General features: G+C 68.2%; 47 protein-coding genes and 2 pseudogenes (2 of these 49 cut by a window edge). 23 read left to right on the forward strand and 26 right to left on the reverse strand.

All coding sequences use genetic code 11. The features are described 5' to 3' along the window. Positions 1-122: the 3' portion of a lysophospholipid acyltransferase family protein gene (locus tag LF41_RS10520; protein WP_036169345.1), read on the forward strand. The gene continues 601 nt to the left of window position 1, outside the view; only the last 122 of its 723 coding nucleotides appear in the window; the start codon falls outside the window, past its left edge; the stop codon is at positions 120-122. A 4-nt stretch (positions 123-126) separates the two neighbouring features. Further along, positions 127-1,245, forward strand: a complete 1,119-nt coding sequence (locus tag LF41_RS10525) for a saccharopine dehydrogenase family protein (RefSeq protein WP_036169348.1) — start codon at positions 127-129, stop codon at positions 1,243-1,245. Here LF41_RS10525 and LF41_RS10530 read toward each other — a convergent pair. From LF41_RS10530 to rluD, 4 genes are read right to left on the reverse strand one after another with little or no spacing between them, the layout of a single operon-like run. Next, positions 1,242-1,652 carry a thiol-disulfide oxidoreductase DCC family protein gene (locus LF41_RS10530; RefSeq protein ID WP_036169350.1) on the reverse strand — a complete coding sequence of 137 codons (411 nt, stop codon included), beginning with the start codon at positions 1,650-1,652 and terminating at the stop codon, positions 1,242-1,244. The two genes, LF41_RS10525 and LF41_RS10530, sit on opposite strands and share 4 nt — an antisense overlap. Beyond that, positions 1,639-2,166, reverse strand: a complete 528-nt coding sequence (locus LF41_RS10535; RefSeq protein ID WP_036169352.1) for a DUF4166 domain-containing protein — start codon at positions 2,164-2,166, stop codon at positions 1,639-1,641. Before LF41_RS10535 ends, LF41_RS10530 begins: the two co-directional genes overlap by 14 nt. After that, positions 2,163-2,879, reverse strand: coding sequence for a peptidoglycan editing factor PgeF (gene pgeF, locus LF41_RS10540; protein ID WP_036169355.1), 717 nt, complete (start codon positions 2,877-2,879; stop codon positions 2,163-2,165). Before pgeF ends, LF41_RS10535 begins: the two co-directional genes overlap by 4 nt. Continuing rightward, the gene (gene rluD / locus LF41_RS10545) at positions 2,876-3,865 is read right to left on the reverse strand and encodes a 23S rRNA pseudouridine(1911/1915/1917) synthase RluD (protein ID WP_036169357.1); all 990 of its coding nucleotides are present in this window, start codon (positions 3,863-3,865) and stop codon (positions 2,876-2,878) included. Before rluD ends, pgeF begins: the two co-directional genes overlap by 4 nt. A 129-nt stretch (positions 3,866-3,994) precedes the next feature. Here rluD and LF41_RS10550 point away from each other — a divergent pair, with 129 nt between their 5' ends. Further along, a complete protein-coding gene (locus LF41_RS10550) occupies positions 3,995-4,843 on the forward strand; it encodes an outer membrane protein assembly factor BamD (RefSeq protein ID WP_425599474.1) in 849 nt (282 codons plus the stop codon). A 34-nt stretch (positions 4,844-4,877) separates the two neighbouring features. On the opposite strand, the gene LF41_RS10555 is transcribed toward LF41_RS10550, so the two are convergent. From LF41_RS10555 to sucC, 5 genes are all read right to left on the reverse strand, one after another. Then, positions 4,878-6,521 (reverse strand): NAD+ synthase, encoded by a 1,644-nt coding sequence (locus LF41_RS10555; RefSeq protein ID WP_036169359.1) that lies wholly within the window; start codon positions 6,519-6,521, stop codon positions 4,878-4,880. Positions 6,522-6,544: 23 nt separating this feature from the next. Beyond that, positions 6,545-10,285, reverse strand: coding sequence for an ATP-binding protein (locus tag LF41_RS10560; protein WP_036169360.1), 3,741 nt, complete (start codon positions 10,283-10,285; stop codon positions 6,545-6,547). Positions 10,286-10,340: 55 nt separating this feature from the next. Beyond that, positions 10,341-11,408, reverse strand: coding sequence for a DNA topoisomerase IB (locus LF41_RS10565; RefSeq protein ID WP_036169361.1), 1,068 nt, complete (start codon positions 11,406-11,408; stop codon positions 10,341-10,343). Between the two features lie 121 nt (positions 11,409-11,529). After that, positions 11,530-12,405, reverse strand: a complete 876-nt coding sequence (gene sucD, locus LF41_RS10570) for a succinate--CoA ligase subunit alpha (protein WP_036169362.1) — start codon at positions 12,403-12,405, stop codon at positions 11,530-11,532. Between the two features lie 15 nt (positions 12,406-12,420). Next, positions 12,421-13,587: an ADP-forming succinate--CoA ligase subunit beta gene (gene sucC / locus LF41_RS10575; RefSeq protein WP_036169365.1), complete on the reverse strand. Its 1,167-nt coding sequence runs from the start codon at positions 13,585-13,587 to the stop codon at positions 12,421-12,423. A gap of 112 nt (positions 13,588-13,699) precedes the next feature. Between sucC and LF41_RS10580 the strand changes: the two genes are divergently transcribed. The 15 genes from LF41_RS10580 to LF41_RS10650 all read left to right on the forward strand — a co-directional run bounded on the left by LF41_RS10580 (position 13,700) and on the right by LF41_RS10650 (position 32,785). Continuing rightward, positions 13,700-15,277: a sensor histidine kinase gene (locus LF41_RS10580; protein ID WP_036169367.1), complete on the forward strand. Its 1,578-nt coding sequence runs from the start codon at positions 13,700-13,702 to the stop codon at positions 15,275-15,277. A 51-nt stretch (positions 15,278-15,328) separates the two neighbouring features. Beyond that, a complete protein-coding gene (locus LF41_RS10585) occupies positions 15,329-16,750 on the forward strand; it encodes a sigma-54-dependent transcriptional regulator (protein ID WP_036169369.1) in 1,422 nt (473 codons plus the stop codon). Continuing rightward, the gene (locus LF41_RS10590) at positions 16,750-18,114 is read left to right on the forward strand and encodes a glycosyltransferase family 39 protein (RefSeq protein WP_036169371.1); all 1,365 of its coding nucleotides are present in this window, start codon (positions 16,750-16,752) and stop codon (positions 18,112-18,114) included. Before LF41_RS10585 ends, LF41_RS10590 begins: the two co-directional genes overlap by 1 nt. A gap of 237 nt (positions 18,115-18,351) precedes the next feature. Next, positions 18,352-18,783: a pilin gene (locus LF41_RS10595; RefSeq protein ID WP_036169373.1), complete on the forward strand. Its 432-nt coding sequence runs from the start codon at positions 18,352-18,354 to the stop codon at positions 18,781-18,783. 91 nt (positions 18,784-18,874) lie between these two features. Further along, the gene (locus tag LF41_RS10600; RefSeq protein ID WP_052116337.1) at positions 18,875-20,809 is read left to right on the forward strand and encodes a hypothetical protein; all 1,935 of its coding nucleotides are present in this window, start codon (positions 18,875-18,877) and stop codon (positions 20,807-20,809) included. Then, complete coding sequence (locus LF41_RS10605) at positions 20,806-22,710, forward strand: hypothetical protein (protein WP_052116338.1); 1,905 nt, start codon at positions 20,806-20,808, stop codon at positions 22,708-22,710. Before LF41_RS10600 ends, LF41_RS10605 begins: the two co-directional genes overlap by 4 nt. Continuing rightward, complete coding sequence (locus tag LF41_RS10610) at positions 22,707-24,617, forward strand: tetratricopeptide repeat protein (RefSeq protein ID WP_052116339.1); 1,911 nt, start codon at positions 22,707-22,709, stop codon at positions 24,615-24,617. Before LF41_RS10605 ends, LF41_RS10610 begins: the two co-directional genes overlap by 4 nt. A gap of 22 nt (positions 24,618-24,639) precedes the next feature. Next, on the forward strand, positions 24,640-25,800 hold the full coding sequence (locus tag LF41_RS10615; RefSeq protein ID WP_202594039.1) for a glycosyltransferase: 1,161 nt from the start codon (positions 24,640-24,642) through the stop codon (positions 25,798-25,800). Further along, positions 25,797-26,438 (forward strand): class I SAM-dependent methyltransferase, encoded by a 642-nt coding sequence (locus LF41_RS10620; protein WP_036169374.1) that lies wholly within the window; start codon positions 25,797-25,799, stop codon positions 26,436-26,438. Before LF41_RS10615 ends, LF41_RS10620 begins: the two co-directional genes overlap by 4 nt. 1 nt (position 26,439) lies before the next feature. Then, positions 26,440-27,117: a class I SAM-dependent methyltransferase gene (locus LF41_RS10625; protein ID WP_052116342.1), complete on the forward strand. Its 678-nt coding sequence runs from the start codon at positions 26,440-26,442 to the stop codon at positions 27,115-27,117. Continuing rightward, positions 27,114-28,568, forward strand: a complete 1,455-nt coding sequence (locus tag LF41_RS10630) for an MOP flippase family protein (RefSeq protein WP_036169377.1) — start codon at positions 27,114-27,116, stop codon at positions 28,566-28,568. Before LF41_RS10625 ends, LF41_RS10630 begins: the two co-directional genes overlap by 4 nt. Further along, the gene (locus LF41_RS16180; protein ID WP_052116343.1) at positions 28,550-29,551 is read left to right on the forward strand and encodes a glycosyltransferase family 2 protein; all 1,002 of its coding nucleotides are present in this window, start codon (positions 28,550-28,552) and stop codon (positions 29,549-29,551) included. Before LF41_RS10630 ends, LF41_RS16180 begins: the two co-directional genes overlap by 19 nt. Continuing rightward, entirely contained in the window at positions 29,551-30,585 is a 1,035-nt protein-coding gene (locus tag LF41_RS10640) for a glycosyltransferase family 2 protein (RefSeq protein ID WP_052116344.1), read from the forward strand. The genes LF41_RS16180 and LF41_RS10640 overlap by 1 nt, the downstream gene beginning before the upstream one ends. A 1-nt stretch (position 30,586) precedes the next feature. Next, positions 30,587-31,690 carry a UDP-galactopyranose mutase gene (gene glf / locus LF41_RS10645; protein ID WP_036169380.1) on the forward strand — a complete coding sequence of 368 codons (1,104 nt, stop codon included), beginning with the start codon at positions 30,587-30,589 and terminating at the stop codon, positions 31,688-31,690. 6 nt (positions 31,691-31,696) lie between these two features. Then, entirely contained in the window at positions 31,697-32,785 is a 1,089-nt protein-coding gene (locus tag LF41_RS10650) for a glycosyltransferase family 4 protein (protein ID WP_036169382.1), read from the forward strand. Here LF41_RS10650 and LF41_RS10655 read toward each other — a convergent pair. The 3 genes from LF41_RS10655 to LF41_RS10665 are packed head-to-tail and all read right to left on the reverse strand — an operon-like array spanning position 32,775 to position 35,564. Beyond that, positions 32,775-33,500, reverse strand: coding sequence for a class I SAM-dependent methyltransferase (locus LF41_RS10655; RefSeq protein ID WP_036169384.1), 726 nt, complete (start codon positions 33,498-33,500; stop codon positions 32,775-32,777). The two genes, LF41_RS10650 and LF41_RS10655, sit on opposite strands and share 11 nt — an antisense overlap. Next, complete coding sequence (locus LF41_RS10660) at positions 33,497-34,720, reverse strand: glycosyltransferase (RefSeq protein ID WP_036169387.1); 1,224 nt, start codon at positions 34,718-34,720, stop codon at positions 33,497-33,499. Before LF41_RS10660 ends, LF41_RS10655 begins: the two co-directional genes overlap by 4 nt. Further along, complete coding sequence (locus LF41_RS10665; protein WP_036169389.1) at positions 34,713-35,564, reverse strand: glycosyltransferase family 2 protein; 852 nt, start codon at positions 35,562-35,564, stop codon at positions 34,713-34,715. The genes LF41_RS10660 and LF41_RS10665 overlap by 8 nt, the downstream gene beginning before the upstream one ends. A 117-nt stretch (positions 35,565-35,681) precedes the next feature. On the opposite strand from LF41_RS10665, the gene pilB reads away from it, so the two are divergent. The 4 genes from pilB to coaE are packed head-to-tail and all read left to right on the forward strand — an operon-like array spanning position 35,682 to position 40,190. Continuing rightward, entirely contained in the window at positions 35,682-37,406 is a 1,725-nt protein-coding gene (gene pilB, locus LF41_RS10670; protein ID WP_084073547.1) for a type IV-A pilus assembly ATPase PilB, read from the forward strand. 26 nt (positions 37,407-37,432) lie between these two features. After that, the gene (locus LF41_RS10675; protein ID WP_036169392.1) at positions 37,433-38,698 is read left to right on the forward strand and encodes a type II secretion system F family protein; all 1,266 of its coding nucleotides are present in this window, start codon (positions 37,433-37,435) and stop codon (positions 38,696-38,698) included. Positions 38,699-38,703: 5 nt separating this feature from the next. Further along, positions 38,704-39,567, forward strand: coding sequence for a prepilin peptidase (locus tag LF41_RS10680; protein ID WP_036169394.1), 864 nt, complete (start codon positions 38,704-38,706; stop codon positions 39,565-39,567). Positions 39,568-39,572: 5 nt separating this feature from the next. Next, a complete protein-coding gene (coaE, locus tag LF41_RS10685) occupies positions 39,573-40,190 on the forward strand; it encodes a dephospho-CoA kinase (RefSeq protein WP_036169396.1) in 618 nt (205 codons plus the stop codon). Here the strand turns inward: coaE and LF41_RS10690 are convergent. From LF41_RS10690 to LF41_RS10700, 3 genes are all read right to left on the reverse strand, one after another. Beyond that, positions 40,179-41,129 (reverse strand): Nudix family hydrolase, encoded by a 951-nt coding sequence (locus LF41_RS10690; protein ID WP_036169398.1) that lies wholly within the window; start codon positions 41,127-41,129, stop codon positions 40,179-40,181. The genes coaE and LF41_RS10690 overlap by 12 nt on opposite strands. A gap of 1 nt (position 41,130) precedes the next feature. Beyond that, the gene (gene secA / locus LF41_RS10695; RefSeq protein WP_036169401.1) at positions 41,131-43,869 is read right to left on the reverse strand and encodes a preprotein translocase subunit SecA; all 2,739 of its coding nucleotides are present in this window, start codon (positions 43,867-43,869) and stop codon (positions 41,131-41,133) included. Between the two features lie 178 nt (positions 43,870-44,047). Continuing rightward, entirely contained in the window at positions 44,048-44,980 is a 933-nt protein-coding gene (locus LF41_RS10700) for a M23 family metallopeptidase (protein WP_036169403.1), read from the reverse strand. 4 nt (positions 44,981-44,984) lie between these two features. Here LF41_RS10700 and LF41_RS10705 point away from each other — a divergent pair, with 4 nt between their 5' ends. Beyond that, the gene (locus tag LF41_RS10705) at positions 44,985-45,446 is read left to right on the forward strand and encodes a DciA family protein (protein WP_036169541.1); all 462 of its coding nucleotides are present in this window, start codon (positions 44,985-44,987) and stop codon (positions 45,444-45,446) included. 225 nt (positions 45,447-45,671) lie between these two features. Here LF41_RS10705 and lpxC read toward each other — a convergent pair whose 3' ends face one another. The 11 genes and pseudogenes from lpxC to LF41_RS10760 all read right to left on the reverse strand — a co-directional run. Beyond that, on the reverse strand, positions 45,672-46,580 hold the full coding sequence (gene lpxC / locus LF41_RS10710; RefSeq protein WP_036169406.1) for a UDP-3-O-acyl-N-acetylglucosamine deacetylase: 909 nt from the start codon (positions 46,578-46,580) through the stop codon (positions 45,672-45,674). Positions 46,581-46,866: 286 nt separating this feature from the next. Then, complete coding sequence (ftsZ, locus tag LF41_RS10715) at positions 46,867-48,108, reverse strand: cell division protein FtsZ (RefSeq protein WP_036169408.1); 1,242 nt, start codon at positions 48,106-48,108, stop codon at positions 46,867-46,869. 42 nt (positions 48,109-48,150) lie between these two features. Then, entirely contained in the window at positions 48,151-49,386 is a 1,236-nt protein-coding gene (gene ftsA, locus LF41_RS10720) for a cell division protein FtsA (protein WP_036169410.1), read from the reverse strand. A gap of 56 nt (positions 49,387-49,442) precedes the next feature. Then, positions 49,443-50,126 (reverse strand): annotated as a pseudogene (locus LF41_RS10725) (cell division protein FtsQ/DivIB); the annotation flags it as partial. Then, positions 50,123-51,112 (reverse strand): D-alanine--D-alanine ligase, encoded by a 990-nt coding sequence (locus tag LF41_RS10730; protein WP_036169413.1) that lies wholly within the window; start codon positions 51,110-51,112, stop codon positions 50,123-50,125. The pseudogene LF41_RS10725 and the gene LF41_RS10730, both read right to left, overlap by 4 nt. Next, entirely contained in the window at positions 51,109-52,542 is a 1,434-nt protein-coding gene (gene murC, locus LF41_RS10735; protein WP_036169547.1) for a UDP-N-acetylmuramate--L-alanine ligase, read from the reverse strand. The genes LF41_RS10730 and murC overlap by 4 nt, the downstream gene beginning before the upstream one ends. A gap of 47 nt (positions 52,543-52,589) precedes the next feature. Continuing rightward, positions 52,590-53,660: pseudogene (gene murG / locus LF41_RS10740) on the reverse strand (undecaprenyldiphospho-muramoylpentapeptide beta-N-acetylglucosaminyltransferase); the annotation flags it as partial. Continuing rightward, positions 53,657-54,964: a putative lipid II flippase FtsW gene (gene ftsW, locus LF41_RS10745; protein ID WP_036169416.1), complete on the reverse strand. Its 1,308-nt coding sequence runs from the start codon at positions 54,962-54,964 to the stop codon at positions 53,657-53,659. The gene ftsW and the pseudogene murG, both read right to left, overlap by 4 nt. After that, positions 54,964-56,049, reverse strand: coding sequence for a phospho-N-acetylmuramoyl-pentapeptide-transferase (mraY, locus tag LF41_RS10750; RefSeq protein WP_036169419.1), 1,086 nt, complete (start codon positions 56,047-56,049; stop codon positions 54,964-54,966). The genes ftsW and mraY overlap by 1 nt, the downstream gene beginning before the upstream one ends. Then, positions 56,039-57,421, reverse strand: coding sequence for a UDP-N-acetylmuramoyl-tripeptide--D-alanyl-D-alanine ligase (locus LF41_RS10755; protein WP_036169421.1), 1,383 nt, complete (start codon positions 57,419-57,421; stop codon positions 56,039-56,041). Before LF41_RS10755 ends, mraY begins: the two co-directional genes overlap by 11 nt. Then, on the reverse strand, positions 57,418-57,671 hold the end of the coding sequence (locus tag LF41_RS10760; RefSeq protein ID WP_036169423.1) for a UDP-N-acetylmuramoyl-L-alanyl-D-glutamate--2,6-diaminopimelate ligase. 1,231 nt of this gene lie beyond the right edge of the window; only the last 254 of its 1,485 coding nucleotides appear in the window; the start codon falls outside the window, past its right edge — the gene reads right to left on this strand; it ends in the stop codon at positions 57,418-57,420. Before LF41_RS10760 ends, LF41_RS10755 begins: the two co-directional genes overlap by 4 nt.

A 57,671-nucleotide genomic window follows, 5' to 3' on the forward strand; every position in this document is an offset into this window, starting at 1 on the left:
CGGGCACCATCGTCGTGCGCTTCGGCACGCCGATCGACACGACGGGATTGGCGCCGAACGAACGCAACGCACTCGCGCAACGCGCGCGCGACCAGATCGTCGCGATGCTCGGTTTGCAGTGACGCGATGACCTTCCGCGTCCTCGTCCTCGGCGGGTACGGGCAATTCGGGCGGCGCATCGTCCAAGCACTCTCGCGCGATGCGGACATGACGGTGATCGTCGCCGGGCGCGATGGCGTGCAGGCGAAGGCGCTATGCGACGCCTTGCGCATCGGTGCGCGCGCGACGCTGGAGGCCGAGGCGATCGACATCACGGGCGATTTCGATGCGGCGTTGCATCGCGTTCGGCCGAATCTCGTGATTCACACCGCCGGGCCGTTCCAGGCGCAGGGCTACGACGTCGCGCGTGCGGTGCTGGCATTCGGCGCGCATTACATCGACCTTGCGGACGGACGTGCGTTCGTCGAAGGGTTCGGCGTGCTCGACACGCTGGCGAAATCGCACGGACGTCGCGCGATCACCGGCGCGAGCAGCGTGCCGGGCATCAGCGGGGCGGTGATCGAGGCGCATGTCGATCGGTTCGCGTCGCTCGACTCGATCGAGACGGGCATCAGCCCGGGCAATCGCACCGAACGCGGGCTGGCGACGACGCGCGCGATCCTCGGCTACGTCGGGCGTCCGTTCACGGCGAAGATCGGCGGTGCGTTCCGCCGCGTGCATGGGTGGCAGTCGCTGCGGCGCGAAGTGTTCGACGGTGTCGGCGCACGCTGGTTCGCACGCTGCGAAGTGCCGGACGTCGGCGTGTTGCCGCAGCGTTATCCGCAATTGCGAACGTGCGATTTCCGCGCCGGTCTCGAACTGCGCCGCATGCATTTCGGCTTGTGGTGCGCGAGTTGGTTCGTGCGCGCGGGGCTGTATCCACGGCTCCCGGCGCGTGCGCCGCTGCTGCTGGCGATGAGCGAACGCTGGCTGTCGCAGGGCAGCGATGTCGGATTTATGCATGTCGACATGGCGGGCGTCGGCCGCGATGGCGCGCCGTTGCAGTTGCGCTGGACGATCATCGCGCGCGATGGCGCCGGCCCGCGCATTCCCGCGACGCCGGCGGTCGTGCTCGCGCGCAAACTGGCGCGCGGCACGCTGACCGGCAGCGGTGCGAGCGCATGCCTCGACCTGTTCACGCTGCGCGAGTGCCTCGACGCGCTGGACGATCCCGCGATCACGACCTCGCTGGACACGCTGCGTTAGTCGAGGAAGCGATGCGCCTCGTGCGGCGCGGGGATGCGGCACGCCGCGTGGCGGCCGAACAGCCGATACCGATTGCGCGCGACGAACCGATACAGCCGATCGCGCAACGGCGCAGGCACCGCCCCCATCGCGTGTGCTACACGCCATGCACCACCGAGGCCGGTGACGACGCGGCGGATCGCATCGGTGTCGCGATGCGCGCCGTCCGCGTCGATCAGGAGGAACGACGACGGGTCGTCCGGGTCGAGCCCGTGCGATGCGAGCAATGCGCGGCCATTCGCACCTTGGATCGCCGCGAAGCGGTACCGCGCCTGCGTGTCGTGGCGCAGGAGGAAGTCGACCCAGCCGTTGCACAGCACGCAAGTGCCGTCGAACACGATGGTCGCGGTGGCGTCAGGTGCGTTCAAGCCAACCTTCGTAACGAATGATGCGGCCGACCCACGGCAGCGCGGCCTCGACGAGGAATTCGAAGCGATCGCCGGTCTGGCGCTCGCGGCACCGCACGCGCGCGAACCATGTCGGCGGCAAGGGGATCAGGCCGAGCAGGCGCACGCCGCTGGTCGCCCAGAGCAACTCGCCGTCGTGCTCGCCGAGCGAGAAATAGAACTCGACGAGGCCGAGTTTTTCGATGAGGCGATCGTTCCATGCGCGATAGCGCGAGGCCATGCGCGCACCGCCGAAATCGCGGCGCCAGGTTTCGCCGTCGCCGTCGGGCGCCAGCGTCACTTGCGTGGCGACGTTCGACGCCGACGGCGGCAACTGCGTCGTCAGCGCGAAGAAGGGCACGAGCCAATGCGTGCCGCGCGTGATGGTCGCCTCGCCCTTCCACACCATCGTGCGGTCGACGTCGTGCAGCGCGCGGACCTGGGGCGCGAGCGTGTCGAAAGTGTCGCCGAGGACGCGGCGGAAGACAGGCGTCATCGAATCCACGCGATCGTCGCCATGCGGCCGGTGCGCTGATCGCGGCGATGCGAGAAGAAGCGTGCATCGGCGATGGTGTCGAAATCGCCGCCGTGCACGTCGGTGATGCCCGCCAGCGCCAGACGCTGGCGCGCGAGCGCGTACAGGTCGACGCGCCAATGGCCCTCGCGCGTGGGCGCGAATGCGGCTTCGGCGGCGGCATCACGGGAAACGAAGGCATCGCGCACTTCGGCGCCGATTTCGTACGACCGCGGGCCGGCGGCGGGGCCGAGCCAGGCGACGATCCGGTCGCGCGGCGTCCGCATCGCGTCGAGCGTGGCTTCGAGGACGCCGCTCGCCAGGCCGCGCCAGCCGGCGTGCGCCGCGCCGAGTTCGTCGCCGTCGCGGGCGGCGAAGACGACGGGGAGGCAGTCGGCGGTGAGGATGGCGAGGACGGTGCCGGGCGTGCGCGTGACGCAGGAGTCGGCTTCGGGTTCATCCAGGCCGGGTTCGATCGCGACCTGCGTGCCGTGGACTTGCTTCAGCCAGCGGGGGGCGGAGGGCAATGCGAAGTGTTCGACCAGGGTGGCGCGGTTGCGTTCGACGGCGTCCGGGTCGTCGCCGCTGCGCAGGCCGAGGTTGAAGGTATCGAAGGGGGATTGCGAATGACCGAGGCCGTGGCGGAGGGTCGTGAAGGCTGCGACGCAGGACGGCAGGTCCGCACGCACGCTCACCTGCCCGCCTCCGTCGCGGCGCGCTGGTCGTCGCGCAGCGCATCCATCAGCGTGCGCATGTCGGTCGGGACCGGGGCGGTGCAACGGATCGGTTCGCCGGTCGCGGGGTGCGCGAACTCCAGCGTTTCGGCATGCAGCGCCTGCCGCTTGAAGCCGCGCAGTGCTTCGACCAGTTCCGGCGTCGCGCCGCGCGGGAGCTTCAGCGGGCCGCCGTACAGCGGGTCGCCGACGATCGGATGCTTGAGGTGCGCCATGTGCACGCGGATCTGGTGCGTGCGGCCGGTTTCCAGGCGGCATTCCAGCGCGGTGTGCGCGCGGAAGCGTTCGCGCAGGCGGTAGTGCGTGATGGCCTCGCGGCCGTCTTCGCGCACGGCCATGCGGATGCGGTCGCGGGGGTGGCGGTCGATGGGGGCGTTCGCGGTGCCGCCGGAGACCAGCGCACCGACGACGACGGCCAGGTACTGGCGATGCACGCCGCGCGCGGAGAGTTGGTCGACCAGCGCGGTGTGCGCTTCGAGCGTGCGCGCGACGACCATGACGCCCGAGGTGTCCTTGTCGAGGCGATGCACGATGCCCGCGCGCGGCAGGTTGGCCAGCGAGGCATCGCGATGGAGCAGCGCGTTCACCAGCGTGCCGGCCGGGTTGCCGGCGCCGGGGTGGACCACCAGCCCGGCGGGCTTGTCGATGACGAACACGGCCGCGTCCTCGTAGAGCACGTCGAGCGCAATGTCCTCGGCCACGGCGTGGGTCTGCACTTCCAGGACCACGGTGAGGCTGACGGTCTCGCCGCCACGGACGGGGTCGCGCGGACGCGCCGGGCGGCCGTCGAGCAGGGCGTCCTCCGACTTGATCCACTCCGAAAGCCGCGACCGGGAGAATTCGGGGAACAATTCGGCCAATACGGCGTCGAAGCGACGGCCAGCGGCCTGTTCCGGCACGACGGCGGTGCGTGCGCCGTCGCCGGCGGGTGGATCGTTGGGTGTCATCGGCACTCCGGTTCAGCCGCCGGATGCTTGGTCCGGTCCGGCGGTATTCCATGGACTGGTATTATCGGCCCTTCGTGCCTTCCCGGCGCCCCCTTCCGAAGCTGCGTCCCGCCCATGACCCCACGCTCCATGCGCCGCCCCCTGATCCTGCTGCTGCTCGTCGCCCTGGTGCTCTCCATGTCGGGCTGCGGTTCCATCAGCAAGCTCTGGAAGAAGAAGGACCCCAACGAAGGCCAGCCGGTCGAAGCGCTGTACGACAAGGCGCACGAGTACATGCTGGAAGAACGCTGGTCCAGCGCGACGGAAACCTGGCAGCGCCTCATCGCCCAGTACCCGTACGGCCCGTACACCGAGCAGGCGCTGATGGAAATGGCGTACGCCGAGTTCAAGGCCGGCAAGCACGACGACGCGGTGTCGACCATCGACCGCTTCATCCGCACGTACCCGACCCACCGCAACATCGCCTACTTCTACTACCTGCGCGGCCTGTCCAACGCCTCGCGCAATGCGATCTTCCTGGCGCGCGTGTTCTCGCTGCAGACCAGCAACCGCGACCTCAGCACGCCGATGCAGGCGTACAACGATTTCTCGATCGTGGTCGAGCGTTACCCGAACAGCCGCTACGCAGCCGACGCGTCCCGCCGCATGATCGAGCTGCGCAACCTGTTCGCCAAGCACGAGCTCGACACGGCCGTGTACTACCTGCGCCGCGGCGCGGACGTCGCCGCGGTCACGCGCGCGAAGTACCTGCTGGAAACTTACCCGCAGAGCGCCGCGCAGAACGACGCCGTCGCCACGCTCATCGTCGCCTACGAGCACCTGGGCAACGACACGCTGGCCGCCGACGCCAAGCGCGTGCTGCAGACCAACGAGCCCAACCACCCGTACTTCTCGGGCGATTGGCCGGATTACCCGTCCACGTTCCGCCGGCTCAACCCGTTCTCGGGCGAGAAGTCGGGTGCGGAGCACGACGACTGACCAGACAACGGCGCCTTCGGGCGCCGTTCTCGTTTCAGGAATACCCGTTCGTGATCGGGTAACGCCGCTCGCGGCCGAACGCGCGCCGCGAGACCTTCGGCCCCGGCGCGGCCTGGTGGCGCTTCCACTCGCTGATGCGCACCAGGCGCAGCACGCGCGCGACGGTCGCGTCGTCGAACCCCGCGGACACGATCTCGTCGAAGGATTGTTCGAGGTCGACGTGCCGCATCAGGATTGCGTCGAGCACGTCGTACGGCGGCAGCGAATCCTGGTCTTTCTGGTTTTCGCGCAGCTCCGCCGACGGCGGGCGTTCGATCACCGCCGGCGGGATCACCATGCCGCCGTTGGGCGCCGAGCCGCCCGACGCATTGCGCCAGCGCGCGAGCGCGAACACTTCGGTCTTGTACAGGTCCTTGATCGGCGCATAGCCGCCGCACATGTCGCCGTAGATCGTCGCGTAGCCCACCGCGTATTCGCTCTTGTTGCCGGTGGTCAGGAGCAGGCCGCCGAGTTTGTTCGCCAACGCCATCAGGATCACGCCGCGGCTGCGCGACTGGAGGTTTTCTTCGGTCACGTCGACGGCCTTGCCGTCGAACAACGGCCCGAGCGCCTCGAGGAAGCCCGTGAAGGGTTTTTCGATCGACACCGCTTCCAGCCGCACGCCCAACGCGGCGCATTGCTCCGCCGCCAGATCGTTCGACAAGTCTGCGGTGTAGCGCGAAGGCAGGCGCACCGCGGTGACGTTCCCTGCACCGAGCGCATCGACGGCCATCGCCAGCACGATCGAAGAATCGATGCCGCCCGACAACCCGAGCCACGTCTTCGTGAACCCGTTCTTGCCGCAGTAATCGCGGATGCCGCGCACGATGGCGCGCCACGCGAGCGCGTCGCGGCTTTCCTCTTCCTCGGCCGGCCACGCCACGCGCGCGAACTTGCGCGAGGCGCCGTCGAAATCCGCGACCAGCCAGTGTTCCTCGAACGCACGCGCCGCCGGATGCACGTGCCCGTCGCCGTCGGCGATCACCGACGCGCCGTCGAACACCACCGCATCCTGCCCGCCCACGACGTTGAGGTACGCGAGCGCGCACCCCGACTCGCGGACGCGGTCGGCGATCAACGCATCGCGCTGCGCATGCTTGTCGCGTTCGAACGGCGAAGCATTTGGCACGAGCACCACCTGCGCGCCCGCGTCCATCGTGCGCGACAACGGCTCGGGGAACCACAGGTCCTCGCAGATCACCACGCCCACGCGCGTCTGTTTGACTTCGAACACGCACGCTTCGCCATCGGGATCGACGTCGAAGTAACGGCGCTCGTCGAACACCGCATAGTTGGGCAACTCGCGCTTGCGATAGGTCTGCGCCACGACGCCATCGCGCAACACGCTCGCGGCGTTGTAGACGACCGCGCCCGCCGCCTGCGGCCAGCCGACGACGGCGACGATGCCGGTCGCGGCTTGCGCGATCGCGTGGATCGCCGTTTCGCAGTCGGCCAGGAACCGCGGCCGCAGCAACAGGTCTTCCGGCGGGTAGCCGCTGACGGCCAGTTCCGGAAACAACACCACGTCGGCGCCGTGCGTGTCGCGCGCCTCCGCGATCATGGCGGCGATGCGGTCGGTGTTGGCGGCGACCGCGCCCACCGGGAAGTCGAACTGCGCGAGCGCGATGCGGAGCGTCATGCGCGCAGTCTAGCGAACCGGCGTCACGCGGCGAACAGGGCCTGCAACTGGTCGGTGGCCACGGGCTTCACCAGGTGCTGGTCGAAGCCTGCGGCGAGCGTGCGCTGGCGGTCCGCGCCCTGCCCGTAGCCGGTGACCGCCACCACGGTGGCATCGCGCGTGACCGGGTCCTCGCGCAGGCGGCGCACCACTTCGTAACCGTTCATGCCCGGCAGGCCGATGTCGAGCAGCACCAGCTCCGGCACGGTCGAATGCGCCATCGCCAGCGCGGCGTCGCCATCGTGCGCGACCTGCACGTGGTGGCCGAAGTCTTCGAGCAAATGCGCGAGCGTCCGCGCCGCGTCGACGTTGTCGTCGACCACGAGCACGCGTTGGGGGCGCATCGCACCGCGCTCGGGAATCGGGGCGCGCAACTGCCCGTCGAACTGCGACTGCGCGAGCGGCAAGGTCACCGCGAACTCCGTGCCCTTGCCCAATCCGTCGCTGCGCGCCTCGACCGAGCCGCCGTGCAGTTCCACGAGGCTGCGCACCACCGTGAGCCCGATGCCGAGGCCGCCCTGCGCGCGGTCGAGCCCGCGCTCGGCCTGGCTGAAGAGCGTGAACACGTGCGCGATGGTGGCCGGCAGCATGCCGATGCCGTCGTCGCGCACGCTCAGTTCCACCACGGACTCCCGCAGGCGCAATTCGACCGTGATGCGCCCGCCCGGATCGGTGTACTTGCACGCGTTGGTCAGCAGGTTCACGAGCACCTGCTCCAGCCGCACGGGATCCCCGTCGACCACCGCCGGACGCCCGGGCACGATGCACACGACATCGTGCCGCTTGTCGTCCATCGCCGACTGCACGCTTTCCATTGCGCGGTCGACGACGCTCCGCAGGTCCACGCGCGCGCGGTCGATCTCGATCAGGCCGCGCGTGATGCGCGAGACATCGAGCAGGTCGTTGACCAGCCGGCCGAGGTTGGCCGTCTGCCGCTGCAATACGTCGAGCAGGTAGCGCGTGCGCTCGTCGGTGCCGCCCTGCGTCTGCAACAACGCGATGGCATTGCGCACGGGCGCGAGCGGATTGCGCAACTCGTGCGCGAGCATGGCGAGGAACTCGTCCTTGCGCTGGTCGGCGACCGTAAGCTGCTGCATCAGAGACTCCACGCGTCGCCGCGCGAGCACCGCTTCGGTGACTTCGTAGGCGAACACCAGGATCGAGTCGACCTCGCCGCTGCCGCTTTCGCGGATCGGCTGGTAGAGGAAGTTGAAGACGCGCTCCTCGATGCGCCCGGTGTTGGTCGCGTCCATGTACACGCTGGTTTCGGTGCCGACGTAGGGCGTACCGGTCCGCAGCACCTGGTCGAGCAGCGTGAAGAACGGTTGGCCTTCGAGCTCGGGCAACGCCTCGCGGACGGGCTTGCCGAGAATCTGCCGGCCGCCGAACAATTTCAGGTAAGGCGGATTGGCCAGTTCGAACACGTGCGCATCGCCGCGCAGCAACGCGATGCATGCCGGCGCCTGTTCGAACAGGCCGCGCAGCTCCGCACGCTGCCGCTCGACTTCCGTGCGGCGTTGCGCGCGCTCGATCTGCAACGACACGCGTGCCAACAATTCCTTCGCGGAGAACGGCTTGACGAGGTAATCGTCGGCGCCGCCTTCCACGCCTTCGGCGCGCGCGTCCTCGCCGGCGCGCGCGGAGAGCATCACGATGGGCAGGTTGCGCGTTTGCGCATCCTCGCGCAGCGCGGCGGTCAGGCCGAAACCGTCGAGGCCCGGCATCATCACGTCGGTCAGCACGAGGTCCGGTGGCGATGCGAGCGCGAGTTCCAATGCATCGTTGCCGTTGCCGACGGTGCGCACCGCGTAGCCATCGCCTTCGAGCAGGCGGCGCACGTAGTCGCGCATGTCTGCGTTGTCGTCGGCGAGCAGGATCGTGCCGCGGGCCCGTTCGTGCGCCGAGGCGGGCGCGGGGGATGGGTCCGTCGCGTCGAGCCAGCGTTCGGCTTCCTGCACGTAGCTCGCGGCGGCGGTGCCCGGCATCGCGTCGGGGATCGCCTCGCCGATACGGCCGGGCGCCAGGTGCGCGGTGCCGCGCGGGATCGTCACGGTGAACCGTGTACCGACGCCGGGCGCGCTGTGCGCTTCGATCCGGCCGCCATGCATCTTCACCAGCTCAAGTACGAGCGCCAGGCCGATGCCCGAACCTTCGTGCGTGCGGGCACGCGCGTCCTGCACACGGTGGAACCGTTCGAACAGGCGCGGCACTTCCTCCTGCGCGATGCCGATGCCCGTGTCCTCGACCACGAGTTCCACATCGTCGGGCAACTCACGCAGCGCAACGCGGATGCCGCCCTGGAACGTGAACTTGAAGGCATTCGACAGCAGGTTGAGAACGATCTTCTCCCACATGTCGCGGTCGACGTGCACCGGCGAGGACAACGCGGGCACGTCCACGTCGAGGCGCAGGCCCGCCTTCTCCGTCGCCGAACGGAACATGCTCGCCAGTTCCGCGGTGAACGGACCGAGCGCGACGGGCACGTAGCGCGCTTCGACGCGGCCGGCTTCGATGCGGGAGAAATCGAGCAATGCATTGACCAGGCGCAGCAGGCGTTGCGCGTTGCGGTGCACGGAAACGAGGTCTTCGCCGATCAGCGCCTGCGCGTCGTTGCGCAGCGATTCCTCCACCGGCGCGAGCAGCAGCGTGAGCGGCGTGCGGAATTCGTGGCTGATGTTGCTGAAGAACGCCGTCTTCGCGCGGTCGAGTTCCGCGAGCGCCTCGGCGCGGCGGCGTTCGTCTTCGTAGGCCTGCGCATTCGAGATGCTGGCGCCCACCTGCCCCGCGACCAGGTGCAGGAACGCCAAGTAGTCCACATCGAGCAAACGATATGGGTTCAGCGCCGCGACGAACCACGCGTTGCGCGCGGCGTTGCCCGAATGCGGCACGGGCAGCACGACGGCTTGCCGCGGCGGCACGTCCCACGCGGCCACCGGCAATTCGCCGGGCAACGCCGTGCAATCGACGATCTGCGGCGCGTGCGTGCGCATCGCCTCGCCCAGCGGCCACGTCGCGCCCTCCAGCGCGCACATGACGGGCGCGGCGGCGTGGCCTTCGGCGATGCCGGACGCAGCACACAGGCGCGCGTGGTCATCGCCGACGTCCGATTCGTACAGCAGCGCGAACGGCAGGTCCCGCGGGTCCGTCGCGAACGCTTGCGCACTCAGTTCGCAGGCTTCGTCGACGGTGCGTGCGTCGCCCGTGCGCGCCGCGAGATCGCGTTGCAATGCGGTCTGGCGTTCCCCGACGATGCGGCGCGTGTCCTCGGTGTTGGCGCAGAAGATGCCGTTCGGTCGTCCGTCGTCGTCGGGCACCGGGCTGTAGGAGAACGTGTAGTACGTCTCTTCGGGATAGCCGTTGCGCTCCATGATGAGCAGGAGCGCTTCGTCGTAGGTGCCCTCGTTGGCTTCGATCGCGCCGACCGCGCGCGGTTGGATCTGTTCCCAGATTTCGCGCCACACCTGCGCGGCCGGCTGGCCCATCGCCTGCGGATGCTTGCCGCCGAGGATCGCGCGGTACGCGTCGTTGTACAGGTTCACCAACGACTCGCCCCACCACACGAACATCGGCTGGCGCGAGGTGAGCAGCACGCGGACGCACGTGCGCAGGCTTTGTGGCCAATCTTCGACGGGGCCGAGCGGCGTGCGCGACCAATCGATGCTGCGCATCAACGCGCCGGTTTCTCCGCCGCCTGCGAACAGCTCGTCCTGTGCCTTCGGCGCCATCGTTACTTCCCCCGGATCGCGCGGGATGCTGCCATGCAGCGCGTGCAGCGCGCCTTCACGCCGCCTTCTCGCGCGCGAGGTCGCGGTGCGCCATGCGCAGCACGCGCAGCCCCGCCTGTTCCCATTGGCGCGGGCCGCGCGCGTTCGCGCACGTGCGATGCAGGCGTCCGTCTTCCCACGCGGTGAACAGACAAGGATCGATGTACGACTTGCGGCAGACCGCCGGCGTGTTGCCGAGGAGGCTCGCCACGCGTTCGACGACGGTGTTGCGGATCGCGTTCGCCACGCGCTGGTTCGTCGCGCCGTCCTTCTTCACCGGCACGTCCTGCGACGCGAGCAGGCGCAACGCCGAAATCGTGCCGCCCCAGGTGCGGAAGTCCTTGGCGGTGAAGTCGGCGCCCATCGCATCGCGGATGTAATCGTTGACGGTGCCCGAATCGACGGGCTGCGGCGTGCCGTCCTCGCCTTCGTACTGGAACAACTGCTGGCCGGGCAATTGCTGGATATGCCGCACCAGGCGCGTGAGCCGCGCATCGTCGAGCACGATTGCATGGTCCTTGCCGCTCTTGCCCCGGAAGGCGATGCGCGCACGCCCGCCCTTCAGGAACTCGATGTGGCGATTGCGCAGCGTGGTCAGGCCGAAGGACTTGTTGGTGTCGGCGTATTCGTCGTTGCCCACGCGCACCAGCGTGCCGCCGAGCAGCGCGACGACGATGGCCGCGACCTTTTCGCGCGGCAGGCCATCGAGCACCAGGTCACGACGCAGCGCGCGCCGCAACTTCGGCAACGCATTGCCGAACGCGATGATGCGATCGAACTTCTCCACGCCCCGCACCGCGGCCCAGCGCGCGTGGTAGCGATACTGTTTGCGCCCCCGTGCATCGCGGCCCGTGGCCTGCACGTGCCCGTCGTCGTGCGCGCAGATCCACACATCGGTCCACGCCGGCGGAATCGCAAGCGCGCGGATGCGTTGCAACGCGGCCTTGTTGCGCACGGCCCGCCCGCGCACGTCGACGTATGCGAATCCCTTGCCCGCGCGCTTGCGGCGCAGCCCGGCGTCGGTGTCGCAGACGTAACGCAGCCCGCCTTGCTTCGCGGATTTCGCATTGGGGTCGATGGCCATAGGCCGCAGGCTGGCGATCGGGGTGTCAAGCGGTTGTCATGCCCCAAAAAAAACGACGACACCTTTCGATGTCGTCGCTTCGTCCCGGCCCCCCCGCTTTCGCGGGGATGACGGCATTTGATTACTTCTTGAGGCGCTTGGCGATCGCCGCACCGAGGTCGCCCGGCGACTTCACCGTGGTGACGCCGGCCTTTTCCATCGCTTCGAACTTGCCTTCCGCCGTGCCCTTGCCGCCCGAGGCGATCGCGCCGGCGTGGCCCATGCGCTTGCCCTTCGGGGCCGAGGCGCCGGCGATGAAGCCGACGACGGGCTTGGTCACGTACTGCGAGATGAATTCCGCGGCTTCCTCTTCGGCGCTGCCGCCGATTTCGCCGACCATGATGATGCCTTCGGTCTGCGGATCGTCCTGGAACCAGCGCAGGGCGTCGATGAAGTTGGTGCCGTTGATCGGGTCGCCGCCGATGCCGATGCAGGTGGACTGGCCGAGGCCGACGTCCGTGGTCTGCTTGACCGCTTCGTACGTCAGCGTGCCCGAACGCGACACGATGCCGATGACGCCCGGCTTGTGGATGTGGCCCGGCATGATGCCGATCTTGCACTCGCCCGGCGTGATCACGCCGGGGCAGTTCGGGCCGACGAGCACGACGTCCTCGTAACCGGCGAGCGCGTTCTTCACGCGCAGCATGTCGAGCACCGGGATGCCTTCGGTGATGCACACGATGACCTTGATGCCCGCATCGGCGGCCTCGAGGATCGCGTCGGCCGCGAACGGCGGCGGCACGTAGATGACGGAGGCGTCGGCGTCGGTGGCTTCCACCGCTTCGCGCACGGTGTTGAACACCGGCAGGTTGAGATGCTGCGTGCCGCCCTTGCCCGGCGTGACGCCGCCCACGACCTTGGTGCCGTAGTCGAGCATCTGCTCGGCGTGGAAGGTGCCCTGCGAGCCGGTGAAGCCCTGGACGATCACTTTGGTGTTCTTGTCGATCAAAACGCTCATGGTGTCGTGGGGTCCTTACTTGCCGGCGGCGGCAGCAACCGCCTTCTTCGCGCCGTCGTTGATGTCGTCGGCGGCGATGATCGCCAGGCCCGAATTCTTGAGGATCTCCTTGCCGGCTTCGACGTTCGTGCCTTCCAGGCGCACGATCACCGGCACCTTGACGTCGACTTCCTTGACCGCCGCGATGATGCCCTCGGCGATCATGTCGCAGCGGACGATGCCGCCGAAGATGTTCACGAAGATCGCCTTGATGTGCGCGTCGCGCAGGATCAGCTTGAAGGCTTCGGTGACGCGCTCCTTCGTCGCGCCGCCGCCCACGTCGAGGAAGTTCGCCGGCTCGCCGCCATTGAGCTTGATGACGTCCATCGTCGCCATGGCCAGGCCCGCGCCGTTGACCATGCAGCCGATGTTGCCGTCCATCGTGACGTAGTTGAGGTCGTGCTGGCTGGCCAGCACTTCGGTCTCGTCTTCCTGGCGGATGTCGCGCATCGCGGCGAGTTCCGGATGGCGGAAGGTCGCGTTGTCGTCGGAGTTGATCTTGCCGTCGAGCACCGCGAGGTTGCCGTCGGTCATGATCGCCAGCGGGTTGAGTTCGACCAGCGCCAGGTCCTTTTCATTAAAGAGCTTGGCCAGGCCCATCATGATCTTGGTGAGCTGGTTGACCTGCTTGGCATCCAGGCCCAGGCCGAAGCCCATGTCGCGGCACTGGTAGGGCTGCAGGCCCTGCACGTAGTTCACGTGCAGCGTCTTGATGGCGTCGGGGTTTTCTTCCGCCGTCTTCTCGATTTCCACGCCGCCTTCGGCCGAGGCGATGAAGGTGATCGCCTTGCTCGCGCGATCCACCAGCACCGAGAGGTACAACTCCTTGGCGATGTCGGTGGCCTGGGTCACCAGCACGCAGTCGACGGGCAGCGCCACGCCGGCGGACTGGTAGGTCTCCATCTTCGTGCCGAGCATGCCCTTGGCGTATTCGCGCACCTGGTCGTAGGTCTTGGCGAGCTTGACGCCGCCGGCCTTGCCGCGGCCGCCCGCGTGGATCTGGGCCTTGACGACCCAGAAGTCGCCCCCGATCGCCTTGGCCGCATCGACGGCCTCCTCCGGCGTGCGCGCGACGCGCCCGGCCGGGACCGCGATGCCGTAATCGGCAAACAACTGCTTCGCCTGGTATTCGTGGAAGTTCATTGGGGGTTGCGCGCGAAAAGGGGCGGTATTGTCGCCGAAGCGGGACCCCCGGGGCAAAGCCGCGTCCCCCTATACTCGCGACAACCTCATCGGGGACCCCTGCTTGCCACGCATGCCCGCCCCCGCCACGACCGAGAGCGCGCTTCGCCGCGAGCTCTATTTCTTCACGCTCTACCGGGCGCTCGAAGCCGGCCTGCTGGCCCTGGTGGTGTTCAGCCCCTTCGGGGACTTCTTCGCGCAACCGCGCCTGCCGCTGCTCGGCGGCGTGGCGGCCTCGGGGTACCTCGTCGCGGCGCTGGTGCTGCTCTATACCGGGCGCACGGGCACGCTGAAGGTGCAGGCCCTCATCGGCGTGCTGGTCGACATCGCCGCGGCCACGCTCGCGATCCATGCGCTGCCCAGCGCGGCCTCGGGCATCGCGCTGATGCTGTTGTTCAACGTGGGCGCGGCGGCGCTGTTCCTGTCGTTGCGCACCGGCATCGCCATCGCGGGGCTCGCGGGACTGGCGCTCATCCTCGAATTCCTGTGGAGCGCCGCCGAAGGCGTTCCGGCCCCGCGCCAGCCCGCCGAATTGCTGATGTACGCGATCAGCTTCATCGCGGTGGGCACCCTGACCAACCAGCTCGGCCGGCAGATGCGCGCCAGCGTCGCGATCGCCGAACGCCGCACCGCGCAGGCGACCAACATGGTCGAAGTCAGCGAGCTGATCATCCGCCGCATGCGCACGGGCGTGTTGCTCGTCGACGGCGAAGGGGCGGTGCGACTGGCGAACGAAGCGGCGCTGTTGCTGATCGCGGGTTCCCAGGGCGATTCGTTGAACGCGCTCTCGCCCGACCTCGACCGCCGCCTGCGCCGCTGGCGCCACGACGGCGTCGCGGACGAAACGCCGATGCAATTCGGCCCCGACCTCCCCGAAATCGTGCCGCGCTTCACGCGCCTGCTCGCCGACAGCGACCAATCGCTCGTCTTCCTCGACGACACCTCGCTGCTCTCGCGCCGCGCCGAATCGCTGACGCTTGCGACCCTCGGCCGATTCTCCGCGAGCCTCGCGCACGAAATCCGCAACCCGCTTGCGGCCATCAGCTACGCGACGCAGTTGCTGGAGGAGTCGAAGGAAATCCTCGACGCGGACCGACGCCTGCTGGAGATCATCCACCAGCAGACCCATCGCATGAACGGCATCGTCGAGAACGTCCTCGGCTTGGCGCGCCGCGAACGCGCGCAGCCCGAATATGTCGAACTCGTGGGCTTCGCACGGCGCTTCATCGAGGAATACCGCACCAACCATCCGCTCGAAGGCGACACGCTGCAGGTCAGCGCCGACCTGCCCGCCGTTCCCGCGCTCGCCGACCCGCGCCAGTTGCACCAGGTGCTCGTCGCGCTCGTGCACAACGCGCTGACCTATGGCCGCATGCCGGGGGAACCGGCGCGCGTGCACCTGCACATCTCCAACGCGCATGGGCCGCAGGTCGACGTGCAGGACCGCGGCCCGGGCATCCCCGAAATGGTGGCCTCGCAATTGTTCCGGCCGTTCTTCACCACTTCGGGCCACGGCACGGGGCTGGGCCTCTACATCGCCCGCGAGTTGTGCCGCGCCAACCAGGCCACGCTGGAATACGTGGCGATGCCGGGTGGCGGTTGCTGCTTCCGGATCCGGCTGGCGGGCCCGCATTCACTGCTCCCCGCGTAGCGGGACCGGGGGGCGGCGCGGTAATGTGTCGCCGGGGGGAAAGGGAGCCCGATGAACGACCAACGCAGCGCCTTGATCGTCGACGACGAGCGGGACATCCGTGAACTGCTCGTCCTCACGCTGGGCCGCATGGGCCTTCGCACCGAGACCGCGTCGAGCCTCAATGAAGCGCGCGCGCTGCTCGCGGCGCACCGCTTCGACCTGTGCCTGACCGACATGCGGCTGCCCGACGGCTCGGGCATCGACCTGATTTCCGAAATCTCCGCCCAGTTCCCGCAGACGCCGGTGGCGATGATCACCGCCTTCGGCAACGTCGAAGCCGCGGTGGAAGCGTTGAAGGCCGGCGCGTTCGACTTCGTCAGCAAGCCGGTGGACCTGGCGGTGTTGCGCGGGCTGGTGAAGCACGCGCTCGATCTGCCGCAGAAGGGCGCGCGCCGCCCCGCGGGCAGCGCGCCCGCGAGCGATGCACTCGCGACGCGCCTGTATGGCGATTCGCCGGCGATCGTCGCGTTGAAGCAGACGCTGGGCAAAGTCGCGCGCAGCCAGGCGCCGGTGTACATCGCCGGCGAATCGGGCACGGGCAAGGAGCTCGTCGCGCGCACGATCCATGAGCAGGGCGCGCGTGCGACCGGTCCGTTCGTGCCGGTGAACTGCGGCGCGATCCCCGCCGAATTGATGGAGAGCGAGTTCTTCGGCCACAAGAAGGGCTCCTTCACCGGCGCGCACGTCGACAAGCCCGGCCTGTTCCAAGCCGCCGACGGCGGCACGTTGTTCCTCGACGAAGTCGCCGAGTTGCCGCTGCCGATGCAGGTCAAGCTGCTGCGCGCGATCCAGGAAAAATCGATCCGCCCCGTCGGCGCCAACACCGAAGTGCAGGTCGACGTGCGCATCCTCTCGGCGACGCACAAGGACCTCGCCGGCCAGATCGCCGACGGGCGTTTCCGACACGATCTGTACTACCGCATCAACGTCATCGAACTGCGCGTGCCGCCCCTGCGCGAACGCCTCGACGACCTGCCCGGCCTGTGCGCCGCGATCCTGCAGCGCCTCTCGGGACAGCAGGGCCGCGCGCTGCCCGCGCTGACGCCCGAAGCGGTCGCCGCACTGCGCGCGTATCCCTTCCCGGGCAACGTGCGCGAGCTGGAGAACATCCTAGAACGCGCGCTCGCGCTCGCCGAAGACGATCGCATCGAAGCCAGCGACCTGCGCCTGCCCGTGTACGGGCCGACGGCGACGTCGCAATCGGCGCCGATGCGCGACACCGTGCGCGATCCGATGGTGCGCGACCCGCGCCAGGCCGACCCGCGCGACAGCATGACCAGCGCGCTTCCCAGCTACATCGAGGAAATCGAGCGCAACGCGATCCAGCAGGCACTCGAAGACAACCGCTACAACAAGACCAAGGCCGCCGCGCAGCTGGGCATCACGTTCCGCGCGCTGCGCTACAAGCTCAAGAAGCTGGGCATCGATTGATGGAAGGCGCCGACGCGGCGAAGCGCGCGCCGCGTTTCGGACTGATGCTCGCGTTGCTGGCGCTGCTCGCATTCGCGTTGCGCGAGCACTACGTGCTGTCGGCGATCGTCGCGCATCCGATCCGCGGCGACATCCGCGAATACGTCGCCTACGCATGGAACCTCGCCGAGCACGGCGTCTTCGGCAAGACGCCGCCGCCGATGCTCCCTGTGCCCGACGACTATCGCTCGCCCGGTTATCCGTGGCTGATCGCACTGGCGATGCGGGTCTTCGGCCAGGCACCCGCGTGGGACCTGGCCGGCCCCTGGTATCCGTGGGTGCTGCAACTGCAGGTGTTGCTCGGCACGGCCACCGTGGTCATGACCGCGTTGCTCGCGCGGTATTGGCTGAGCGCGACGTGGTCCATCGTGGCCGGCCTGCTGCTCGCGTGCTGGCCGCACCACGTCGCGGCGACGAACACCTTGCTCACCGAGGTCCTGTTCGGATGTTTGCTGCTCGGCGGGTTGCTCGCATTCGCCAGGGCGTGGACGACGCAGCGCATGCGGTGGTTCGTGGCGACGGGCGCGGTGTTCGCGTCTGCGGCGCTCGTCAATCCGGTCGCGCTCCTGTTCGTGCCCTGCCTTGCGGCACTCGGCGCATGGCACCGCCGTCGCCGGGCGGCCGTCGTCCTGCTCGCGGTGTTCCTCGTGCCCGTGCTGGCGCTGGGCGTGCGCAATGCCGGCCTTCCGGACCAGGGCAGCGGCGGCGACCGCGCCTCCCTCAACTTCGTGCAGGGCTCCTGGCCCGACTACCACGCCGCCGCCACGCGCCTGCGCAGCGGCGACCCGCTGGCCATCGCGGTCACGCAGGAAATCGACGCCGAGCAACGCACGCTGCGCGACGATCCGATCGCGGGCCTGCGGCGCATCGGCGCGCGCATGGCCGATGCCCCGGCCTTCTACGCGAAGTGGTACGCCGGCAAGCCGTGGGCCCTGTGGGGCTGGAAGATCCGCATCGGCGCGAGCGACATCGCCTTCCTCGAAGTCCAACGCTCGCCGTTCGAACGCATGGGCGTGCTGCGCGCGCTGCGCGTCGCGTACAGGACGCTCAACCCGTTGCTCACCACCCTCATGCTCGCCAGCGCACTGGTCCTGGCGTGGCGCGGGCTGCGGCACGCGGAGTCGATGCCCGCCGCGGCGACCGGCTTGTTGGCGGTCTACCTCACGGCAGTGCACGTCGTCCTGCAGGCCGAGCCGCGTTATGCCGTGGCTTACCGCGGGATCGAGGCCGTGCTGGTGGTCGCGGCGCTGGCCTGGGCCGCCGGGAAAGTGCGCAAGCGGCCGTCGCTCGGCACGCTGAACTCGACCGGCCGCAAAAGGCACTGACAAGGCGCGTCACTTTCTGACGCGATGGTCCGCCAGATCGCTGAAAAACCTCGGGAAAACGCGTGAATTCGTGATGGGATGCACCCTTGCTCCGATAACGATTTCAGCTGTCCCATTTGGCACACAACCTGCGTATCCTTCGTGGCACGTGCACCGTTGCACGGCTGCCCGACGGATCCGGAAATGCCGGGCCTGAACGTGGCACGTGAAGTTCAAACACTCCTAGGGGATACACAAATGAAGAAGCAGCAGGGCTTTACCCTCATCGAACTGATGATCGTGGTCGCCATCATCGCGATCCTGGCCGCCATCGCCATCAGCCAGTACCAGGACTACGTGATCCGCTCGCAGGTGTCGGAAGGCTCGGCGCTGGCTGACGGCGTCAAGACCGCCATGGCCGAATACCGCCAGAACACCGGCGCGTGGCCGGCGAACAACCCGCAGGCCGGTCTGGCTCCGGATGGGTCGATCCTCGGCAACTACGTCACCTCGGTGAACGTCGGCGCCGCCAGCGGCCAGGTCCTCGTGACCTACGGCGGCAAGGCCCACGCCAACATCGACGGCGACACGGTCATCTTCTCGGCCATCGACAACGGCGGCTCGATCTCGTGGACCTGCCACCTCGGCTCCGTCGACGACAAGTACCGCGCCACGTCCTGCAAGAACTGATCCAGCAACACCGCAGTTCCCGAAGGGCCGCCTCGCGCGGCCCTTCGTTTTGATGCACCTTCGACAGCATCCGCAAGACCCGGGGCCCCATTTGCGATCCACCACCACCCTGCTGGCGCTCCTGGCCGCATGCGCGGCGACGTGCTGGGCGTACGCGGCCGGGTTGCACGGCGGGTTCCTGTTCGACGATTGGGTCAACCTCGACACGCTCGGGGCCACCGGGCCGGTCGATGACTGGGCCACGTTCTGGCGCTACATCACCTCCGGCGCCGCCGACCCCACGGGCCGCCCGCTCGCCCTGCTCTCCTTCCTGGTCGACGCGAACGACTGGCCCGCCGATCCCGCCCCATTCCTGCGCACGAACCTCGTGCTGCACCTGGTCAACGGCGCGCTGCTCTTCGCCCTCCTGCGGATGCTGGGCACCGCCATCTCCACGACGCCTTCAGAACGCACGGCGAACGCCCCCGCGCTGATCGCCGCCACCGCCTGGCTGCTCCACCCCCTGTTCGTCTCCACCACGCTTTACGTGGTCCAGCGCGAAGCGATGCTCTCGGCGCTGTTCGTCCTCCTCGGCCTGCTCGCCTACGGCCACGGGCGCCTGCGGTTCGCGCAATCGCCGCGCGCGGGTGTCGCATGGATGCTCGGCGGCCTCGCGTTCGGCACCCTGCTCGCGCTCGCGTGCAAGGCCAACGGCATCCTGTTGCCCCTGCTCGCCTGGGTGCTCGAGGCGACGCTCTTCGGACGCGATGGCGACCGGCGCCTGCGCACGTTCCGCATCGTCTTCCTCGTGCTGCCGAGCGTCCTGCTGTTCGCATGGCTCGCCTTGCACTTCGCGCGTTACGCGCACGCACCGCTCGCCGCGCGCGACTGGACCATCGCGCAGCGGCTGCTGACCGAACCGCGCGTGCTGGTCGACTACCTGCAACTGTTGTTCGTGCCGCGCGCGATGTCGAACGGGTTGTTCAATGATGCGTATGCGGTGTCGACCGGTTGGCTGCAACCGTGGACAACGCTCGCGGCGTGGTGCGTGGTGAGCGCGCTGATCGCGGGCGCCATCGCGCTGCGTCGCCGCGCGCCGGCGGTGTCGGCCGCGGTCCTGTTCTTCTTCGCCGGGCACCTGATCGAATCCAGCGTGCTCGCGCTGGAGCTGTACTACGAACACCGCAATTACCTGCCCGCGATGCTCGCCTTCTGGCCGCTCGCGCGTGCGCTGTGTGCATGGAAACGCCCGGCGTGGCAGCGCGGCGCGGTCGCAATCGCCGTGCTCGCCATGCTCGCCGCGACGACGCATGCGCGCGCGACTCTGTGGGGGCAACCCGATCGACTCGCGACCACGTGGGTCGCGCTCAACCCCGCCTCGCCCCGCGCGCAGGCGACCGCCGCGATGGCGGACATGAAGCGCGGGCGCGCGGACCTCGCCGAGCGCCGTCTTGCAGAGGCGGTCAAGGCGCATCCGCGCGACCTGCAACTGTTGCTCAACCTGGTCGATGCGCGTTGCCAGCTGGGCGGCGTGGATCGCACGCTGCAGCGGCAGGTCCGCGATGCGCTGCGCAACGGGCGCATGCCGCACGCGCTGGTGTTCGGCTGGATCGACAACGCGATGACCGCCTCGCCCTGCTTCAGCAGGCAGCACGCCGTGCTCGCCACGTGGATCGACCAGGCCGCCGCCAACCCCGCCATGCAATCGCCGCCGCGCCGCCAGGACATCGCCGCGCTGCGCGGCCGCCTGGCGCTGTCGGATGGCGATGCCGTCGAAGCGCGGCACCAGTACGACCTCGCGCTGTCGGAATGGCCGACCCCGCAAGCCGCCGCGCGCAACGCCGCGGATCTCGCGACGCGCGGCCATCTCGCGCTCGCGTTCGGACATCTGGATCACTACGAGACCCTGCGCGCGAAACGCATCCGCCCGCGCGGCTTCGACATGCCGGCAATGCACGACACCGTGCTGGAACGCCAGCACTACTGGGACACCGAACTGCAGCGCCTGCGCGCGCGACTGGTCGCCGACATGGAGCGTGCGCAATGAGATCTTCGTGGCGCACCGTCGCGGCGGCGCTGGCACTCGTCGTGCTGGTCTTCGCCGTCTATTGGCCCGGCCGCGCCGGCGGATTCATCTTCGACGACCAGCAGAACCTGCAACGCAACGCGGCATTGCTGGCGGTCGATGGATTCGACACCGGCAAGCTCGTGTCGGCGACGTTCTCCTCGCCGGAGAACAGCACCGTTGGCCGCCCGCTGGCGATGTTCACCTTCGCGCTGAACCACGCGACCACCGGTCCCGATCCGGTGCCGATGAAGTTGACGAACATCGCGCTGCACGCTGTCAACGCGTTGCTCGTCGCGGGGTTGGTGCTGCGCTTGCTTGCGCTGCCGGCGTTCGCGGGCGTCGATGCGACGCGTCGCCGATGGGCGGCCTTGTTCGTCGCCACCGCCTGGGCCTTGCACCCGCTGCACGCCACGGCGGTGCTGTACCTGGTGCAACGCATGGAAGTGCTTGCGCACACATGCGTGTTCGCGGGTTTGTTGCTGTACGTCGTCGGGCGCGCGCGCCAGGTGTCGGGGCGTGCCGGCGGCATGGCGCTCGCGTTGATCGGCCTCGTCGGCGGCACGGCGGTGGGCGTGTTGTCGAAGGAATCGGCCGCGCTGCTGCCGTTGTATGCGCTGTGCCTGGAGCTGTGCGTGCTCGGGTTCCGCGGGCGCGCAGGCGTGTCGCGCCCGGCGGTGTTCGCGTGGTCGGCGGTGGTGGCCATCGGCGCGGGTGTCGCGCTGTTCTGGTTGTTGCCGCGCGTCATGCCCGTGTATGTCGCGCGCGATTTCACGCTGGTCGAGCGCCTGCTCACCGAGTCGCGCGTGGTGTGGCAGTACCTGCAGTGGAGCGTATTGCCGACGCCGTCGTCGCTGGGCCTGTTCCATGACGACATCGCGATTTCGCACGGGTTGTTCTCGCCCGTCACGACAGTGCTTGCGGTTGCCGGCCTGCTCGCACTCGCAGCGCTCGCATGGTGGTTGCGCACGCGGCGTCCGCTGGCGGCGCTCGGCATTGCGTGGTTCCTCGCCGCGCACGTACTGACCGGCACGATCATTCCGCTGGAATTGGCGTACGAACACCGCAATTACTTCGCCGCGCTCGGCGTGTGCCTCGTGTTCGCGGACCTGTTGTTCCTGCTGCCGTCGGAAGAGGCACGGCGCCGCGGCGGCGTCGCCATCGCGGTCGTGTTGCTCGTCACCTTCGGCGGAGTGACGGCGTTGCGCGCCTACGAATGGCGCGATCCGGTCGACTACACGTTGCGCGAAGCGGCCAAGCGTCCCGCATCGCCGCGCGCGCAGTTCGAAGCGGCGCGCACGCTGGTGCGTCTCACGCGCTACGACCCGCGTTCCCCGTTGTTGCCGACGGCATGGGCCGCGCTCGAACGCGCCCGCGCCGTCCCCGGCAGCGGCGTGCTGCCGCACCAATCCGCCATCACGCTGGCCGCCCTCACCGGCGCGCCCGAGCCCGCCGCATGGTGGGACGAGATGAACCAGCGCCTGCGCACGCAGCCGATGGATTCGAACAACCTCACCGCCGTCGTGGCGCTGGGCGATTGCGCGGCCGACGGCCTGTGCCAGTTCCCGCCCGCGCGCATGGCCGCGCTGTACGAGGCCGCCCTCGCCCGCACGCCCAACCCGATGGTGCTCGCCAGCGCCGGCAAGTACGCCCTGCACGTGCGCAACGACCCCGCCCTCGCCCTGCGGTTGTGGACGGAGGCGGTCGTCCGGGCGCCGAAGGACGCACAATTGCGCTACAACCGCGCCCGCCTCCTGCTGGAGATGGGCGACCGCGCCGGCGCCCGCGCCGAACGCGACACCCTGGCGCACGCCGCCCCCCTCGCCAACCGCCCCCTCGTCGACGACCTCGACGCCCGCCTGCAGGACGCTTCGCCCCGATGATGCAACGCCGCCCCTGGTTGTTCCCCCTGCTGCTGTTCGTCGCGGTCTGCGCCATCTACGCCCCGGGCCTGTTGGGCGGATTCACGTTCGACGACTTCCCCAACATCGCCGAGAACGCGGCGCTGAAACTGGATTCGCTCGACGGTGCGCAGTGGCGCGCGGCGGCGTTCTCGTCGGACGCCGGCAGCCTGCAGCGCCCGATCTCGATGCTCAGCTTCGCGGTCAACAGCTACTTCGCGGGCATGGACCCGGTGTCGATGAAGGCGACCAACATCGTCATCCACGGCATCAACGCAGTGCTGGTGTTCTGGCTGGTGCGCCTGTTGTTCGCGCTGGCCGCGCCCGGCGTCGACGAGCGCCGCCGCCTGTGGGCCGCGATGTTCGTCGCCGCGGCGTGGGCACTGCACCCGATCAACACGATGGGCGTGCTGTACATCGTGCAGCGGATGGAGAGCCTGGCGCACACCTTCGTGTTCGCGGGGCTCGCGTTTTATTTGATTGGCCGGCAGAAGCAACTGGCGGACGGCAGTGGCCGCTGGTGGATCGCCGCCGGTCTCTTCGGCTGCACCGCACTGGGCATCCTGTGCAAGGAGTCGGCCGTGCTGCTGCCCCTGTACGCCTGGTTGCTGGAAGCGTGCATCCCCGCGTTGCGCAACTCGCCGCAGAAGGGCGACGTGCGCAAGTTGTACATGGCGGTGTTGTGGCTGCCGTTGGTCGCCGGATTGTTCTGGCTGTATCCGCGCGTAACCGCGCCGCATGCGTTCAGCACGCGCGACTTCAACCTCGAAGAACGGCTGCTGACCGAAGGCCGCGTCGTGCTCGACTACCTGCGCTGGACGCTGCTTCCGCCGCTGCGCGAACTGACGCTGCACCACGACGACTACGTGGTGTCGCGCGGGTGGATGTCGCCGCCGTCGACGTTGTTCGCGATGATCGGGCTCGCGGTGTTGTTCGTCGCCGCATGGCTGGTACGCGCGCGGCGTCCGCTCACCGCGCTCGGCATCCTGTGGTTCTTCGCCGCGCAGGCGCTGACGGCGACGGTCATTCCGCTCGAGCTCGTTTACGAACATCGCAACTATTTCGCCTCGCTCGGGCTCATGCTCGTGCTTGCCGACCTGCTGTTGTTCGCGCCGCGCGGGAACATGGCGCACATCGGCGTGTTCGTCGCGGCCCTGGCGGGCGTGGGCTACGCGGGCATCACGCACCTGCGTGCCTGGGAGTGGTCGAACGACCTGAAGTTCGCGGCCGTGGAAGCGACCAAGCGGCCCGAGTCGCCCCGCGCGGTGTACGGCTACGGGCGCATGCTCGTCATCGCCTCGCACTACAAGGCCGATTCGCCGCTGGTGCCCGTGGCGGTGGACCAGTTGGAGCGCGGGATGAAGTTGCCCAAGAGCGGCATCCTCCCGCATAGCGCGCTGCTCCTGCTGGCCGCGCACACGCACCTGCCCCAGAAGGACGCATGGTGGGACGACATGGCCGCGCGCCTGCGCGCAGGCCCCATCGGCCCGCAGGAGATCAACGCGGTCGGCAGCATCATGCGCTGCGCCCGCAGCCGCGAATGCGACTTCTCCCAGCCGCACATGATCCAGATGTTCGAAGGCGCGCTGGCCCGCCCGCACCCCGACATGCAGACCCTGTACGCCGACTACGCGCTCAACGTGCTGCATGAATACGACCTCGCCCTGGGACTGTTCGAAGGGGTCGTGCGCATGCGGCCCAACGAATCGCAGTACCGCATCAACCTGGCGAAGGTCCAGATCTCCATGGGCCGCCGCGACGCGGCGGTAAAGGAGATCGCCACGCTGCGCGAGATGGGCCGCTTCGGCGAGAACGAAGCCGCCGCCCTGGAACTGGAGGGCCGCCTTGGACTTTCCCCGGGCGCGCCCGCACACTCGTCCACGCGCTGATTCCAGGGGCGTGGGGGCTCAGGTGAATCGGGTCGCAATATTTCGCAGCGTGCTGCTTCCGCCATCGGAAACCTTCATTCGCGACCAGGCCCGGGCCTTGCGCGCGTGGGTTCCGACGCTGGTCGGCACGGCGCGCGCCGAGCCTGGCCTGGACCTCGCAGGCCTGCGCGCTGCGCTGCCGGCGGGCAATCCCGCGATGCGTCGCTGGCGCCAGCGATTCGGCCTGGCCGATGCTGGCTTGTCCGACACATTCCGCGCGCACGCCGACGTGGTCCATGTCCATTTCGCCCTCGACGCGGTCGACGCTTGGCCCTCCGTGCAACGCGCGGGCTTGCCGATGGTCGTGACATTGCATGGCTACGACATCACGACGCACGCGTCGTGGTGGCGACGCGGCCACGGAGGTTGGGGGCGAATCACGTATCCCGGCCGTCTCGTCCGTTTGTTCCGCGAGCCGCGGGTGTCGTTCATCGCGGTGTCCGAGGCGATCCGCGAGGACGCGATTCGCGCGGGCCTCTCGCCGGATCGGATCGTGGTCAGGCACATCGGCATCGACGTGGAGAAATTCCGGCCTGCCGGTGTCGCCGCCGGCGAACGCGAGCCCCGCGTGCTGTTCGTCGGCCGCCTGGTCGAGAAAAAGGGCGTGCGCTACCTGATCGAGGCGATGGCCAAGGTGCGTGCGCACGTCCCCGATGCAACGCTGGCGATCGTGGGCGACGGCCCGCTGCGCGCGTCGTTGGCCGCGCTGGCCGCGGACCTTCGGATCCCGGCCGAATTCCTCGGCGCACTCGACGACGCGGGCATCCGGTCGGAGTTGGCGCGCGCCAGGACGCTGTGCCTGCCGAGCGTGGTCGCCGCGAACGGAGATGCCGAAGGCTTCGGCATGGTGCTGCTGGAGGCGCAGGCCTCCGGCGTGCCGGTCGTCACCTCCGCCAAGGGCGGCGCGACCGAGGGCGTCCTCGAGGGCGCCACCGGCCTCACCTTTCCGGAGCGCGATGTCGATGCGATGGCGCGCGCATTGACCCGCCTGCTCACGGACAATGCGCTCTGCGATGCGATGTCGCGCGAGGGCCCCGCCTTCGTCCGGCGCACGTTCGACATCCGCCAGCTGACGCCAGCGCTGGAAGCGATCTACGACCATGCATGCGCAGGCATGCGACCCATTCCAGGAGAACCGCGGTGATTTCCAGGCTGTTGCGATTGCTGCGCGGGCGCAAGTTCCGCTCGTCGGCGAGTTACTGGGACCAGCGTTACCGCGAGGGCGGGAACTCCGGCCCTGGCTCCTATGCGCACCTTGCGCAATTCAAGGCCGATGTCCTCAACGATTTCGTCGCTCGCCAGTCCGTGCACTCGGTGGTCGAATTCGGCTGCGGCGACGGCAACCAGCTGACGCTCGCGCAGTATCCGGACTACACGGGCTACGACGTGAGCCCGCGCGCGGTCGAGATCTGCCGGGAGAAGTTCGCCCACGACCCGAGCAAGCGATTCGAGACCGTCGATTCCTTCGACGGCCGTCGGGCCGACCTGTCGCTGTCGCTCGACGTGATCTTCCATCTCGTCGAGGACGCGGTGTTCGACGACTACATGCGCCGCCTTTTCGCCGCCGGCGGCCGGTTCGTCGGCATCTACGCATCGAACGCGGAGCGCTCGCTCCAGCCCGAAGCGCCGCACGTGAAGCATCGCAAGTTCTCCGACTGGATCGACGCGCACGCGCCCGAGTGGGAATTGTTCGAGCACGTGCCGAATCGCTTCCCCGACGATGGCGATTTCCGCACGACCTCGTTCGCCGAGTTCTTCTTCTACCGTCGCCGCGCGGGCTGAGATGTACGACGCGCACGCAACGAGCCACAACTGGTTGCTCAAGCGGGCGATCAATGCGCTCGTGCGTGCGCGCTTGCCCGCGATGCGGGGCGTGGTGCTGGACCTCGGATGCGGCGTCAAGCCGTTCGGCGCCGACATCGCCGCCTTCGCCGATGAGTACATCGGCGTGGACTGGATCAACTCGCTGCACACGCGCGCCGCGGACGTGGTCGCGGACCTCAACAAGCCGTTGCCATTCGCCGACGGGAGCGCCGATCACGTCGTGTCGTTCGAAGTCATCGAACATCTCGCCGAACCCGACGTCATGCTCACCGAAGCGGCGCGCGTGTTGCGCCGCGGCGGCCAGCTCACACTTTCGGCGCCCTTCCAGTGGTGGGAACACGAATCGCCCTGGGACTACCAGCGTTTTACCCGCCATGGGTTGCGCCATCGGCTCGGCAAGGCCGGATTCGTCGACATCGAGGTCGCGCACACGACGGGGTTCTGGGGTGTCTGGTTCCTGAAGCTCAATTACCAACTGCATCGCCTGATCCGTGGGCCCAAGCTCGTGCGCGGCATCGTGCGTGCATGCCTCGTCCCGGTGTGGTGGCTCGATCAGATGGCCGCTCGCGTGCTGGATCGCGTGTGGACCGAGCCGCACGAAACCGCCGGCTACTTCGTCACGGCGCGCAAGCCATGACCCTGCGCGCTCGCGCCATTTCCGCCGGTCGCTGGACATCGTTCTCCGCGGTCGCGCGCAGCGGCCTGCAGGTGTTGCAGGTGGCCGTCGTCGCGCGCTTCATCGCGCCCGCGGACTTCGGGTTGATGGCGTTGACGATGGCGGTAGTGACGGTGGCGAGCCTCGTGGCGGAGTTCGGCATCGGGCGCGCGATCATCCATTACGACGATGCGGACATCCGCACGCGGTCGACGCTGTACTGGATCACGCTGGCGCTGTCCGCTGTGTTGTCGCTTGCAATCGTGCTCGCCGCGCCGCTCATCGCTTCGCTGTACGGAAAGCCGGAATTGGGCGCTCTCCTCGCATGGACGGCGCCCGTGTTGTTGCTCACCTCGCTCGGCCAGCAGTTCGTGGTCGTGGCGGAAAAGGAGTTGCGCTTCGCGATTCCCGCGCAGAACGAAGTCGTCGCCGGGATCGTCGGGTTCATCGTTTGCGTCGTGGGTGCGGTGGCGTATCGCGCAGGCGCGTTCGCGCTCGTGGCCGCGGCGCTCGCGTCGGCAGCGACGAGTTCCGCCCTCGCGTGGCTCCGGCTCTCGCACGGCCATCGACCGCATTTCCATTTCGATCTCGGGCCCGCGCGGCCGTTCCTGCGGATGGGGCGGTTCCTCGTCGGCGAAAACCTCGTGTCCGCGCTCGTGCGGCAAGCCGATGTATTCGTCGGCGGCTTCGTCCTGTCGACCGCCGCACTCGGCCTGTTCTCGCTGCCGCGCGATCTGAGCCTGCGCATGGCGATGGTCATCAACCAGGTCGCCATGCGCGTGGGGTTCCCGGTGATGTCGCGCGTGCGCCATGACGTCGCCGTGTTGCGCGATGTCTACCTGCAGATGCTGCGCATGACGGCATCGGTGAACTTCCCGGTATACGTGATGGTGGGCGTGTTCGCGGACGAGATCGTCATGCTGTTGTACGGCGCGCAGTTCCGCGGCGCCAGCGACTTGCTTCGCGGCTTGTCCGCGTGGGGGCTCGTGCGTTCGATCGCCAATCCGACCGGGAGCCTGTTGTATGCGGTCGGTCGCGTGCGCCTTGCGTTCTGGTGGAACGTCGCCCAATTGGTGTTGCTGCCGGCCGCGTACTGGTTCGGCGGACGGTTGTACGGTGCCGACGGCCTCGTGGCTGCGCTCATCGTCACGCAACTGCTGCTGATGCTTCCGTCCTGGCGTTACCTGGTGTGGCCGTGTTGTGGCGCGACGCTCCCGGAGTTCATGCGCCAGCTCGCCGCGCCGTTCGTCGCGGCGGTCGTCTGCGGCGCAGCGGCGCACCTGGCGACGTTCGCGCTTCCGCATGGTCTCTTGCGCCTCGCGGTCGGTGGCGTGATGGGCGGCACCGTGTACCTCGCGCTCAGCGCGCTGCTCAATCGCCGGTGGATGAGCGTGATGCGCGATCTGGCGCTGCAATGGCGGACGCCGCATTGAACGCGCCCACCGTCAGCGTCGTCATCCCCACCGGAGGCCGCCCGACGTGGCTCGCGCGTGCGATCCGCAGCGCATTGGGCGCGTCGCCGGATGGCCGCGTCGAAGTCATCGTGGTGCCCAACGGGCCCCACTCGGCGTGGCACGCGGTCCTCGCCGAGTTCGCCGACGATGCCCGTGTCCTTGTCTCGCCAGTCGAAACGCCGCATGCCAACGTCGCGCGCAACCACGGGCTGGACCTGGCGCGGGGCGAGTTCGTTCGCTTCCTCGACGACGATGATTACCTTTCGCCCGAAGCGGCCACGCAAGTCGACGTGCTGCGCGACACCGGCGCCGATCTGTGCAGCGGCCGCATCCGCAGCCTCGACGAAGACGGCGCCGACAATGGCCTCGTCGGGTTTCCCGAATCGCGCGACTTCGCCTGCGCCGCGGTCGAACACAGCGGGTTCTCGCAGCCGACCACCAACCTGTTCCGTCGCGCGAGCATCGGTCCGTGCCGCTGGCGACCCGACGTGCGCCGTTTCCAGGACAACGTGTGGATGGTGACGCTCGCCAGCCATCACGAGTGGAACTGGGTGCATGTCGAACGCGAGATCGGCGTGTGGTTCCAGCACGGCCGGCAACGCACGTCGACCGGGCGTCCGGGCCACTTCCAGGAACCGAAGGTCGTCGGTGCGTTGTTCGACTTGCACGACGCCTTGCGTCGCGAAGACCGGTTGACGCCTGCACGCGCGCAGGCGATCTCGCGCGCGATCTGGCACTACGCGCACACGCGCTTCGCGCTGCATCCGGTCCATGCGACGCGGCATGCCCTGGGCGCGCAGAAGATCGCGCGGGTCGCCCACCCGCCGCATGCCATCTTCGAGCGCGCGCCGCTGCGCTGGTTGCCACCGCTGCTCGCAGAGTGGGTGCTGCTGCCGGCGCGCTGGGTGGCACTCGCCCTGCGCTCGCCTGCCCGCAACGCCGATTACCGGAGGCGCGTCTGATGCCGTCGGTGTCCGTCGTCATGCCCGTCCACAACGGCGCCCAATACCTGCGCGCCGCGATCGACAGCGTGCTGATGCAATCCACGCGCGACTTCGAGTTGGTCATCGTCGACGACGGTTCGACCGACGAGTCGCGCGCGATCATCGAACAGGCCGCGCGCGATGACGCGCGCGTGCGCCTGCTCGCGCTCGACGCGAACGTGGGCATCATCGGTGCGCTCAATGCCGGCCTGGACATCGCGGGCGGCGAATGGATCGCGCGCATGGATGCCGACGATCTGTGCGATCCGCAGCGCCTGAAGCGCCAGCGCGCATATCTCGAAGCGAACGCGCTCGATCTGTGCGGGACGTGGTTCACCGAGTTCGGCGAGGGCCCGGCGCGCACGGTGCGCTGGCCGGTGTCGGAGCCCGCGGTGCGCGCGGCGATGCTGTTCCAGAACACGCTCTGCCATCCGACCGTGATGGCGCGGCGCGCGGTCTTCGACGCGTATCGCTACCAGGAGAGTCATCGCACCGTCGAGGACTACGACCTGTGGTCGCGCGCGCTGGTCGACTTCCGCATCGCCAACATGCCCGAGGCGTTGCTGCGCTATCGGCGCCATGGCGGGCAGGTATCCACCGTCAGGCGCGACCAGATGGAAGCGGTGAACCGCCGCATCCGCGAGGAAACGCTCGCGCGCCAGGGCTTCCGCCCCACCGAAGCGCAATTGCGCTTCCACCACCTGGTCCGCGAATCGCGCTCCATCACGCAGATCGCCGACCTGCAGGGCGTCGAAGCTTGGCTGTTGGCCCTCCACGAAGCGCACGAGGATCCGGACGCCCGCCGCGTCATCGCGACCCAGTGGTTGCGCGCCTGCATCCGCGCCGCGCCGCTGGGCCTTGCGATGCTCCGTGCGTGGCGGGCCTCGCCGCTGCGTGGGCTTTCCGGTGCGGGTTCGCGCGCCACGCTCGATCTGGGCGTGCTTTCCCTGCTCCGCCTCGATTATCGTTCCCCGCTGTTCGCCGGCCTGCGGCGACTCGGTTTGAGTGCCTGACGTGCCTGACAAGACCCTTCCCGAAATCCTCATCGTCGGCGCCGGCTATGCCGGCAGCGTCGTCGCCCGCGAACTCGCCGATGCGGGCAAGCGCGTGCGCGTCATCGACAAGCGCCCGCACATCGCGGGCAATGCGTTCGACGAGCTCGATTCGCACGGCGTGCTCGTGCACCGCTACGGGCCGCACATCTTCCACACCAATGCCGAGCGCATCTGGGAGTGGTTGTCGAAGTTCACGGAATGGCGCGCCTACGAACACCGCGTGCGCGGCGTCGTCGACGGGCGCGAATATCCCTTCCCGATCAATCGCGACACGCTCAATGCCCTGTACGGGCTCGACCTCGACGAAGCCGGCGCCGAAGCGTTCTTCGAGCGCGTGCGCGAGCCGCGCGAGCCGGTGCGCAGCAGCGAGGACGTCGTGCTCAACAGCGTCGGGCGCGACCTGTACGAGAAGTTCTTCCTGCACTACACGCGCAAGCAGTGGGGGCTGGATCCCTCGGAGCTGAAGGCCGGCGTGGCCGCGCGCATCCCGGTGCGCACCAACACCGACGACCGCTACTTCACCGATACCTTCCAGGCGATGCCGAAGTTCGGCTACGCGAAGATGTTCGAAGCGATCCTCGACCACCCCAACATCGCGGTGGAGTTCGACGTGGACTTCGAGGACTTGCGCAAGCGCGGCGGCTTCGCGCATACGGTGTACACCGGGCCGATCGATGCGTACTTCGCGCATTGCCATGGCGCGCTGCCCTACCGCTCGTTGCGGTTCGAACACGAGCATCTGCCGTCGGTCGACACCTACCAGTCGGTCGGCACGGTGAACTATCCGAACGACCACGCGTACACACGCATCACCGAATTCAAGCACCTGACGGGCCAACAGCACGCCGGCACCTCGATCGTGCGCGAATATCCGCAGGCCGACGGCGACCCGTACTACCCGATTCCGCGCACCGAGAACGAGCTGCTGTTCAAGCGCTACGAGGCGATGGCGGAGAACGAACGCGACGTCACGTTCGTCGGCCGCCTCGCGCAATACCGCTACTACAACATGGACCAGGTCGTGGGCGCCGCGCTTGCCGCCGTCCGCCGCCTGCTGGACTGATCACCGATGCGCATCGCGTACGTGTGCAAGCGCCGCTACATGAGCAAGGACGTGGTCCTGGACCGCTACGCGCGCGTGTACGAAATCCCCGCCAAGCTCGCCGCGCACGGCCACCAGGTCGAAGCGTGGTGCCTGAGTTACCGCAAGGAAGCGCAGGAAGGCACGTGGACGCATGAAGCCGCGCCGGGCTCGCTCGTCTGGCATTCCGAGATGATGTCGCCCGCATATCCGTGGCGGTTGCTGCGCGCGTTGCGCGCGTTCAAGCCGGACATCATCTTCGCGGGCACCGACATCCCGCATGTCGCGCTCGGCGCGTGGTTGAAGCGCAAGCTGCGCGTGCCGCTCATCGTCGACCTGTACGACAACTTCGAAGGATTCGGGCAGGCGAAGATCCCCGGCTTCGTGTCGCTGCTGCGCCGCTCGACGCGACAGGCCGATCTCGTGCTGACGACGAGCGAGCCGCTGCGCGAGTTGATCGTCGAGGAGTACCGCGTGAAGGGCGAGGTCATCGCGATGCCGAGCACCATCGACCGCGCCGTGTTCCATCCGCGCGATCGCGCCGCATGTCGCGAAGCGTTGGGCTTGCCGCAGGACGCGTTGCTCGTCGGCACGGCGGGCGGGCTCAATCGCGAGAAGGGCATCGAGGCCTTGTACGCCGCGTGGGCGATCCTCGAGCAACGCATGCCGAACGTGCACCTGGTGCTCGCCGGTCCGCACGGATTTCCGCCGCCGACGGGCCCGCGCGTGCATTCGCTCGGTCCGTTGCCGCACGAGCGCGTCGCGCAGGTATTCGGTGCGCTCGACGTCGGCGCGATCTGCATCCTCGACACCGAGTTCGGGCGCTACTGCTTCCCGCAGAAGGCGTACGAGATGCTGGCGTGCGACCTGCCGGTCGTCGTGGGGGATGTCGGCGCGATGCACCATCTTTTTGCGCAGACGCCCGAGTTCCTTTATCGCGCGGGCGATGCGGCGGACTTGGCCGACAAGCTGGAAGCGCAGTTGCGCAATGCGCAGCGGGCGAACGTACCGATCAAGGATTGGGACCAGGTGATCGCCGAAATCGAACCGGCGATGCGCCGCCTCGTCAGCGGCTGAAGCGGTAGATCAGCGTCGGGATCAGCGGCGAGAGCGCGCGCCACACGCCATCGGGCACGGCGGCGACGCACTTGCGCACGATCCCGCGCGTGCCCTCGATCGCGAGCATCGCGCGCAGGGCTTCGACGCCGACGTTGCGCGCCTGCAATCCTGCTTCGGCGAACAGGCCTTCGATGCCTGGCTGCGTGAGCAGTTCGCAGTCGTACGCCTCGCCCTTCTTCATCGCGCGCACGTAGGGGCTGCGCCACGCGTGCGGCAGCCAACTGAGGAAGGGAAGCTTGAAGTGCGGTTCCATCACGCCCCAGCGGTTCGGGACGGCGAGGTAGCCGCGGCCATCCGGTGCGAGCACGCGGCGGCATTCGTGCAGATGGTGCAACTGGTCTGCGTGTTCGCCGACATGTTCGATGACGTGGTTGGTGATCACCACGTCGAAGGCGTCATCGCCGAACGGCAACGCCGTGCCTTCGACGCGCTGCCACGTGTAACCGTCCTTCACCATGCGCAGGTCGACGACGTCGACCGACGTGACGTCGCATCGGATCGTCGGATGCGTGCCGAGGAAGTGCGCGATGCCGCCGCTGCCGGTCCCGACTTCGAGCACGCGCCAGGGCGTGTCGCGCGGCGAGAGCGCCAACAGGCGCAGGATCTTTTCCGCCTTCGGGCGGCGCGAAGCCAGGTCCGGCGCGATGTGGGGCTGGCGCACGGTGGTCGTCATGCGCGGCGGCCTTCGATGCAATGTGCGATGAGGTGGCCGTAGGCCCGCGCGATGTGTTCCCAGTCCACGCGCGACGCGGCGATGGCGCGGATCGATTCGGCGCGGCGCGCGAGCGTCGCAGGATCGTCGAGCGCGGCGATGACGGCATTCGCAAGCGCCGCCGGATCGCGCGGGTCCACGCACACTTCGGATTTCATCTCGCTGAGCAGATCGTCGACGCCGGCGACATCGCCGACGACGACGGGGCACCCGCAGCCGATGGCTTCCATCAGCACGACCGGCAGGCCTTCCTGGTCGCCGGCGTCGTCGCGCACGAACGGCGCGACCAACAACGTCGACGCGCGATACAACGCGGGCAGGCGGTCCTGCGGCATCGCGCCGAGGAAGCGCACGTGCTGCGACACGCCCAGGCGCTCGGCCTGCGCGCGCAGCGCCGCCTCTTCGGGGCCGAAGCCTGCGATGTCGAGGCGCACGTTGGGGCGCGCGCGCACGATGGCGGGCATCGCGTCGAGCAGGAAGTTGAAGCCTTTCTTCGGCACGAGGCGGCCGACGGCGAGCAGCACGTCGGATTCGCGCGTGACGGACGGGTCCGGTACGAAGCGTTCGCGCAGGTCGACGCCCATCGGCAGGATGTCCAGGCGCGGCGGCGACAGGCCGATGCGGCGCGCTTCGGCGGCCATCGCGGAACTGACGACGGTCATCGCGGCGCTGGACTGCGCGACGTCGCGCTTCATCGACGTCAGGACGTTGCCGCGCAGGCCGAACAGATCGCCGCCATGCGAGGTCACCAGATACGGCACCTCGCGCGTGGCCGCGCGCGCGACCCAGCCTTGCGGAATCAGCCAGTGCGCGTGGATCGCATCGATGCGCCGCGTGCGCAGCAGCTTCTTCACCGCGAGCCACTGCATGCCGACGAACGTGGGCAGCAGCAGGTACTTCCACTTCGAGCGCCGCAGGTTGGCCGCGATGCCGCCGCCGTAGACGAGCGTTTCGAGCCTGGCCGGCGCGTAGCGATAGCGGATGACTTCGACGCCGTCGATGTCGCCCGACAACGCGCCCTGCGCATGCGGGACCAGCGCGATCACGTGGAAGCGCGCGACCAGCCGCTTGCACAGCTGGTGCACGAACCCGGGTTCGACATCGCCTTCCCAGCGGGGGTACGTCGAGGCGAGGACCAGAACGGTGGGCTTGCCCGAAGCGTGCCTGCGCGAGTCAGTCATCGCGGCGATAGGTCAGCGCCGTGATCTGCTCCGACACCAGGCCGATCAGGAAGACCACCACCGCCGCGGAAATCAGCAGCGCGCTCATGTTGGTGAAGCGGCCGTACTTGGCGAAGCTCCACGCGTAATACAGCACGCCCAGCACGCCGAACCCCAGCGCCGTGGGTGCGAAGAGCTTGAGCGGCGAATACAGGGTGGCAATGCGGAAGATGATGATGAGGAAGCGCGCGCCGTCGCGCAGCGGGCGGATGTGCGAACGGCCGATGCGGCGCGCCACGTCGATCGGCACGTACGCCACCGGGTAGGCGCTGCGGAAGAACGCCATCGTGCTGGTGGTGGGGTAGCTGAAGCCGTTGGGCAGCAGGTGCAGGAATTCGCGGAAGCGCTCGGCGCGCACGGCGCGGAAGCCCGAGGTGAGGTCGGCGATGCGGTGGCCCGTCATCCAGCTGGCCAGCCGGTTGTACAGGGCGTTGGCCGCGCCACGGCCCACGTTGGCCTGGCCGCCGGCGTTGCGGGCGCCCACGGCCATGTCGTAGCCCGCCTCCAGCCGTTCGAGCAGCCGGTGGATGTCGTCGGCGCTGTGCTGGCCGTCGGCGTCCATGAAGACCAGGACCTCGCCGGAGGCCGCGCGGGCGCCGCGCTTGATGGCCGCGCCGTTGCCCATCGAGTAGGGGGACGACAGCACGCGCACCCCATGCTCGGTGGCCACGGCCGCCGTGTCGTCCGTGGACCCGTCGTCCACGACGATGACTTCGGCTTCCGGATAGGCCGCCCGCAGGCCGGGCAGGGTCTGCCGCAGCCCGTTGGCTTCGTTCTTTGCCGGAAGGATGATGGAAATTCGCATGGCCGCTCCGCTGACCTGTACAGGTTAACAGCGGCACCAAGGGCCGGAATAGCGACGGCCATCCGTTGTGTGATTCGGGGTTTGCGGTATCTTCGACATCAGTACTGGGGGAAAGACATGGCTACCGTTGCGACCGCCAACCTGGTGGGGATCACCGGCATTGCCCGGCGACTCGTCATGGACGGTGCGCTGGACGAGGCCCGTGCCCGCGAGGCGATGGACCAGGCCACCCGCGAGCGCAAGCCGCTGGCGCTGTTCATGGCCGAAAAGAAGCTGGTCACCTCCGCCCAGTTGGCCGCGGCCAACTCGGCCGAGTTCGGCATGCCCATCTTCGACGTCAGCTCGCTGGATCCCAACCAGTCGGCCATCAAGCTGGTCAGCGAGGAGCTGGTGCGCAAGCACGGCGCGCTCCCGCTGTTCAAGCGCGGCAGCCGCCTGTTCGTGGGCCTGTCGGATCCCACCAACAGCCACGCGCTGGACGAGATCAAGTTCCACACCAACCTGGCGGTCGAGCCGATCCTCGTCGACGACGACAAGATCCGCCGCACCATCGACCAGTGGCTCGAAAACGCCGACGCGCTCGCCGACGAAATGAACGACGGCGAGGGCCTCGAGAACCTCGAGACCACCGGCGGCGACGATGACTTCAACAGCGACTCGGGCGTCGAAGCCAAGGGCGACGACACGCCGGTCGTGAAGTTCATCAACAAGGTCCTGGTGGACGCCATCCGTCGCGGCGCGTCGGACATCCACTTCGAGCCTTACGAAACCGAATACCGCGTGCGCCTGCGCATCGACGGCCTGCTCAAGCAGGTCGCCAAGGTCCCGGTGAAGCTGCACTCGCGCATCGCCGCCCGCCTGAAGGTCATGTCGCAGCTGGACATCGCCGAAAAGCGCGTCCCGCAGGACGGCCGCATCAAGCTCAACCTCTCCAAGTCCAAGCAGATCGACTTCCGCGTCAGCACCCTGCCCTCGCTGTTCGGCGAGAAGGTCGTGCTGCGTATCCTCGACGGCGGCGCCGCCAAGCTCGGCATCGACAAGCTGGGTTACGAGGAAGACCAGAAGAAGCTCTTCCTGGACGCGGTGCAGAAGCCCTACGGCATGGTGCTCGTCACCGGCCCCACCGGCTCGGGCAAGACGGTGTCGCTGTACACCGCGCTCAACATCCTCAACGACGAGACGCGCAACATCTCCACCGTCGAGGACCCGGTCGAAATCCGCGTGCCCGGCATCAACCAGGTGCAGATGAACGTCAAGCGCGGCATGACCTTCGCCGCCGCGCTGCGCTCGTTCCTCCGACAGGACCCGGACGTGATCATGGTCGGCGAAATCCGCGACCTGGAAACCGCCGAAATCGGCATCAAGGCCGCGCAGACGGGCCACATGGTGCTCTCCACGCTCCACACCAACGACGCGCCGCAGACCATCGCGCGCCTGATGAACATGGGCGTGGCGCCGTACAACATCACCTCGTCGGTCACGCTGGTCATCGCGCAGCGCCTCGCGCGCCGCCTGCACGACTGCAAGCGCGAGGTGCATTACCCGGACCACGCGCTGCTCGCCGAAGGCTTCAGCGCCGACGAGATCCACGCCGGCTTCAAGGTGTACGAGGCCGTCGGCTGCCCGGATTGCACGGAAGGCTACAAGGGCCGTACCGGCATCTACCAGGTCATGCCGATGACCGAGGAGATCCAGGACATCATCCTGTCCGGCGGCAACGTGATGCAGATCGGCGAGGCGGCGCAGCGTTCCAACGTGCGCGACCTTCGCCAGTCGGCCTTGATGAAAGTGCGCAACGGCGTGACCAGCCTCGCGGAAATCAACCGCGTGACGAAAGACTAATCAGATAGGGATCGGGGGTACGCCGAATGGCCGTGACCAAGAACGCAGCACGCTCCGCCGCCAAGCAACCGGTCGCTCGTCGCCCGGACGCCATGCCCACCTTCGTGTGGGAAGGCAACGACAAGCGCGGCGTGAAGATGAAGGGCGAGATGGCGGCGCGCAACGCCAACCTGGTGCGCGCCGAACTGCGCAAGCAGGGGCTCACCCCCACCGTCGTCAAGCCGAAGACCAAGCCGTTGTTCGGCGGCAGCGGTTCGCGCGTCACGCCGAAGGACATCGCCGTCTTCAGCCGCCAGATCGCGACCATGCTCAAGTCGGGCGTGCCCATCGTGACCTCGATGGAAATCATCGGCGGCGGCCAGAAGAACCCGCGGATGCGCGACCTGGTCAACACCATCCGCTCGGACATCGAGAGCGGTTCGTCGCTGTCGGAGTCGCTGTCCAAGCACCCGGTGCAGTTCGACGAGCTCTACCGCAACCTGGTGAAAGCCGGTGAATCGGCGGGCGTGCTGGACACCGTGCTCGACACGGTGGCCACGTACAAGGAAAACATCGAAGCGCTGAAGGGCAAGATCAAGAAGGCGATGTTCTACCCGGCGATGGTCGTCGCGGTGGCGTTGCTGGTCAGCGCGATCCTGCTGGTCTTCGTGGTGCCGCAGTTCAAGGACGTCTTCGCCAACTTCGGCGCGGAGCTGCCGGCCTTCACGATGCTGGTGATCAACCTCTCCGAGTTCATGGTCAAGTGGTGGTGGGCCATCGCGATCGTGATCGCAGGCGGTGGCATCGCCTTCGTCATGATCAAGAAACGCTCGGTCGCCTTCTCGCACTTCCTCGACCGGCTGATCCTCAAGCTGCCGGTCGTCGGCAAGATCATGCACGAGGCGGCGCTGGCGCGGTTCGCGCGCACCCTCGCGGTGACCTTCGCCGCCGGCGTGCCGCTGGTCGAAGCCCTGGACACCGTCGCCGGCGCCACGGGCAACACGGTGTACGAGAAGGCGGTCAACCGCATCCGCGACGACGTGGCCGTGGGTTACCAGGTCAACGTCGCGATGAAGCAGACCAACCTCTTCCCGCACATGGTGGTGCAGATGACCGCGATCGGCGAAGAAGCCGGCGCGCTCGACACCATGCTGTACAAGGTGGCCGAGTTCTACGAGATGGAGGTCAACAACGCGGTCGACGCGCTGGCCTCGCTGCTCGAACCGATCATCGTCGTCATGCTCGGTGTCATCGTCGGCTCCATGGTCGTCGCCATGTACCTGCCGATCTTCAAGCTCGCCTCGGTCGTCTGACCTGAATGGCGTTCCTTGACCAGAACCCCGGCCTCGGCTTTCCCGCCGCGGCCGCGTTCGGGCTCGCGCTCGGCAGCTTCCTAAACGTCGTCATCCTGCGCCTCCCGCGCCGGCTGGAATGGCAATGGCGGCGCGATAGTCGCGAGATCCTCGGCGAGCCGGAGGAGTACGATCCGCCGCCGCCGGGCATCGTCGTCGAGCCCTCGCACTGCCCGCATTGCAAGCACAAGCTCAGCTGGTACGAGAACATCCCGCTCGTCAGCTGGCTGATCCAGGGCGGCAAGTGCCGCCATTGCCGCGCGCCCATCTCCGCCCAGTACCCCATCGTCGAAGCCCTGACGATGCTGCTGGTGCTCGCGTGCGTGTGGCAGTACGGCTTCGGCTGGCGCGGGTTCGGGGCGGTGTTGTTCACCTGCTTCCTCGTCGCGCTCGCGGGCATCGACCTGCGCACGCGCCTGTTGCCCGACCAACTCACCTTGCCGCTGCTGTGGCTCGGGTTGATCGCCAGCGTCGAGAACCTCTTCATCGGGCAGAAGGCCGCGCTGCTGGGCGTCATGGCCGGCTACTTCTCGCTCTGGTCGGTGTACTGGGTGTTCAAGCAGCTCACCGGCAAGGAAGGCATGGGGCACGGCGACTTCAAGTTGCTCGCGGCCATCGGCGCCTGGGTGGGGCTCAAGGGCATCCTGCCGACCATCCTGCTGTCCTCGATCGTCGGCGCGATCATCGGTTCGGCGTGGCTGGCCGCGAAAGGCCGCGACCGCGCGACCCCGATTCCCTTCGGCCCATATCTCGCCATCGCCGGCTGGATCGCGTTCTTCTGGAGCGACAAGCTGGTCGATGCCTACCTGTCGTTGTTCGGCCTGAAGTAAGCGCGATGCGTGCGATCGGCCTTACCGGCGGGGTCGCTTCGGGCAAGAGCGCGGTGGCTGCGCGGTTCGCGGCGCTCGGGATCGCGGTCATCGATGCGGATCTCGCTGCACGCGAGGCGGTCGCACCCGGGCAGCCTGCGTTGGCGGAGATCGCCGACACGTTCGGCGCCGATGTCCTGCAGGCCGATGGGCAACTCGATCGCGCGGCGTTGCGCCGCCATGTCTTCGGCGACGACGATGCGCGCCGGCGGCTCGAGGCGATCCTGCATCCCCGCATCCGCGTGATGCTCCATGACGACGCCCTCCGCGCGCCCGGTCCCTACTGCATCGTCGCGATTCCCCTGCTCACCGAAGGCGGCGGCCGCATGGTGTATCCGTGGCTCGAGCGCATCCTGGTGGTCGACGTGCATCGCGACGTGCAGGTCGCGCGCGTGATGCGTCGCGATGGCATCGATTCGGTGCTGGCCGAACGGATGCTCGCCGCGCAGGCGAGCCGCCAGGCGCGGTTGGCGATCGCGGACGATGTGATCGTCAACGATGGCGCAGAATCGGATCTCGATGCACTGGTTGCGGCGCTGGATCGGCGGTATCGGAACGGGGCACCGCCCGCTTCAACCCCATAGCGCGCGTATCGCCGCGATGCCTTGCGCACCGTTTGCGCGCGCGATCGCGATGTCGTCGACCGTCATGCCGCCGATGGCGTAGATCGGCAGCGCGACGTCCTCGCGCAAGCGTGCGAAGCCGTCCCAACCGATGGGCGTTTCGCCCGGATGCGTCGGCGTGTCCGCCACCGGGCCGAGCACGGCGAAGTCGCACCCGATCGCCTGGGCGCGTTGCAGGTCTGCGAGCGTGTGGCACGAGGCCGCGACGCGTTGGTCTTTCGGAAACGGACGCGCGTCGAGTTCCGCCAACTGTTCCGCGCGCAGGTGCACGCCCGCATCCATCGCTCGCGCGAGCGCGAGATCGCCGTTGATCAACACGTCCGCGCCGTGCCGGCGGCACGCATCCACCGCCGCTTCCACCAGGCGCGCCCATCGCGCAGGCGGGCAATGCGGCGCGCGCAACTGCACGCGGCGCACCCCTTTGACGAGCGCGGCTTCGAGCCATTCCAGCCACGCGGCATCGGACCCATTCGGCGCGGGCGTGACGAGATAACGATCCGGTTGCAGGAGCGCGGCGACGACGGGGATGTCGGCCGGCGGCATCGCGTAAGTGGCGAGCGTATGCGGCGGCGCCCACACCAGCGCCTGCCCTTCGTGGCCTTTCACCGTGCCGCGCCACGCGGCGATCTGGCGCACGTCCAGGCGCAAGCGCTTGTGCGGGTAACGCTGCGGCACCGCGATCAGCGGCGCGCCGCAGTCGACGGTGATACCGAGTTCTTCGTGGAGTTCGCGGGCCAGCGCCGCTTCGGGCGTCTCGCCGGGTTCGCGCTTGCCGCCCGGGAATTCCCAAAGGCCGGCGAGATCCCGGCCTTCGGTGCGGCGCGCGAGCAGGATGCGGCCGGTCTTGTCGCGGATGACGCCGGCGACGACTTCGACCGGCGGGCCGGCGACCTCGCTCACATCAGGCGAGCTGGCCGTGGCAGTGCTTGTACTTCTTGCCGCTGCCGCACGGGCAGGGATCGTTGCGGCCGACGCGGTCGGTGCGGCCCGGCGGGAGCAGTTCGAGCGACGGCATGCCGTCGGCCTGCGCCTGCGCGGCTTCTTCGTCCGCGCCGTAGCCGCCCGTTTCCGGATGCTTGAACTGCATCTGCCGTGCCATCGCTTCGGCGCGCGCGCGTTCGGCGGCTTCGGCCTGCGCGATCTCTTCTTCGCTGCGGATGCGCACGCGCGCAAGCAACGAAACGACTTCGCGCTTCACCTTCTCCAGCATCTCGCCGAACAGCTCGAAGGCTTCCTTCTTGTATTCCTGCTTCGGCTGCTTCTGCGCGTAACCGCGCAGGTGGATGCCCTGGCGCAGGTAATCCATGCGGCCGAGGTGTTCCTTCCAGTTCTGGTCGAGCACGTTGAGCATGATGTGCTTTTCCAGCATGCGCATGTTCTCGGCGCCGATGGCGGCTTCCTTCTCCGAGAACAGCGCGGCCAGGCGACGCTGGACTTCCTCGGCGATGCCTTCGGCGTCGATTTCCGTGCGCTCGGCGACGTGCCTGGCCATGCCGGGCACGAGGTTGAACTCGTTGTTGAGTTCCGCGTCCAGGCCCTGCAGGTCCCACTGCTCGTCGATCGAATTGGGCGGTACGAAGCGCGCGACCAGTTCGGCCACGACGTCCTCGCGGATGCCGGCGACGTTCTCTTCCACGCTGTCGGCGTCGAGCAGCTCGTCGCGCTGCTGGTAGATCACCTTGCGCTGGTCGTTGTTGACGTCGTCGAAGTCGAGGAGGTTCTTGCGGATGTCGAAGTTGTGGGCTTCGACCTTGCGCTGCGCGTTGGCGATCTGCTTGGTCACCAGCGGGCTTTCGATGATGTCGTCTTCCTTCAGCCCCATGCGCGCCATGATGCGCTGCACCCAGTCGGCCGCGAAGATGCGCATCAGGTTGTCTTCGAGCGAGAGGTAGAAGCGCGAGGAACCCGGGTCGCCCTGGCGGCCGGAGCGGCCGCGCAGCTGGTTGTCGATGCGGCGCGATTCGTGGCGTTCGGTGCCCACGATGTGCAGGCCACCGGCGGCCTTCACCGCGTCGTGGCGCTGCTGCCAGGCTTCGCGCACGCGGGCCTTGTCGGCGTCCGGGGCCTCTTCGCCCAGCGCCTGGAGTTCGGCTTCCAGCGAACCGCCGAGCACGATGTCGGTGCCGCGGCCGGCCATGTTGGTGGCGATGGTCACCGCGCCGGGACGCCCGGCGTTGGCGACGATGTGCGCTTCGCGTTCGTGCTGCTTGGCGTTGAGCACTTCGTGCGCGACGCCGGAGGCCTGGAGTTGTTCGGACAGCAGCTCGGAGACTTCGATCGACGTGGTGCCGACGAGCACCGGCTGGCCCTTCGCGTGGCACTCCTGGATTTCCTTCACCACGGCGCGGTACTTGCCGGCGCGGTTGAGGAACACCAGGTCGGAATGATCCTTGCGGACCATCGGGCGGTGCGTCGGGATGACGATGACTTCCAGGCCGTAGATGTTCTGGAATTCGTAGGCTTCGGTGTCCGCCGTGCCGGTCATGCCCGAGAGCTTGCCGTACATGCGGAACAGGTTCTGGAAGGTGATCGAGGCGAGCGTCTGGTTCTCGCGCTGCACCGGCACGCGTTCCTTCGCTTCCACCGCCTGGTGGAGGCCGTCGGACCAGCGGCGGCCCGGCAGCGTGCGGCCGGTGAACTCGTCGACGATGACGACTTCGCCGTCGCGCACGATGTAGTCGACGTCGCGCTGGTAGATCGCATGCGCGCGCAGCGCGGCATTGAGGTGGTGCACGACGTGGATGTTCTGCGCGCCGTACAGCGCGTCGTCGTCGCCCTTCAGCACGCCTGCGGCGCGCAGCAGTTCCTCCACGTGCTCCATGCCCGCTTCGGACAGGTGGACCTGCTTGCCCTTCTCGTCGACGAAGAAGTCGCCTTCGCCTTCTTCCTCTTTCTGGCGCGTCAGCTGCGGGACGATGGCGTCGACCGCGGCGTAGAGGTCCTGCGATTCGTCGGCGGGGCCGGAGATGATCAGCGGCGTGCGCGCTTCGTCGATGAGGATCGAGTCGACTTCGTCGACGATGGCGTAGTGCAGGCCGCGCTGGTAACGGTCTTCCTTCGCCAGCGCCATGTTGTCGCGCAGGTAGTCGAAGCCGAATTCGTTGTTGGTGCCGTAGGTGATGTCGGCGGCGTACGCGGCGTGCTTGTCCGAATGCGGCATGCCCGGGTAGACCACGCCGACCGACAGGCCGAGCCAGTTGTACAGCTTGCCCATCCAGCCCGAGTCGCGACGGGCGAGGTAATCGTTGACCGTCACCACGTGCACGCCCTTGCCTTCGAGCGCGTTGAGGTAGGTCGGCAACGTCGCGACGAGCGTCTTGCCTTCGCCCGTGCGCATTTCGGCGATCTTGCCCAGGTGCAGCACCATGCCGCCGATCAGCTGCACGTCGTAATGGCGCATGCCCATCACGCGGCGCGAGGCTTCGCGGCAGACGGCGAAGGCTTCGGGGAGGATCTTGTCGAGCGATTCGCCCTTCGCGATGCGGTCCCTGAACTCCGGCGTCTTGGCCTGGAGTTCGGTATCCGACAGCGCCTGCATCTGCGGTTCGAGCGCGTTGATCTTCTTGACGATGCCCCCGAGCTGGCCGAGCAGGCGTTCGTTACGGCTGCCGAAGACGCGGGTGAGCAAGCTGTTGAGCATCGTGGGACACCAGATCCGAATGAGTGGGCCGGTGCGCCTGTCCGGCGGCACGCGGCAAATAAAAAAGGGCGCGGGGCGCCCTTTGTACGGCAACGCGGCATTGTAGCTGGGGTCCGCCGCCGCGCCTATCAAGCCCGGCATGTGACCGGGCTTGGGCTTGCGAGTTCCCCGCCCGTGATCAGCCGCGCGTGGCGGCGCGGTTGCCGGTCTGGCCCAGGAACTTGCGCGGGTTCACGACGCGGCCGCTTTCCCACACCTCGAAGTGCACGTGGGCGCCGGTGGAACGGCCGGTGGAGCCGGCCTTCGCGATCTGCTGCCCGGCGCGGACGAGATCCCCGACGCGGCCCAGCAGGCGCGAGTTGTGCGCGTAACGCGTGACGTAGCCGTTGCCGTGGTCGATCTCGACGACGTTGCCGTAACCCGAGCGCACGCCGGAGAAGCTCACGACGCCGTCGGCGACGGCCAGGACGGGATCGCCGACCTTCGCCTTGAAATCGATGCCCTTGTGGAACTGGTGACCGCCGACGATCGGGTCGGCGCGGCCGCCGAAGCCGGAGGTGATGTAGCTGTTGGCGATCGGATCGCGCGAGGGGACCGCGTTGCGATCGAGCTCGCGGTTGAACAGCAGCGCTTCCATCACCGAGAGCTGCTGGCCCGAAGCCGCATATTCCTTCTCGAGCGAGGTCAGCTCACGGGAGAGCTCATCGCGCGGCATGTCGCGGACGGGGCCGGGACCACCGGTCGGGACCGGTTGTTCGAAATCGAACTCGCCGTCTTCCAGCTGGCCGGCGCGCGTCAGGCGCTCGCCGAGGGCGTTGAGGCGGTTGGCCTGCGCCTGGAGTTCGCCCAGGCGGGCGGCGAGCGCATTGATCTCGCGCTGCGACGTCGCGCGCGTGGAGGCGAGTTCGGCTTCCTGCTTCTCGACCTTGGCCTGCAGGTGGGCGTTGTAGCCGCCCGCGATGCCCACGGAGGCGCCGAGGCCCAACACGAGGCCGGAAGCGAGGAGAATGCCGGCGGCGACACCCGGACGGCGCTGCGCGTTGTCCGCGATGCGCTCGACCAGGCCCGTCGGCTGGCGATGTCGATTGTTCAGAACGATCTTGAAGCTCATGTCTATGTCGGATCCCAAGTCCAGCAAGCCGAAGCCTGCACGCGCAAATCGAAGCGCGGGTCCGCAAGCGCCCATGGAGGCGTTGCTCGCGGACGTCGCCTTCGATCCCCTGCGCCGTGCCTTATGGCTTGACGCGCTGGATCAGCGGTTGCGCCCTTCCCTGCCCCCTGCACTCGCCCCCCATGCAAGGGTGGCGAACGTCGACGGCGGCAGGCTCGTCTACGTCGTGGATGCACCGGTGTGGCGGGCCAAACTGCGCCTGCACGCACAAGACATCCTCGACGCGGCCCGATCCCTCGGGCTCGATGCGACCGAGTTGGTCGTCAAAACGACGACCCACCCATTCCAGCCGCCGGAGCGGACGGAACGAAAAGCCACACCGATGTCGGCGGCTGCAAAAGAAGCGTTGCAGGCCGCGCTGGCGTCCCTCGTGGATCCCAAGAACACGGGTTCCAAAGACTCCTGACTCTGGCCGATCCACCTTCCCAAGTACGTTTGCGCGGGAGGCCCGATTCGGCTCGGAGGGGATGCTACCCCGCCTTTTGCCCCTGATTCGCTAACGAATCATTTTGATTTCGTTAAGGACCCGTTAAACCGACCAATCCGATTCACAGATCGTGCACGCAGATGACCACGCGGTCGGATCGGGGTGAGGGACGGCGTGAGGATGGCCCGAGGGGCCGACGGCCGGTCAGGCGATGGCGGGGTTGCCGTAGACGACGGGCGCTGCGGCCGGGTCGTCGAAGGTCACTTCGTCCCAGGCCGAGGCATCGGCCAGGAGAGCGCGGACCAGCTTGTTGTTGAGCGCGTGGCCGGACTTGAAGCCCTCGAACGCGCCGATGATCGGCCGGCCGGCAAGGTAGAGGTCCCCCACCGCGTCGAGGATCTTGTGCCGCACGAATTCGTCCGCGTAGCGCAGGCCGTCGTCGTTGAGCACGCGGAACTCATCCAGCACGATCGCGTTGTCCATCGAACCGCCGAGGCCCAGGTTGCGCTCGCGCATGAACTCCAGGTCGCGCATGAACCCGAAGGTGCGCGCGCGGCTCACTTCCTTGACGTAGGAGGTGGTGGAGAAGTCGACCTCCGCGCGCGACTGCGCGGCGGGAATGGCCGGATGGTCGAAGACCACGGTGAAGCCGATGCGGAAGCCGTCGTAGGGTTCGAAACGCGCGACCTTGTCTCCGTCGCGCACTTCCACGGTCTTGCGGATGCGCATGAAGCGCTTGGGCGCCGATTGCTCGGAAATCCCCGCCGATTGCAGCAGGAACACGAACGGGCCCGCGGAGCCGTCCATGATCGGCACTTCCGGCGCCGAAAGGTCGACATACGCATTGTCGATGCCCAGGCCCGCGAAGGCCGACATCAGGTGTTCGATGGTCATGACCTTGCCGCCATTCGACGACAGGCCGGTGCACAGCATCGTCTCGGTGACGAGGCCCGCGTCCGCGGGGATCTCCACGACCGGATCCAGATCGACGCGCCGGAAACGGATGCCCGTGTCGACGGCGGCCGGGCGCAGCGTGAGATAGACCTTCTCTCCGCTGTGCAGGCCCACGCCGGTCGCGCGGATCACGTTCTTGAGGGTGCGTTGGGGCAGCATCGTCTGCGTGCGATTCGGCTCTTCTGACCTCTGTGCGAGGCGGGGGAATTCAGGACGACCTGCGCCAGCTGGCGCAGCGGCCGCAAAGGGTACCACGCAGGCCCCTGAACGCTCGGGCAAAGCGTGGACGGAGCGTCCCGCGGGCGTGCCTTGTCGGATACGCCGCTAGGGTGCGCCGGGTTCGACGACCGCGTGTCGGAAACGGGTCGGCCGGTAGGGCCCGGCCGACCGAAGGACACGGTGCGGGGCCTGGCGCAGCCCCGCACTCTCGGCAGTTTTCTACGGCTCAGTCCGCTTGGCGGCGCAGGAACGCCGGGATGTCCAGGTAGCTGCTGTCGCCGCCGAAGTCGGCCGCGGCCGGCTCGCTGCGGCCACCGCTGCGCAGGTTGTTGGACGTGGTGCTGGCGAAGTTCGGCACGACCGGCTCGTTGAGGTTGGCCATCGCGTCGAAGTCCGGCTGGCCCGTCGTCGCGTTGCGCACCAGCTTGATCGGCGAACGCACCATCGACTCGCGGCCGTACGACGCCGTGCCGTGGTCGCGCGTGGGCAACGCCTGGCGAGACACCGCGCGGTTCAGGCCGGTGGCGACGACCGTGACGCGCACTTCGTCCTGCATGTCCGGATCGAGGACCGTGCCGATGACGACGGTCGCGTCTTCCGAGGCGAAGTTCTCCACCGTGCGGCCCACTTCGTCGAACTCGGCCATCGTGAAGTCCGGGCCGGCGGTGATGTTGACCAGGATGCCGTTGGCACCGGAGAGGTTGACGTCGTCGAGCAGCGGGTTCTGGATCGCCGATTCGGCCGCCGCCTGCGCGCGATCGTCGCCGCGCGCCGCACCCGTGCCCATCATCGCCAGGCCCATCTCGGACATGACGGTGCGCACGTCGGCGAAGTCGACGTTGATCAAACCCGGACGCACGATCAGGTCGGCGATGCCCTGCACCGCGCCGAGCAGCACGTCGTTCGCCGCGCGGAAGGCCTGGATCATCGTGGCGTTGCGGCCCAGCACCGTGATCAGCTTTTCGTTCGGGATCGTGATCAGCGAATCGCAGTGCTGGCCGAGTTCGTCGATGCCCTTGAGCGCCACCTGCATGCGGCGACGGCCTTCGAACGGGAACGGCTTGGTCACCACCGCGACGGTGAGGATGCCCATTTCCTTGGCGAGCTGCGCGACGACGGGCGCGGCGCCCGTGCCGGTGCCGCCGCCCATGCCGGCGGTGATGAACACCATGTCCGAGCCCTGCAGCGCGTCCATGATGCGTTCGCGGTCTTCCAGCGCCGCCTGGCGGCCGACTTCCGGATTCGCGCCGGCGCCGAGCCCCTTGGTGACGTTGGAGCCGAGTTGGAGTTGCAGCTTCGCGCCGCAGTTCTTGATCGCCTGCGAGTCGGTGTTGGCGGTGATGAATTCCACGCCGTCCACGCTGCTGTTGACCATGTGTGCCACGGCGTTGCCGCCGCCGCCGCCGACGCCGACGACCTTGATCACCGCGTTCGGGGCCATCTTTTCAACCAGTTCGAAATGCGCCATGTCCGTGTCCTCTTATAAGTGTTATGTGTACAGCCGCCTTGCTCAGAACTCTCCGCGATACCAGTTCTTCAACTTGTTGAAGAACGAGCCTGCGCGGCCCGCCGAGATCGACGGCCTGCGCGGGTTTTCGATCTGGCTGCCCATCAGCAGCAGCCCGACGCCCGTGGCGTGCACGGGATTGCCGACGACTTCGCCCAGGCCGGTGACGTGCTGCGGGATGCCCACGCGAACGGGCATCTGCAACATTTCCTCGGCGAGTTCGACGACGCCTTCCATCTTCGAAGCACCGCCCGTGAGCACCATCCCGGCGCGCACGTGCTGTTCGAAACCGCTACGGCGCAATTCCGCCTGCACCATCTCGAAGATTTCCTCGTAGCGCGCCTGCACGGCCTGCGCCAGCGAATGACGCGGCAGGCGGCGCGGCGGACGGTCGCCGACGCTCGGCACCTGGATGCTTTCTTCCGCGGTGGCCAGCTGCGCGAGCGCGCAGGCGTAACGCACCTTGATCTGTTCGGCTTCCGGCGTCGGCGTGCGCAGCATGTGCGCGATGTCTTCGGTGACCTTGTCGCCGGCGATCGGGAGCGAGGCGCTGTGTGCGATCGCGCCCTGCACGTGCACCGCGATGTCGGTGGTGCCCGCGCCGAGGTCGACCAGCACGACGCCCAGTTCGCGTTCGTCCGGCGTGAGCACCGCGGTGCTCGATGCGAGCGAGGCCAGGATCAGGTCGTCGACCTGCAACCCGCAGCGCTGCACGCACTTGCTGATGTTGGCCGCGGCCGACTGCGCGCACACGACCAGGTGCGCGTGCACTTCCAGACGCACGCCGGTCATGCCGACGGGATTGCGGATGCCTTCCTGCGAATCATCGAGCACGTAGTCGCGCGGGATCGCGTGCAGGATGCGCTGGTCGGCGGGAATGGCCACGGCCTTCGCCGCTTCGAGCACGCGGTCGAGGTCGGCGTAGGTGACCTCGCCGTCGCGGATCGGCGCGATGCCCTGCGAGTTGCGGCACTGCACGTGGTTGCCGGAAATCGAGGCGTAGACCGAGCGCACCTCGCAGCCGGCCATCAGCTCGGCCTCTTCGACCGCGCGCTGGATCGACTGCACGGTGGATTCGATGTCGACCACCACGCCGCGCTTGAGCCCGCGCGATTCATGCGAGCCGATGCCGATCACCTCGATCGGGCTGCCCGGCGAGTACTCGCCGACGAGCGCCGTGACCTTCGACGTGCCGATGTCGAGTCCGACGATCAACGATTTGTCGCCCTTGCGGTTCATGTATTTCCCTGCGATTGCAATGCGGGCGTCGCGGTGGTGGCCGGCATGTCGGTCCACTGCAGCGCGAAGCCGTTGGTGTAGCGAAGATCGGCGCGTCGCAGCAGGCGCTGCGGCTGCGCGGTGAGTTGCGGAAGCAGGCGCGCGAAGCGGCCCAGGCGCGGACGCGCGTCGCTGCGGCCGACGATCACTTCGGCACCGTCGTTCAGCACGAGCGACCAGCTGCCGCGCGCATCCAGGCGCAACGAACGCACGTCGCGCCCGGTGCTGGCGAACAGCGCGCGCGATTCGTTGTAGAGCGCGACGACGTCCTGCACGCGCGCATCGGGCCCGGCGAGCTGCGGCAGTTTCGCCGGCACGCGGATGCCTTTCACCGGGAACAGCCGGCCGTGCTCGCTGAGCAGGCGATCGGCGCCCCAGCGTGCGAAGGGGCGGTGTTCGACGACCTGCACTTCCAGCACGTCGGGCCAGTGCTTGCGCACTTCGGCGTGCTCGACCCACGGCAGGCGCGCGACGGCGGTCTGCGCGGCTTCGAGATCGACCGCGAAGAACCCGCGTTGCGCATACGGCAGCACGGTGGCGCGCAGTTGCTTTTCATCCACGTTGTGGAGCGAACCCTGCACGCGCAGCGTGCGCAGCGGCCAACGCTCGGACGCCACCCAGCCGTTGAGCAGGGCGACGACCGGCAGCACGACGAGCGCCACCGCCAGGGTCCACGCGAGGATGCGCAACAGCGCGTTCACTTGCGCGCACCTCCGTCGCGGTCCAGCGAGGTTTCGAGGATCCGCCAGCACAGTTCTTCGAACTCGATGCCGACCTGGCGCGCGGCCTTCGGCACCAGCGAATGCGAGGTCATGCCCGGCGCGGTGTTCACTTCGAGCAGGTAGAACTTGCCGCTGGCGCGATCGCGCATGACATCCACGCGCGACCAGCCGCTGCAGTCCACCGCCTTGAACGCGGCGACCGCGAGGCGTCGGATTTCGTCTTCCGCTTCGCCGTCGAGCCCCGGGCACAGGTACTGCGTGTCTTCGGCGACGTACTTGGCGTGGTAGTCGTACCACTGGCCCTTCGGCACGATGCGGATCGACGGCAGCGCGGTGTCGCCGAGCACGGCGACGGTGAGTTCGTCGCCTTCGATCAGTTGCTCCATCAGCAACTCGCCGCGCGCTTCCTCGTCGATGTAACGCTTGGCGAGTTCGACCGCGGCGTCGAGGTCCTTTTCTTCGTAGACGCGCGAGACGCCGACGCTGGAGCCTTCGGCGGCGGGCTTCACGATCACCGGCAGGCCGAGCGACTTCGCGGCGGCGTGGATGTCCGCGCCCTTGCCGAGCTGCACGTATTTCGGGGTCGGCAGGCCGAGCGAAAGCCACACCTGCTTCGTGCGGATCTTGTCCATGCTCAGCGCCGAGCCGAGCACGCCCGAACCGGTGTACGGCACGTTCAACGCATCGAGCAAGCCTTGCAGGATGCCGTCTTCGCCGCCGCCGGCATGGCCGTGGAGGATGTTGAACACACGCGTGAAGTGCTTGTCCTGCAATTCGCGGATGAGGTTCGGGATGCCGTCGACGGCATCGGCGGCGACGCCGCGCGAACGCAATGCGTCGAGCACGTTGCGGCCGGAATCGAGCGAAACCTCGCGCTCGGAACTGGTGCCGCCCATCAGCACGGCGACGCGGCCGAACACGGCCGGGTCGGTCACGCGCAGCGGGGGAAATTGGGGGGCGTTCACTTCACTGCTCCTTCGAAACCTTGCGTGGCGATCTGCTGCGCGGCCGCGCCGATGTCGCCGGCACCCATCAGCAGCAGCAAATCGCCGTCGTGCAACACGTCGGGCAACACTTGCGACAGGTCGCCCGCGCCACCGACGACGATCGGGTCGACGCGGCCGCGCGTGCGGATCGCGCGCGCCAGCGCCTTCGCGTCGGCGCCGGCGATGGGCGCTTCGCCCGCGGGATAGACCTCGGTCAGCACGAGCGCGTCGACCGTCGACAACACCGCGGCGAACTCGTCGAACAGATCGCGCGTACGGCTGTAGCGATGCGGCTGGAACGCGACGACCAGGCGCTTGTCGGGCCAGCCGCCGCGCGCGGCTGCGAACACCGCCTCGAGTTCCTTCGGGTGATGGCCGTAATCGTCGACCAGCTGCACGCTCGCGCCCTTCGCGGTCTTGAGTTGCGCGAGCAGGTTGAAGCGCCGGCCGATACCTTCGAATTTCTTCAGCGCGAAGGCGATCGCCTCGGGCGCCACGCCCAGCTGCCAGCCGATCGCGGCGGCGGCGAGCGCGTTCTGCACGTTGTGGCGGCCGGGCAACGCGAGCTCGACCGGCGTGCGCGAGCCGTCGGGCAGGTGCAGCGTGAAGTGCATGGCCGGGCCGATCTGGCTGACGTCTTCGGCACGGACATCCGCTTCCGGCGCGAAGCCGTAGGTCATCACGTGGCGCGGCGTGCTCTGCGCGAGCGTCGCGACTTCCGGGTCATCGATGCACAACACCGCCAAGCCGTAGAACGGCAGGCGATGCAGGAATTCGTGGAAGGCTTCCTGGACTTTCGCGAAGTCGCCGCCGTAGTTCTCGAGATGGTCGGCGTCGATGTTCGTGACGACCGCGATCGCGGGATTCAGGCGCAGGAACGAGCCGTCGCTTTCGTCGGCTTCCGCGACGAGCCACTGGCCGCCGCCGAGGCGCGCGTTCGCGCCCGCCGCGAGCAGCTTGCCGCCGATGACGAACGTCGGGTCCATGCCGCCCTCGCCCAGGACGCTGGCGGTGAGCGAGGTCGTCGTGGTCTTTCCGTGCGTGCCCGCGACCGCGATGCCGCGGCGGAAGCGCATGAGCTCGGCGAGCATCTCCGCGCGCGGCACGATCGGAATGCGCTGCGCGCGCGCTTCCATCAGTTCCGGGTTGTCCTTGCGGATCGCGCTGGAGACCACGACGCAATCGGTATCGAGCACGTTCGCCGCGGCGTGGCCGCGATGCACCTTCGCGCCGAGTTGCGCCAGGCGGCGCGTGACGGCGTTGTCCGCGTTGTCGGAGCCGGAGACCTGGTAGCCGAGCGTGCACAGCACTTCGGCGATGCCGCTCATGCCCACGCCGCCGATGCCGATGAAGTGCACGCGCGGATAGGCTTTGGCGAGGTCGCCGGTCGCCATCAGGCGGCGTTGCATGTTCGGCTTCATGCGGCCTCCCGGTGCGCGCGGTCGAAGCGCGCGATTTCCTCGAGCACGATCTGCGCCACGCGCGCGGCGGCGTCGGGTCGTGCGATCGCGCGCGCGGCTTCGGCCATCGCGCTGCGCTTGACGGGGTTGGCGCGCAGGTCGTGCAGCACGGTGCGCAGCTGGTCGGCGAGCGCATCGTCCTGCGGCAGCAACACGGCCGCATTGCGCTCGACGAGGTATTCGGCGTTGCGCGTCTGGTGGTCGTCCACCGCCTGCGGGAAGGGCACGAGCACGCTGCCCACGCCCGCGGCGCACAGCTCGGCGAGCGTCAGCGCACCTGCGCGGCACACGACGACGTCGGCCCACGCATACGCGCCGGCCATGTCGGCGATGAAGGGTTCGACGTTCGCGATCAGGCCGGCCTGCGCGTACGCCGCTTCGGCGTCGCCGCGCAACTTTTCGCCGCACTGGTGGCGCACTTCGATGGTGGGATCGTTCATCGCTTGCAAGGCCTTGGGCACCGAGAGGTTCAATGCGCGCGCGCCCTGGCTGCCGCCGAGCACGAGCAGGCGCATGCGGTCGTTGCCGCGCGCCATGCGCATCTGCGGCGGCTGCACGGCCGCGATCTCCTCGCGCACCGGGTTGCCGACCACTTCGGCGATCACGCTGCTGCGGAAGGTTTGCGGGAACCCGGTGAGCACGCGACGCGCCATGCGCGCGAGCACGCGATTGGTGAAGCCGGGGGCGCGGTTCTGTTCGTGCACGAGCAGGGGAATGCCGGCCAGGCGCGCGGCGACGCCGCCCGGCCCCGCCGCATAGCCACCGAAGCTGATCACCGCACGCGGGCGACGCTGCGCGATCACGCGGGCGGCCGCGCGCACGGCACGCAGCACGCGCACGGGCGCGCCGACCAGCGTCGCGATGCCCTTCCCGCGCAGGCCTTTCACCGCGATGGTGTCGAGCGGCACGTCGTGCTGCGGCACCAGGCGCGTTTCCATCTGGCCGTCGGCGCCAAGCCACGTCACTTCCGCGCCGCGCGCACGCAACGCGCGCGCGACCGCGAGCCCCGGGAAGATATGGCCGCCCGTGCCGCCGGCGAGGATCATCACGCGCGCGGGGGCCGTCATGCGGTCCTCCCGAGCGTGGGTTCGACGCGCTGGCGCAGGCGGCTGGTGCCGCGCACGCTCGCCGTCGCTGCCGTCGCAACCGGCTGCGTTGTCGCAGGCACGTTGCCGGACGAGGGCTGCAACGCTTCGCCGCGCAGGCGCGCGACCTGGCGTTCGGCGCGATCGAGTTCGTACGACACGCGCAGCAGCAGACCGATCGCCATGCACGTCATCAGCACGCTCGAACCGCCCGACGAGATCAGCGGGAGCGTTAGGCCCTTGGTCGGCAGCAGGCCGAGGTTGACGCCGATCGACACGAAGCTTTGCAGGCTCATCCACAGCGCGACGCCGAACGCGCAGTAGCCCGCGAAGTGGCGGCGCATCTCGACGCACTTCAGGCCCACCCAGAACGCGCGCCCTGCGAGCAACGCATACAGGCCGATGACGAGGCAGACGCCGACCAATCCGAGCTCTTCTGCGATCACCGCCATGATGAAGTCGGTGTGCGCTTCGGGCAGGTACGAGAGCTTCTGCACCGATGCGCCGAGGCCCACGCCGAACACTTCGCCGCGCCCAACCGCCATCAATGCGTTGGTCAGCTGGTAGCCGCTGTCGAACGGATCGGCCCACGGATCCATGAACGAGGTGAAGCGGCGCACGCGATACGGCTCGGCGATGGCGATGGCGGCGAGCACCGGCAGGCCGATCAGCACGGGGCCGAACATGCGCGGCATGTTCACGCCGCCGAGCACCAGCATGCCCGCGGTGATGGCGAGGATCAGCGAGAGCGAACCGAAATCGGGCTGCAGGATGAGCAGGCCGACGAGCGCGACAGCAACGCCGAGCGGCTTGAGCATCGCCTTCCACGTTGCGTTGACTTCGTCGCGGAAGCGCACGAGATAGCTGGCCAGCCACACGATGTAGAGCAGCTTCACCGCTTCGACGGCCTGGAAGTTGGACACGCCCAGGTTCAGCCAGCGGCGCGCGCCGTTCACCGTGCGGCCGACGCCGGGCACGAACACCGCGAGCAGCAACGCAAAGCACGCCAGCAGCAACAGCTGGTTCTTCGCTTCGATCGTCTTGAGCTCGGTGCGCATCATCCAGAACGCGAGCGCGCAACCACCGGCGAGGAAGACCAGGTGCCGGATCAGGAAATAGAACGGGCCCACGTCGAGCCCTTCGCCGATGGCGATGGAACTCGAAGCGACCATGATCACGCCGATCGACGCGAGCGCGATGGCCGCGCCCATCAGCCACGGGTCGAAGCGCCCCTCGATCGCGTCGAGGCGCGTGGCCTGGTGGCGGGCGCTCGTGCCGTCGCTCATCAGCGCACCTTCAACGTGGCGAGCCCCACCAGCACGAGGATCACGGAGATGATCCAGAAGCGCACGATCACGCGCGGCTCCGGCCAGCCCTTGAGCTCGAAGTGGTGGTGGATGGGGGCCATGCGGAAGACCCGCTTGCCCGTGAGCTTGAACGAGGCGACCTGGATCATCACCGAGAGCGTCTCGACGACGAACACGCCGCCCATGATCACCAGCACCAATTCCTGGCGCACGATGACCGCGACCGTACCGAGCACCGCACCGAGCGCGAGCGCGCCGATGTCGCCCATGAAGACCATCGCCGGATACGTGTTGAACCACAGGAACCCGAGTCCCGCGCCGGCGATCGCCGCGCAGATGATCACGAGTTCACCGGCGCCGGGCACCGGCGGGATCTGCAGGTAGTCGGAGAACACCGCGTTGCCCGATGCATAGGCGAACACGCCGAGCGCGCATGCGACCAGCACGCTGGGCATGATCGCCAGGCCGTCGAGGCCGTCGGTGAGGTTCACCGCGTTGGAGAATCCGACGATCCAGAAGTACGCGAGCGCGACGAAGGTGATCGACGCCAGCGGCAACGCGACCGTCTTGAAGAACGGGATGTAGAACGTGGTCGCCGCCGGCGTATCGGCCGTGTACCAGAGGAACAGGCCGGCGCCCAGGCCGAACAGCGACTGCAGCAGATACTTCCAGCGCGACTTCATCCCGTTGGGATCGCGCTTGACGATCTTGATCCAGTCGTCCCACCAGCCGATCGCGCCGAAAGCCAGCATCACGCCGAGCACGAGCCAGACGTAGCGGTTGCGCAGGTCGCCCCACAGCAACACGGACGCGGCGATCGTCAGCAGGATCAGCGCGCCGCCCATCGTCGGCGTACCCGCCTTGGAGAAATGCGACTGCGGGCCGTCCTTGCGGATCGGCTGGCCGCCCTTGAGCAGCGCGAGGCGGCGGATGATTGCCGGACCCCACCACAGCGAGAGCGCGAGCGCGGTGAGCGCACTGAGGATGCCCCGGAACGTGAGGTACCCGAAGAGCCCGAAGAGGCTCTGGAGTTGTTCCAGCCAGCGGAAGAGTTCAAGCAGCATGCGGATCGTTCCCCTGGTCGCGCAGCAGCGCCGACACGATCTTGTCCATCGCGCTTCCGCGCGAGCCCTTGACCAGCACGCGCACGCCGCCCTGCAAGCCGCGTTCCAGCGATTGCGCGAGCGCGTCGTGCGTTTCGAAGTGATGCCCGCCTTCGCCGAACGCATCGACGGCGTGCTTGCTCAGCGGGCCGAGCGCATACAGGCGCGCGATGCCGGCGCTCTTCGCGCGGCGGCCGGCTTCGGCATGCAGCAGTTCTGCGTCCGCGCCGAGCTCGCGCATGTCGCCGAGCACGAGCCACGCGGTGTCGCCGCTGGCGGCGAGCGTGTCGATCGCGGCGTTGAGCGAACCGGGATTGGCGTTGTAGCTGTCGTCGATCAGGATCGCGCCGCTGGACAGGCGATGCGTGACCAGGCGGCCGGCGACGGGGCGCGCGTGCGCGAGGCCATCGGCGATGACGTCCGGTTCGATGCCCGCGCCGAGCGCGATCGACGCGGCGGCCAGCGCGTTCAACACATTGTGGCGGCCGGCCATCGACAACCCGACCTCGACTTCGCCGATCGGCGTGACCAGCGTGAAGTGCGTGCTCTCGGGCAGTGGGTCGATCGCGTGCGCGGTGACGTCGGCGGTCGCTTCCAGGCCGTAACGGATCAGGCGGCGGCCGTGCGCGCGTTCGGCGAAATACGGCGCGAAGGCGTCGTCGGCGTTGATGACCGCGACGCCGTCGGCCGGCAGCGCATCGTAGATCGCGCCCTTGGTGTCGGCCACGCCGAGCAGGCTGCCCATGCGTTCCAGGTGCGCCGGCGCGATGTTGTTGACCACGCTGATGTCCGGGCGCGCGATGGCGGTGAGGTACGCGATGTCGCCCGGCTTGCCGGCGCCCATTTCGTACACCGCGAAACGCGCATCTTCCGGCGCGTCGAGCACCGCAAGCGGCAAACCGATTTCGTTGTTGCGGTTGCCCGGGTTCGCGTAGACCGCGCCCGCTTCCGGGAACGCGGCGCGGAAGACCGCCAGCACCAGCGTCTTCACGCTCGTCTTGCCGTTGCTGCCGGTGATGGCGATGACCTTGGTCTTGCGGTCGCGCTGCACGGCGGCGGCGAAGGCGGCCAGCGCGCGCTCGGTGTCGGCGACGATCAGTTGCGGCAGCGGGCTGTCGATCTCGCGCGAAACCAGTGCGGCGACGGCGCCGTTGCGCGCGGCCATCGCGACGTGGTCGTGGCCGTCGAAGCGTTCGCCCTTCAACGCGATGAACAGCGGGCGGCCCTGCGGCATGGCGCGCGTGTCGGTGCCCACGACATCGACGATGACGTCCTCGCCCACGACGCGGCCGCCGGTCATGTTCGCGATGCGGGAGAGCGACATGGCGATCATGCGCGCGCCTCCAGAGCCTGTCGGGCGACCAGCGTGTCGTCGAACGCATGGCGCACGCCGTCGATTTCCTGATACGGCTCGTGGCCCTTGCCGGCGATGAGAACGATGTCGTTCGGCCCGGCTTCGCCGACGGCGCGTGCGATGGCTTTCGCGCGGTCGCGTTCGATGGTCAGGCGCGCGTCGTGCCTTAAGGCGTCGCTGAAACCGGCGACGATGTCTTCGACGATCGTGTCGCCGTTCTCGCCGCGCG

It is taken from the genome of Lysobacter dokdonensis DS-58, assembly GCF_000770795.1.
In the GTDB taxonomy this organism is placed as follows: Bacteria; Pseudomonadota; Gammaproteobacteria; order Xanthomonadales; family Xanthomonadaceae; genus Noviluteimonas; species Noviluteimonas dokdonensis.

Excerpts from the sequence above, each read along its gene's own strand:
- LF41_RS10525 (WP_036169348.1), top strand. The coding sequence starts at position 127 with ATGACCTTCCGCGTCCTCGTCCTCGGCGGGTACGGGCAATTCGGGCGG.
- LF41_RS10535 (WP_036169352.1), bottom strand. The coding sequence starts at position 2,166 with ATGACGCCTGTCTTCCGCCGCGTCCTCGGCGACACTTTCGACACGCTC.
- rluD (WP_036169357.1), bottom strand. The coding sequence starts at position 3,865 with ATGACACCCAACGATCCACCCGCCGGCGACGGCGCACGCACCGCCGTC.
- LF41_RS10550 (WP_425599474.1), top strand. The coding sequence starts at position 3,995 with ATGCGCCGCCCCCTGATCCTGCTGCTGCTCGTCGCCCTGGTGCTCTCC.
- LF41_RS10555 (WP_036169359.1), bottom strand. The coding sequence starts at position 6,521 with ATGACGCTCCGCATCGCGCTCGCGCAGTTCGACTTCCCGGTGGGCGCG.
- LF41_RS10560 (WP_036169360.1), bottom strand. The coding sequence starts at position 10,285 with ATGGCGCCGAAGGCACAGGACGAGCTGTTCGCAGGCGGCGGAGAAACC.
- LF41_RS10565 (WP_036169361.1), bottom strand. The coding sequence starts at position 11,408 with ATGGCCATCGACCCCAATGCGAAATCCGCGAAGCAAGGCGGGCTGCGT.
- sucD (WP_036169362.1), bottom strand. The coding sequence starts at position 12,405 with ATGAGCGTTTTGATCGACAAGAACACCAAAGTGATCGTCCAGGGCTTC.
- sucC (WP_036169365.1), bottom strand. The coding sequence starts at position 13,587 with ATGAACTTCCACGAATACCAGGCGAAGCAGTTGTTTGCCGATTACGGC.
- LF41_RS10580 (WP_036169367.1), top strand. The coding sequence starts at position 13,700 with ATGCCCGCCCCCGCCACGACCGAGAGCGCGCTTCGCCGCGAGCTCTAT.
- LF41_RS10585 (WP_036169369.1), top strand. The coding sequence starts at position 15,329 with ATGAACGACCAACGCAGCGCCTTGATCGTCGACGACGAGCGGGACATC.
- LF41_RS10590 (WP_036169371.1), top strand. The coding sequence starts at position 16,750 with ATGGAAGGCGCCGACGCGGCGAAGCGCGCGCCGCGTTTCGGACTGATG.
- LF41_RS10595 (WP_036169373.1), top strand. The coding sequence starts at position 18,352 with ATGAAGAAGCAGCAGGGCTTTACCCTCATCGAACTGATGATCGTGGTC.
- LF41_RS10605 (WP_052116338.1), top strand. The coding sequence starts at position 20,806 with ATGAGATCTTCGTGGCGCACCGTCGCGGCGGCGCTGGCACTCGTCGTG.
- LF41_RS10610 (WP_052116339.1), top strand. The coding sequence starts at position 22,707 with ATGATGCAACGCCGCCCCTGGTTGTTCCCCCTGCTGCTGTTCGTCGCG.
- LF41_RS10625 (WP_052116342.1), top strand. The coding sequence starts at position 26,440 with ATGTACGACGCGCACGCAACGAGCCACAACTGGTTGCTCAAGCGGGCG.
- LF41_RS10630 (WP_036169377.1), top strand. The coding sequence starts at position 27,114 with ATGACCCTGCGCGCTCGCGCCATTTCCGCCGGTCGCTGGACATCGTTC.
- LF41_RS16180 (WP_052116343.1), top strand. The coding sequence starts at position 28,550 with ATGGCGGACGCCGCATTGAACGCGCCCACCGTCAGCGTCGTCATCCCC.
- LF41_RS10640 (WP_052116344.1), top strand. The coding sequence starts at position 29,551 with ATGCCGTCGGTGTCCGTCGTCATGCCCGTCCACAACGGCGCCCAATAC.
- LF41_RS10650 (WP_036169382.1), top strand. The coding sequence starts at position 31,697 with ATGCGCATCGCGTACGTGTGCAAGCGCCGCTACATGAGCAAGGACGTG.
- LF41_RS10655 (WP_036169384.1), bottom strand. The coding sequence starts at position 33,500 with ATGACGACCACCGTGCGCCAGCCCCACATCGCGCCGGACCTGGCTTCG.
- LF41_RS10660 (WP_036169387.1), bottom strand. The coding sequence starts at position 34,720 with ATGACTGACTCGCGCAGGCACGCTTCGGGCAAGCCCACCGTTCTGGTC.
- LF41_RS10665 (WP_036169389.1), bottom strand. The coding sequence starts at position 35,564 with ATGCGAATTTCCATCATCCTTCCGGCAAAGAACGAAGCCAACGGGCTG.
- pilB (WP_084073547.1), top strand. The coding sequence starts at position 35,682 with ATGGCTACCGTTGCGACCGCCAACCTGGTGGGGATCACCGGCATTGCC.
- LF41_RS10675 (WP_036169392.1), top strand. The coding sequence starts at position 37,433 with ATGGCCGTGACCAAGAACGCAGCACGCTCCGCCGCCAAGCAACCGGTC.
- LF41_RS10680 (WP_036169394.1), top strand. The coding sequence starts at position 38,704 with ATGGCGTTCCTTGACCAGAACCCCGGCCTCGGCTTTCCCGCCGCGGCC.
- coaE (WP_036169396.1), top strand. The coding sequence starts at position 39,573 with ATGCGTGCGATCGGCCTTACCGGCGGGGTCGCTTCGGGCAAGAGCGCG.
- secA (WP_036169401.1), bottom strand. The coding sequence starts at position 43,869 with ATGCTCAACAGCTTGCTCACCCGCGTCTTCGGCAGCCGTAACGAACGC.
- LF41_RS10700 (WP_036169403.1), bottom strand. The coding sequence starts at position 44,980 with ATGAGCTTCAAGATCGTTCTGAACAATCGACATCGCCAGCCGACGGGC.
- LF41_RS10705 (WP_036169541.1), top strand. The coding sequence starts at position 44,985 with ATGTCGGATCCCAAGTCCAGCAAGCCGAAGCCTGCACGCGCAAATCGA.
- lpxC (WP_036169406.1), bottom strand. The coding sequence starts at position 46,580 with ATGCTGCCCCAACGCACCCTCAAGAACGTGATCCGCGCGACCGGCGTG.
- ftsZ (WP_036169408.1), bottom strand. The coding sequence starts at position 48,108 with ATGGCGCATTTCGAACTGGTTGAAAAGATGGCCCCGAACGCGGTGATC.
- ftsA (WP_036169410.1), bottom strand. The coding sequence starts at position 49,386 with ATGAACCGCAAGGGCGACAAATCGTTGATCGTCGGACTCGACATCGGC.
- murC (WP_036169547.1), bottom strand. The coding sequence starts at position 52,542 with ATGCAACGCCGCCTGATGGCGACCGGCGACCTCGCCAAAGCCTATCCG.
- ftsW (WP_036169416.1), bottom strand. The coding sequence starts at position 54,964 with ATGAGCGACGGCACGAGCGCCCGCCACCAGGCCACGCGCCTCGACGCG.
- mraY (WP_036169419.1), bottom strand. The coding sequence starts at position 56,049 with ATGCTGCTTGAACTCTTCCGCTGGCTGGAACAACTCCAGAGCCTCTTC.
- LF41_RS10755 (WP_036169421.1), bottom strand. The coding sequence starts at position 57,421 with ATGATCGCCATGTCGCTCTCCCGCATCGCGAACATGACCGGCGGCCGC.